General features: G+C 72.0%; 56 protein-coding genes (2 of these 56 cut by a window edge). 32 read left to right on the top strand and 24 right to left on the bottom strand.

Going from position 1 to position 55,434, the window contains the following annotated elements; genetic code table 11:
* From ACFY7H_RS07165 to ACFY7H_RS07100, 14 genes are all read left to right on the top strand, one after another.
* Positions 1–731: the 3' portion of a hypothetical protein gene (locus tag ACFY7H_RS07165; RefSeq protein WP_388934317.1), read on the top strand. The gene continues 139 nt to the left of window position 1, outside the view; 731 of the gene's 870 nt are visible here — the last part of the coding sequence; its start codon lies off the left edge, out of view; its stop codon occupies positions 729–731.
* A 39-nt stretch (positions 732–770) separates the two neighbouring features.
* Entirely contained in the window at positions 771–1,472 is a 702-nt protein-coding gene (gene cpaB / locus ACFY7H_RS07160; RefSeq protein WP_388934314.1) for a Flp pilus assembly protein CpaB, read from the top strand.
* A 7-nt stretch (positions 1,473–1,479) separates the two neighbouring features.
* Positions 1,480–2,751, top strand: a complete 1,272-nt coding sequence (locus ACFY7H_RS07155; RefSeq protein WP_388934312.1) for a CpaE family protein — start codon at positions 1,480–1,482, stop codon at positions 2,749–2,751.
* Between the two features lie 3 nt (positions 2,752–2,754).
* A complete protein-coding gene (locus ACFY7H_RS07150) occupies positions 2,755–3,123 on the top strand; it encodes a TadE/TadG family type IV pilus assembly protein (RefSeq protein WP_388934309.1) in 369 nt (122 codons plus the stop codon).
* Between the two features lies 1 nt (position 3,124).
* Complete coding sequence (locus ACFY7H_RS07145; protein ID WP_388934308.1) at positions 3,125–3,490, top strand: TadE/TadG family type IV pilus assembly protein; 366 nt, start codon at positions 3,125–3,127, stop codon at positions 3,488–3,490.
* A 2-nt stretch (positions 3,491–3,492) separates the two neighbouring features.
* Positions 3,493–4,836 carry a CpaF family protein gene (locus tag ACFY7H_RS07140; RefSeq protein ID WP_388934305.1) on the top strand — a complete coding sequence of 448 codons (1,344 nt, stop codon included), beginning with the start codon at positions 3,493–3,495 and terminating at the stop codon, positions 4,834–4,836.
* Positions 4,833–5,771 carry a type II secretion system F family protein gene (locus ACFY7H_RS07135; RefSeq protein WP_388934303.1) on the top strand — a complete coding sequence of 313 codons (939 nt, stop codon included), beginning with the start codon at positions 4,833–4,835 and terminating at the stop codon, positions 5,769–5,771. The genes ACFY7H_RS07140 and ACFY7H_RS07135 overlap by 4 nt, the downstream gene beginning before the upstream one ends.
* Positions 5,772–5,787: 16 nt before the next feature.
* Positions 5,788–6,690 carry a DUF5936 domain-containing protein gene (locus tag ACFY7H_RS07130; protein ID WP_388934301.1) on the top strand — a complete coding sequence of 301 codons (903 nt, stop codon included), beginning with the start codon at positions 5,788–5,790 and terminating at the stop codon, positions 6,688–6,690.
* Between the two features lie 3 nt (positions 6,691–6,693).
* Positions 6,694–7,776: a sensor histidine kinase gene (locus ACFY7H_RS07125; RefSeq protein WP_388934297.1), complete on the top strand. Its 1,083-nt coding sequence runs from the start codon at positions 6,694–6,696 to the stop codon at positions 7,774–7,776.
* Positions 7,773–8,477, top strand: coding sequence for a response regulator (locus ACFY7H_RS07120; RefSeq protein WP_388934294.1), 705 nt, complete (start codon positions 7,773–7,775; stop codon positions 8,475–8,477). Before ACFY7H_RS07125 ends, ACFY7H_RS07120 begins: the two co-directional genes overlap by 4 nt.
* A gap of 110 nt (positions 8,478–8,587) precedes the next feature.
* Positions 8,588–8,833, top strand: coding sequence for a hypothetical protein (locus tag ACFY7H_RS07115; protein ID WP_388934291.1), 246 nt, complete (start codon positions 8,588–8,590; stop codon positions 8,831–8,833).
* A 5-nt stretch (positions 8,834–8,838) separates the two neighbouring features.
* Positions 8,839–9,486 (top strand): pilus assembly protein TadG-related protein, encoded by a 648-nt coding sequence (locus tag ACFY7H_RS07110; RefSeq protein ID WP_388934289.1) that lies wholly within the window; start codon positions 8,839–8,841, stop codon positions 9,484–9,486.
* Between the two features lie 29 nt (positions 9,487–9,515).
* Positions 9,516–10,094: a hypothetical protein gene (locus tag ACFY7H_RS07105; RefSeq protein ID WP_388934286.1), complete on the top strand. Its 579-nt coding sequence runs from the start codon at positions 9,516–9,518 to the stop codon at positions 10,092–10,094.
* A 4-nt stretch (positions 10,095–10,098) separates the two neighbouring features.
* On the top strand, positions 10,099–10,737 hold the full coding sequence (locus ACFY7H_RS07100; protein ID WP_388934283.1) for an OmpA family protein: 639 nt from the start codon (positions 10,099–10,101) through the stop codon (positions 10,735–10,737).
* A 38-nt stretch (positions 10,738–10,775) separates the two neighbouring features.
* Here the strand turns inward: ACFY7H_RS07100 and ACFY7H_RS07095 are convergent, their stop codons facing one another.
* The gene (locus ACFY7H_RS07095; protein ID WP_388934280.1) at positions 10,776–12,455 is read right to left on the bottom strand and encodes a peroxidase family protein; all 1,680 of its coding nucleotides are present in this window, start codon (positions 12,453–12,455) and stop codon (positions 10,776–10,778) included.
* Between the two features lie 451 nt (positions 12,456–12,906).
* On the opposite strand from ACFY7H_RS07095, the gene ACFY7H_RS07090 reads away from it, so the two are divergent.
* Positions 12,907–13,476 (top strand): hypothetical protein, encoded by a 570-nt coding sequence (locus ACFY7H_RS07090; RefSeq protein ID WP_388934277.1) that lies wholly within the window; start codon positions 12,907–12,909, stop codon positions 13,474–13,476.
* Positions 13,477–13,897: 421 nt separating this feature from the next.
* Positions 13,898–14,371: a ricin-type beta-trefoil lectin domain protein gene (locus ACFY7H_RS07085; protein ID WP_388934274.1), complete on the top strand. Its 474-nt coding sequence runs from the start codon at positions 13,898–13,900 to the stop codon at positions 14,369–14,371.
* 62 nt (positions 14,372–14,433) lie between these two features.
* Here ACFY7H_RS07085 and ACFY7H_RS07080 read toward each other — a convergent pair whose 3' ends face one another.
* Both ACFY7H_RS07080 and ACFY7H_RS07075 read right to left on the bottom strand, forming a co-directional pair.
* A complete protein-coding gene (locus ACFY7H_RS07080) occupies positions 14,434–15,585 on the bottom strand; it encodes a MerR family transcriptional regulator (protein WP_388934272.1) in 1,152 nt (383 codons plus the stop codon).
* Positions 15,586–15,833: 248 nt separating this feature from the next.
* On the bottom strand, positions 15,834–16,397 hold the full coding sequence (locus ACFY7H_RS07075; RefSeq protein WP_388934270.1) for a TetR/AcrR family transcriptional regulator: 564 nt from the start codon (positions 16,395–16,397) through the stop codon (positions 15,834–15,836).
* Positions 16,398–16,541: 144 nt separating this feature from the next.
* Between ACFY7H_RS07075 and ACFY7H_RS07070 the strand changes: the two genes are divergently transcribed.
* The gene (locus ACFY7H_RS07070) at positions 16,542–16,946 is read left to right on the top strand and encodes a nuclear transport factor 2 family protein (RefSeq protein WP_388934267.1); all 405 of its coding nucleotides are present in this window, start codon (positions 16,542–16,544) and stop codon (positions 16,944–16,946) included.
* A gap of 34 nt (positions 16,947–16,980) precedes the next feature.
* On the opposite strand, the gene ACFY7H_RS07065 is transcribed toward ACFY7H_RS07070, so the two are convergent.
* Complete coding sequence (locus ACFY7H_RS07065; protein ID WP_388934264.1) at positions 16,981–17,565, bottom strand: TetR/AcrR family transcriptional regulator; 585 nt, start codon at positions 17,563–17,565, stop codon at positions 16,981–16,983.
* 119 nt (positions 17,566–17,684) lie between these two features.
* Between ACFY7H_RS07065 and ACFY7H_RS07060 the strand changes: the two genes are divergently transcribed.
* Together ACFY7H_RS07060 and ACFY7H_RS07055 are read left to right on the top strand one after the other, a co-directional pair.
* Positions 17,685–19,265 (top strand): MDR family MFS transporter, encoded by a 1,581-nt coding sequence (locus ACFY7H_RS07060; RefSeq protein WP_388934261.1) that lies wholly within the window; start codon positions 17,685–17,687, stop codon positions 19,263–19,265.
* A gap of 289 nt (positions 19,266–19,554) precedes the next feature.
* A complete protein-coding gene (locus ACFY7H_RS07055; protein ID WP_388934259.1) occupies positions 19,555–19,857 on the top strand; it encodes a polysaccharide deacetylase family protein in 303 nt (100 codons plus the stop codon).
* Positions 19,858–19,932: 75 nt separating this feature from the next.
* Here ACFY7H_RS07055 and ACFY7H_RS07050 read toward each other — a convergent pair whose 3' ends face one another.
* Positions 19,933–21,057 (bottom strand): serine hydrolase domain-containing protein, encoded by a 1,125-nt coding sequence (locus ACFY7H_RS07050; RefSeq protein ID WP_388934995.1) that lies wholly within the window; start codon positions 21,055–21,057, stop codon positions 19,933–19,935.
* 186 nt (positions 21,058–21,243) lie between these two features.
* On the opposite strand from ACFY7H_RS07050, the gene ACFY7H_RS07045 reads away from it, so the two are divergent.
* Positions 21,244–21,867, top strand: a complete 624-nt coding sequence (locus tag ACFY7H_RS07045) for a hypothetical protein (protein WP_388934257.1) — start codon at positions 21,244–21,246, stop codon at positions 21,865–21,867.
* A 156-nt stretch (positions 21,868–22,023) separates the two neighbouring features.
* On the opposite strand, the gene ACFY7H_RS07040 is transcribed toward ACFY7H_RS07045, so the two are convergent.
* The 3 genes from ACFY7H_RS07040 to ACFY7H_RS07030 all read right to left on the bottom strand — a co-directional run bounded on the left by ACFY7H_RS07040 (position 22,024) and on the right by ACFY7H_RS07030 (position 24,647).
* On the bottom strand, positions 22,024–23,322 hold the full coding sequence (locus ACFY7H_RS07040; RefSeq protein ID WP_388934992.1) for an extracellular solute-binding protein: 1,299 nt from the start codon (positions 23,320–23,322) through the stop codon (positions 22,024–22,026).
* Positions 23,323–23,617: 295 nt separating this feature from the next.
* Entirely contained in the window at positions 23,618–24,235 is a 618-nt protein-coding gene (locus ACFY7H_RS07035; RefSeq protein ID WP_388934254.1) for an SMI1/KNR4 family protein, read from the bottom strand.
* A 55-nt stretch (positions 24,236–24,290) separates the two neighbouring features.
* Entirely contained in the window at positions 24,291–24,647 is a 357-nt protein-coding gene (locus ACFY7H_RS07030; protein WP_388934251.1) for a DUF192 domain-containing protein, read from the bottom strand.
* A gap of 80 nt (positions 24,648–24,727) precedes the next feature.
* Between ACFY7H_RS07030 and ACFY7H_RS07025 the strand changes: the two genes are divergently transcribed.
* On the top strand, positions 24,728–25,432 hold the full coding sequence (locus ACFY7H_RS07025) for a prepilin peptidase (RefSeq protein ID WP_388934248.1): 705 nt from the start codon (positions 24,728–24,730) through the stop codon (positions 25,430–25,432).
* Positions 25,433–25,563: 131 nt separating this feature from the next.
* Here the strand turns inward: ACFY7H_RS07025 and mgrA are convergent, their stop codons facing one another.
* Positions 25,564–26,601, bottom strand: a complete 1,038-nt coding sequence (gene mgrA / locus ACFY7H_RS07020; RefSeq protein WP_388934246.1) for an L-glyceraldehyde 3-phosphate reductase — start codon at positions 26,599–26,601, stop codon at positions 25,564–25,566.
* A 127-nt stretch (positions 26,602–26,728) separates the two neighbouring features.
* Here mgrA and ACFY7H_RS07015 point away from each other — a divergent pair, with 127 nt between their 5' ends.
* From ACFY7H_RS07015 to ACFY7H_RS06995, 5 genes are all read left to right on the top strand, one after another.
* A complete protein-coding gene (locus ACFY7H_RS07015; RefSeq protein WP_388934243.1) occupies positions 26,729–27,490 on the top strand; it encodes an isoprenyl transferase in 762 nt (253 codons plus the stop codon).
* A 317-nt stretch (positions 27,491–27,807) separates the two neighbouring features.
* Positions 27,808–29,124: a PhoH family protein gene (locus ACFY7H_RS07010; protein ID WP_388934241.1), complete on the top strand. Its 1,317-nt coding sequence runs from the start codon at positions 27,808–27,810 to the stop codon at positions 29,122–29,124.
* A gap of 407 nt (positions 29,125–29,531) precedes the next feature.
* On the top strand, positions 29,532–30,251 hold the full coding sequence (locus tag ACFY7H_RS07005; protein ID WP_388934239.1) for a transglycosylase SLT domain-containing protein: 720 nt from the start codon (positions 29,532–29,534) through the stop codon (positions 30,249–30,251).
* A 128-nt stretch (positions 30,252–30,379) separates the two neighbouring features.
* Positions 30,380–31,720: an AI-2E family transporter gene (locus ACFY7H_RS07000; protein ID WP_388934237.1), complete on the top strand. Its 1,341-nt coding sequence runs from the start codon at positions 30,380–30,382 to the stop codon at positions 31,718–31,720.
* A complete protein-coding gene (locus tag ACFY7H_RS06995; protein WP_388934235.1) occupies positions 31,704–32,378 on the top strand; it encodes a hypothetical protein in 675 nt (224 codons plus the stop codon). The genes ACFY7H_RS07000 and ACFY7H_RS06995 overlap by 17 nt, the downstream gene beginning before the upstream one ends.
* Before the next feature lie 80 nt (positions 32,379–32,458).
* Here ACFY7H_RS06995 and ACFY7H_RS06990 read toward each other — a convergent pair whose 3' ends face one another.
* Positions 32,459–32,998 (bottom strand): alkyl hydroperoxide reductase, encoded by a 540-nt coding sequence (locus ACFY7H_RS06990; RefSeq protein WP_388934233.1) that lies wholly within the window; start codon positions 32,996–32,998, stop codon positions 32,459–32,461.
* Between the two features lie 3 nt (positions 32,999–33,001).
* Complete coding sequence (locus tag ACFY7H_RS06985) at positions 33,002–33,556, bottom strand: peroxiredoxin (protein WP_388934231.1); 555 nt, start codon at positions 33,554–33,556, stop codon at positions 33,002–33,004.
* Between the two features lie 135 nt (positions 33,557–33,691).
* Between ACFY7H_RS06985 and ACFY7H_RS06980 the strand changes: the two genes are divergently transcribed.
* Positions 33,692–34,639: a hydrogen peroxide-inducible genes activator gene (locus ACFY7H_RS06980; RefSeq protein ID WP_388934229.1), complete on the top strand. Its 948-nt coding sequence runs from the start codon at positions 33,692–33,694 to the stop codon at positions 34,637–34,639.
* Between the two features lie 63 nt (positions 34,640–34,702).
* Here ACFY7H_RS06980 and ACFY7H_RS06975 read toward each other — a convergent pair whose 3' ends face one another.
* The 5 genes from ACFY7H_RS06975 to ACFY7H_RS06955 form a co-directional block, all read right to left on the bottom strand.
* Positions 34,703–37,057, bottom strand: a complete 2,355-nt coding sequence (locus ACFY7H_RS06975; RefSeq protein ID WP_388934226.1) for an FtsX-like permease family protein — start codon at positions 37,055–37,057, stop codon at positions 34,703–34,705.
* Positions 37,054–37,740 (bottom strand): ABC transporter ATP-binding protein, encoded by a 687-nt coding sequence (locus tag ACFY7H_RS06970; protein WP_388934224.1) that lies wholly within the window; start codon positions 37,738–37,740, stop codon positions 37,054–37,056. The genes ACFY7H_RS06975 and ACFY7H_RS06970 overlap by 4 nt, the downstream gene beginning before the upstream one ends.
* Positions 37,737–38,261, bottom strand: coding sequence for a PadR family transcriptional regulator (locus ACFY7H_RS06965; protein WP_388934221.1), 525 nt, complete (start codon positions 38,259–38,261; stop codon positions 37,737–37,739). The genes ACFY7H_RS06970 and ACFY7H_RS06965 overlap by 4 nt, the downstream gene beginning before the upstream one ends.
* A 175-nt stretch (positions 38,262–38,436) precedes the next feature.
* Positions 38,437–38,757, bottom strand: a complete 321-nt coding sequence (locus tag ACFY7H_RS06960; protein ID WP_388934219.1) for an AT hook motif protein — start codon at positions 38,755–38,757, stop codon at positions 38,437–38,439.
* Positions 38,754–39,665, bottom strand: a complete 912-nt coding sequence (locus ACFY7H_RS06955) for an SPFH domain-containing protein (RefSeq protein WP_388934215.1) — start codon at positions 39,663–39,665, stop codon at positions 38,754–38,756. Before ACFY7H_RS06955 ends, ACFY7H_RS06960 begins: the two co-directional genes overlap by 4 nt.
* Positions 39,666–39,909: 244 nt before the next feature.
* Here ACFY7H_RS06955 and ACFY7H_RS06950 point away from each other — a divergent pair, with 244 nt between their 5' ends.
* Positions 39,910–42,183, top strand: a complete 2,274-nt coding sequence (locus ACFY7H_RS06950) for a transglycosylase domain-containing protein (protein WP_388934213.1) — start codon at positions 39,910–39,912, stop codon at positions 42,181–42,183.
* A gap of 96 nt (positions 42,184–42,279) precedes the next feature.
* On the opposite strand, the gene ACFY7H_RS06945 is transcribed toward ACFY7H_RS06950, so the two are convergent.
* The 3 genes from ACFY7H_RS06945 to ACFY7H_RS06935 all read right to left on the bottom strand — a co-directional run bounded on the left by ACFY7H_RS06945 (position 42,280) and on the right by ACFY7H_RS06935 (position 46,863).
* Entirely contained in the window at positions 42,280–44,385 is a 2,106-nt protein-coding gene (locus ACFY7H_RS06945) for a SpoIIE family protein phosphatase (protein ID WP_388934210.1), read from the bottom strand.
* A 251-nt stretch (positions 44,386–44,636) separates the two neighbouring features.
* Complete coding sequence (locus ACFY7H_RS06940; RefSeq protein WP_388934207.1) at positions 44,637–45,356, bottom strand: DUF402 domain-containing protein; 720 nt, start codon at positions 45,354–45,356, stop codon at positions 44,637–44,639.
* Positions 45,357–45,459: 103 nt separating this feature from the next.
* On the bottom strand, positions 45,460–46,863 hold the full coding sequence (locus tag ACFY7H_RS06935) for a class II fumarate hydratase (protein ID WP_388934204.1): 1,404 nt from the start codon (positions 46,861–46,863) through the stop codon (positions 45,460–45,462).
* A 107-nt stretch (positions 46,864–46,970) separates the two neighbouring features.
* Here ACFY7H_RS06935 and ACFY7H_RS06930 point away from each other — a divergent pair, with 107 nt between their 5' ends.
* The gene (locus ACFY7H_RS06930; protein WP_388934201.1) at positions 46,971–48,500 is read left to right on the top strand and encodes a ricin-type beta-trefoil lectin domain protein; all 1,530 of its coding nucleotides are present in this window, start codon (positions 46,971–46,973) and stop codon (positions 48,498–48,500) included.
* A 91-nt stretch (positions 48,501–48,591) separates the two neighbouring features.
* Here the strand turns inward: ACFY7H_RS06930 and ACFY7H_RS06925 are convergent, their stop codons facing one another.
* From ACFY7H_RS06925 to ACFY7H_RS06915, 3 genes are all read right to left on the bottom strand, one after another.
* On the bottom strand, positions 48,592–49,365 hold the full coding sequence (locus tag ACFY7H_RS06925) for a glycerophosphodiester phosphodiesterase (RefSeq protein ID WP_388934199.1): 774 nt from the start codon (positions 49,363–49,365) through the stop codon (positions 48,592–48,594).
* A gap of 56 nt (positions 49,366–49,421) precedes the next feature.
* Complete coding sequence (locus tag ACFY7H_RS06920; RefSeq protein WP_388934196.1) at positions 49,422–50,042, bottom strand: hypothetical protein; 621 nt, start codon at positions 50,040–50,042, stop codon at positions 49,422–49,424.
* 162 nt (positions 50,043–50,204) lie between these two features.
* Complete coding sequence (locus ACFY7H_RS06915) at positions 50,205–51,875, bottom strand: fumarate hydratase (protein ID WP_388934194.1); 1,671 nt, start codon at positions 51,873–51,875, stop codon at positions 50,205–50,207.
* A gap of 149 nt (positions 51,876–52,024) precedes the next feature.
* Between ACFY7H_RS06915 and ACFY7H_RS06910 the strand changes: the two genes are divergently transcribed.
* The gene (locus ACFY7H_RS06910) at positions 52,025–52,693 is read left to right on the top strand and encodes a DUF1707 domain-containing protein (RefSeq protein WP_388934191.1); all 669 of its coding nucleotides are present in this window, start codon (positions 52,025–52,027) and stop codon (positions 52,691–52,693) included.
* Positions 52,694–52,824: 131 nt separating this feature from the next.
* On the top strand, positions 52,825–53,226 hold the full coding sequence (locus ACFY7H_RS06905) for a WhiB family transcriptional regulator (RefSeq protein ID WP_388934188.1): 402 nt from the start codon (positions 52,825–52,827) through the stop codon (positions 53,224–53,226).
* A gap of 149 nt (positions 53,227–53,375) precedes the next feature.
* On the opposite strand, the gene glpX is transcribed toward ACFY7H_RS06905, so the two are convergent.
* Positions 53,376–54,407, bottom strand: coding sequence for a class II fructose-bisphosphatase (gene glpX / locus ACFY7H_RS06900; protein ID WP_388934184.1), 1,032 nt, complete (start codon positions 54,405–54,407; stop codon positions 53,376–53,378).
* A 225-nt stretch (positions 54,408–54,632) separates the two neighbouring features.
* Here glpX and ACFY7H_RS06895 point away from each other — a divergent pair, with 225 nt between their 5' ends.
* Positions 54,633–55,160, top strand: coding sequence for a DUF4245 domain-containing protein (locus ACFY7H_RS06895; protein WP_388934990.1), 528 nt, complete (start codon positions 54,633–54,635; stop codon positions 55,158–55,160).
* Between the two features lie 128 nt (positions 55,161–55,288).
* On the opposite strand, the gene ACFY7H_RS06890 is transcribed toward ACFY7H_RS06895, so the two are convergent.
* Positions 55,289–55,434, bottom strand: partial view of a malonic semialdehyde reductase gene (locus tag ACFY7H_RS06890; RefSeq protein WP_388934181.1) — the end only. 445 nt of this gene lie beyond the right edge of the window; the window shows 146 of its 591 coding nt (coding positions 446–591); its start codon lies beyond the right edge, outside the window — the gene reads right to left on this strand; the stop codon is at positions 55,289–55,291.

The following is a 55,434-nucleotide window of genomic DNA, read 5'->3' as shown; positions in this document are numbered from 1 at the left end:
AGCGGCACGGCCATCTCGTCGCCGTCGTACCGTCCTGGCTGCCGCCGGCCACCGCGCGTCGGCTGCGCACCGTGCGGGCCGTCCTGGAGACCGACCGGATCGCGCTCCTCGAGGTCGATCTGCCGCCGCTGGCCACCGCCGTGCTGGTGCGTCAGCTGCGCCAGCTCACCGTCTGCGACTTCAGCCCCGGAGTGATCGCCTCGGCCGCCCGGCTGCTGTCCCACTACATCCACGCGGGCGCCCTGCTGGGCTCCGTCGCCAAGCTCGACCGGATCCCGGTCGGCCTCAAGGCGCACGCCCGATCCTGGTCGCCCGGCGCCCAGTTCGCCGTACTCGCCCACCCGGCACCGCACCTGGCCCGGCTCGGCACCGCCGCGGCGGGCGCGCTGCCGCCCGGGCCCGCCTTCGCCACCCACCTCACCTTCGCGCGCGGCCAGCTGTCCTCCGACTGGGTGGCGGCCGAACTGGCCCCCGCCTGGCAGGTGCGGGGACTCATGGAGAACCCGCTGCCCGCCGACTCCGCCCGCTGGTGGGCCACCCCGAAACTCGTCGAGTTCGCCGCCGCCATCCCGGACGTGTCCGTGCTCCACCAGCTGGTCGCCTCGGTCCGGCGCGAGGAGTGCGGCTGGTGCGGCTTCGAACTGATCGGCGACCGCTGCGGCTTCTGCGCCGCCCCCCTGGCCGCACCCCCGCCCGAGGCGGCCGCCGCCCGCTCCGGATCCGGATCCTGACCGCCCGAACGAACGAAGAACGGCGAGGTAGTACGGCCCATGAACTCACGCCAGCGCCGCGGCGTCATCCTGCTCCTGCTGTCGGTCCTGTGCGCCCTCGCCGCCTTCGCCGGGGTCCTCGTCGTCATCGGCGACGTCAACTCCAAGGTCGGTTCCGAGGCCGTCGCGTACCGCGTCAAGGGCGACATCGCACCGTACAGCGCCCTCTCGGCCGGCCAGTTCGAAGAGGTGAAGGTCCCCAAGCGGTGGCTGTCCGACACCGCCGTCGGCGACCTCGGCGCGCTCCAGGGCAAGATCGCGCTCACCACCCTGAAGAAGGGCTCCCTGCTCCAGAGCGACATGTTCGTCGACAAGCCGCAGCTCCAGGCCGGGGAGCAGGAGATCGCCATCATGATCGACGCCGCCACCGGCGTGGCCGGCAAGATCACCTCGGGCGCCAAGGTCAACATCATCGCCACCTTCAAGGGCGCCAAGGAGACCGACCCCTCCCGCTCGGTGATCATCGTCGCGAACGCCCGCGTCCTGGGCGTCGGCAAACTCACCGCCCTCGACAAGGACAGCGACCGCAAGGGCCCCGCCGAGGCGGTCCCGATCACCTTCGCCCTGAACACGAAGGACACCCAGCGCGTCGCCTACGCCGAGTCCTTCGCGGAGCACGTCCGGCTGGCCCTGGTGGCACCCGGCACCGACTCGGCACCCGGCCCGGCCGACCGCACGTACACCCTCGACGGGGACAAGTGAGGCGCGGATGACCACTCGAATCCTCCCCGCGGCCGGCGACCCGGACGCCGCCCGCTCCCTCGCGGCCCTGCTCGGCCAGCTGCCGGACGCCGAGCCCGCCCCGCCCGTGCCCGACTCCACCTCCCTCCTCGACATGCTGGGCCGCCTGGCCGCCGAGTCCGTCGACGAACTCCCCGAGGTCGTCCTCGTCCACGAGCGGATCGGCCCCGTCCCCGCCCTGGAGCTCGTCCGCGAAGTCGCCCTGCGCTTCCCGGCCGTGGGCGTCGTCCTGCTCTCCTCCGACACCGGACCAGGCCTCTTCTCCGCCGCCATGGACTCCGGGGCGCGCGGCCTGATCGCCCTGCCCCTCTCGTACGAGGAACTCACCGCCCGCGTCCAGGCCGCCGCCCTGTGGGCCGTCGGCGTACGCCGCCACCTGGGCGGGGGCGCGGACGCGTTCACCGGTCCGGGCGGCCGGGTCGTCACCGTCACCGGGGCCAAGGGCGGCGTCGGCACCACCTTCACAGCCGTCCAGTTCGCGCTGGCGGCCGCCGCCTCGGGGCGGCGCACCGCCCTGGTCGACCTCGACCTCCAGTCCGGGGACGTCGGCTCCTACCTCGACGTGCAGTTCCGCCGCTCCATCGCCGACCTGGCCGGCATCCAGGACATCTCCCCCCGGGTCCTCCAGGACGCCGTGTACGAGGACCGCACCGGCCTCGCGCTGCTGCTGGCCCCGGCGGAGGGGGAGCGGGGCGAGGAGGTCGACGAACGGGCCGCCCGCCAGGTGATCAGCGCCCTGCGCGCCCGCTACGAGCTGGTCGTCATCGACTGCGGCACCCAGGTCACCGGAGCCAACGCGGCCGCCGTGGAACAGGCGGACGTGGCCGTGCTCGTCACCACCCCCGACGTGGTCTCCGTACGGGCGGTCAAGCGGATGGTCCGGATGTGGGAGCGGCTCCAGGTGCGCAAGGCGGAGGACACCGCCGTGGTGGTCAACCGCTGGAGCAAGCACACCGAGATCCAGCCCTCGCTGATCGAGAAGATCACCAAGACCCGGCCGGTGCGTACGCCGGTCCCCGCCGCCTTCAAGGAACTCCAGGCCGTGGTGGACGCCGGCCGGGTGCAGGACCTCGACAACCGCTCGACGGTCAAGCAGGCGCTGTGGGCGGTGGCGGGGGAACTGGGGCTGCTGTCCGTGCCGGAACGGGCCGCCGCCCCGGCCCGGACGGGCACCGGATCCGTCCTGGCGGTCCGCGCGGCCGGACCGGTGGCCCGGCTGCGGCGCGGGCGGGGGGACTGACCGGTGCGGGGCCGGCGGGGCGAGCGGGGCCGGGACCGGGGCCAGGTGGCCGTGGAGTTCGTGGGCGTGGTGCCGCTGATCCTGCTGCTCGTGGCGGCCGTGTGGGAGTGCGTACTGATCGGCTACGCGTTCTCCCTGGCCGGGAACGCGGCCGACGAGGCGGCGCGGGCGGGGGCGGTCACGGGCGACGCGGCGTGCGAGGCGGCCGCCGTCGAGCACATCGGGGGCGCGTGGGGACCGGTGGTCGAGTGCGACCGTGCCGGGGACGTCTACACCGCGAGGGTCAGCCTCGGCATCCCCGTGCTCTTCCCCGGCCTCGACTTCGGCCGGATCGACGGCAAGGGCGGCGCGGCGATGGAGCGGGAGGAGTGACATGAGACGACGGAACATCCGCTCCGACCGGGGGCAGGTGGCCCTGGAGTACATCGGCTTCGTGCCGATCCTGCTGTTCGTCGCGCTGTGCGGCATCCAGCTGGGCTGGATCGCGTACGTCCACGAACAGGCGGACACCGCCGCCCGGACGGCGGCCCGCGTGGAGGCCCAGCACCGGGGCCGGGGCGAGGCGGCCGGGCGCGCCGCGATCCGCGAAGGGCTCCCGGCGACCATCACCGTGGCCGCGGGCGCCGACGCGGTCACCGCCACCGTGACGATCGAGGTCAACACCATCGTGCCCGGACTGGACGTCCCGGACGCCACCGCCACCGCCGTCATGCCCAACGACGACCCGAAGGGACCGTGACCATGAGCCTGCGTTCCCGGGTCAGCACCCCCGACGACCGCCACGGCCCCCGCGAGGACGGCCGGCTCGTCTCCTCCTACCGCGCCAAGCTGCTGGAGGAGATCGACCTCGCCGAGATGTCCGCGCTCGCGCCCGCAGAGCGCCGGGCGCGCCTGGAGCGCGTCCTCGGACACATCATCAGCCGCGAGGGGCCCGTCCTCTCCACCGCCGAGCGCGCCCAGCTGATCCGCCGCGTCGTCGACGAGGCACTCGGTCTCGGCGTGCTCGAACCGCTCCTCGAAGACGCCTCCATCTCCGAGATCATGGTCAACGGCCCCGACCAGATCTTCGTCGAGCGGTCCGGCCGGGTCGAGCAGCTCCCGATCCGCTTCGCCTCGCACGAGCAGCTGATGCAGACCATCGAGCGCATCGTCTCCACCGTCAACCGCCGCGTGGACGAGGCCAATCCGATGGTCGACGCGCGGCTGCCCAGCGGCGAGCGCGTCAACGTCATCATCCCGCCGCTCTCCCTCACCGGCGCGACCCTCACCATCCGCCGCTTCCCGCGCGCCTTCACCCTGCACGAGATGATCGCCCTCGGCTCCCTCGACGAACAGATGCTGCTCCTGCTCTCCGGGCTGGTCCAGGCGAAGATGAACCTGATCGTCTCCGGGGCCACCGGCACCGGCAAGACCACCCTCCTCAACGCCCTCTCCGGCCTGATCCCGGAGGGCGAGCGCGTCATCACCATCGAGGATTCCGCCGAACTCCAGCTCCAGCAGGCCCACGTCATCCGCCTCGAATCCCGCCCGGCGAACGTCGAGGGCAAGGGGCAGATCACCATCCGCGACCTCGTACGCAACTCCCTGCGCATGCGCCCCGACCGCATCATCGTCGGCGAGGTTCGCGGCGGCGAGACCCTCGACATGCTCCAGGCGATGTCCACCGGCCACGACGGCTCCCTCGCCACCGTCCACGCCAACAGCTCGCAGGACGCCCTGATGCGCCTCCAGACCCTCGCCTCCATGTCCGAGGTCGAGATCCCCTTCGAGGCCCTCCAGGACCAGATCAACAGCGCCGTCAACGTCATCGTCCAGCTCACCCGCTTCGGCGACGGCTCGCGCCGCATCACGGAGATCTCCATCCTCGAGTCCCACGGCCGCGAGCCGTTCCGGATCACCACCGTGTGCCGCTACATCGCCCAGCCCATGGGGGCCGACGGGCGCGTGCACGGCTACTTCGCCTACGCCCCGCTGCCCCGCCGGATCGCGGAGCGCCTCTACATGAGCAACCAGCCCATCCCCCAGGCCTTCGGGGTAGCACCGGAGGACTACCTCGACCCGCTGACCTCCCGGACCGTGCTGTGACCCACCTCGTCCTCCTCACCCTCGGGGCCACCCTGCTGGCGGGACTCCTCGTCTCCCTCGGGGTGCACGCGTACGCGGCCGGCCTCGCCCAGCGCGCCGCCCTCGTCGACCGGCTCTCCGCGGAGGGCACCCCCGAGGCCACCGGCCGCAGACGCCGCTTCCAGGGCGTCGACCGGCGCCTGCGCAGGACGAAGCTGGGCCGGCGCATCGAGCTGAAGCTCGCGACCACCGGCCTGGACGTCACCCCGGGCGAGTTCTTCGTCTACATGCTGACGGCGGTCGCCGGAACCTGGCTGATCTCCGCCTCCCTCCTCGCGCCCTTCTTCGGCCCCGTGGCCGGCCTGATCGGGCTCTGGGCCGCCAACGCCTTCCTCAACTGGCAGCGCGCCCGGCGCACGGAGCGGTTCATCAACCAGCTGCCCGAGCTGGCCCGCATCCTCGCCAACGCCACCCAGGCCGGGCTCGCCCTGCGCACCGCCATCGGGATCGCCGCGGAGGAACTGGAGGCGCCGGCCGGGGAGGAGCTGTCCCGGGTCACGGACCGGCTCGCGGTCGGCCACTCCATCGAGGAGGCGCTCGGGGAGATCGTCGAGCGGCTGCCGTCACGGGAGCTGGTCGTCCTCGTCTCCACCCTCGTCCTGTCGGCGCGGGCGGGCGGCGCCATCGTCGGCAGCCTGCGGAACCTGACCGTGACCCTGGAGCAGCGCAAGGAGACGCGCAGGGAGATCCGTACGCAGCTCTCGCAGGTCACGGTGACCGCATACCTGGTCCCCGCCATCGGCCTCGGCTCGCTGCTCCTCGTCGACCTGATGATGCCGGGCGCGCTGGACCGGATGACGGGCGCCCTCATCGGACAGACGGCGGTGCTGGTGGCGCTCGGCCTCTTCACGCTCGGCTTCGTCCTCATCCGCCGCCTGTCGAAGATCGACGTCTGAGGGGCCGGCCACCGCGATGAACACCTACCTCCCCTTCCTCCTGGCCCTGGCCGCCGCCCTCTCCGTCTTCGGGATCCTCCACGGCGTCCGGCTCTACCGCGCCGACGTCGAACTCCCGACCGACCTCGCCCTCGCCCTGGAGGTCGGCGCCACCCGTACGACCGCCGTCGGCTCGGCCGTCGACCGGCTCGGCATCCGCTGGGCACCGCTGGTGCTGCGGCTGATGGGGCCCAAGCAGGTGGCCCGCAAGCGCCGCCAGATCGACATGGCCGGCAACCCGGCCGGCCTCACCATCGACCGGTACGCCGCCCGGCGCGCGGTCTACGGCTTCCTGGGCGGACTCGGCGCCTTCGCGATGCTGCTCAACGGCAAGCTGGTCCCGGCGCTGCTCATGGTGGCCTTCGGACTGTTCTGGATCGAGGCCGGGCTGTGGTCGGCGATCCGGATCCGGCGCGACAACATCGAGCGCACCCTGCCGGACTTCCTCGACGTCCTCGCGGTCGTCGTCAGCGCGGGCCTCGGCTTCCGCCAGGCCCTCGAACGCGTCGCGGGCAAGTACGAGGGCCCCTGGGCGGACGAGGTCCGCATCACCCTCCAGCAGCTGGACATGGGCGTCAGCCGCCGCCAGGCCTTCGACGAACTGCGCCGCCGCAACGACAGCGAACAGGTCGCCCAGTTCGTCACGGCGTTGCAGCAGGGCGAGGAGCTCGGCTCCCCGATCGTGGACACCCTGATCGCCATCGCCGAGGACATGCGGCGCACCGACGCCCAGAACGCCCGCAGGCGTGCCGCCCGGGCCGTCCCCAAGGCCACCTTCGCGGTGACGATGTTCATGCTGCCCGGCACCCTGATCCTGCTGGTCTGCGGCTTCGTCTATGGCGCGAACGTCGACTTCGGCGCCCTGCTGGGAGGCGGCTGAGCCATGCGCCTGGAAGCCAACGCCCTCCAGGCCCTGTGCCGCCAGGTGTTCGCGGTACGGCTGGTCATGATCCCCCTCGGCGCCCCCCTGGCCCTGGGCCGTACGGCGCCGGGCGTCCCGGTGTACCTGGTCGCGGGCGCGGTGGTGGGCACATTCACCCTCTCCTACGCCCTCTACCGCGACTGGAAGCGCTTCGGGCCGCTGCTGCTGCGCCACCGCTGGCTGCTGGCGGCGGACATGGCGGTGGGCGCCCTGCTGCTGATCACCGCCACCCCCTCCTCCCCGCTGGGGCTCGTCGCCCTCGGCACACCGCTGCTGGCCGGGCTGGTCTACGGCTGGCGGGGATCCGCGGTGTTCGCGGCGGCGCAGACGGTGGTGGTGGCGGCCCTCGGCGGCGGCCTGGCCCTCTCCCTGCTCTGCGTCCTGTCGGGCGCGGCCGGCTCCTCCGTACGCGACTTCCTCTTCCGCCTGTCGCAGACGCGGGCGCGGCTGGCGGCGGCCGAGGCGGTCCGGGAGGAGCGGGAACGGCTGGCGCGGGAGATGCACGACTCGGTGTCCAAGACCCTGCACGGCCTCGCGCTCAGCGCCGACGCCCTGTCCCGCACGACGGACCCCGCCGCCCTGCGCCACCAGGCGGAACAGGTGGCCGCTGCCGCCCGCCGCGCGGCCTTGGAGTCCCGTGCCCTGCTCACGGACCTGCGGCGCGCCGAGGAGATCCCCCTCCTGCCGGCGCTGCGCGCACTGGACGCGGAGGTCCGGGTGTCGGGGGAGCTGCCCGCCCTGCCCCCGGCGGTGGCGGGGCACATCCTGTCGGTGGCCGCGGAGGCGGTGGAGAACGCACGCCGCCACGCGGAGGCCACCGAAACCCTGCTGACGGTGTCGGTGACCGGCACGCACCTCACCGTCTCGGTGGAGGACGACGGCCGCGGCCTGCCGGCGCGGCTGCCCTCCGGGGGCCACTTCGGCGTGCTCGGCATGCGGGAACGCGCGGCGGCGATCGGAGCCGCCCTCTCCCTCGGCCCCCGCCCGGCGGGCCGCCCCGGCACCCGCGTCCGTCTCTCGCTCCCGCTGGAGGGGATCCGATGACCCCGAGGACCCCGACGACCTCGATCGACGTCCTGATCGCCGACGACAACCCGGTGGTACGGGCGGGCCTGAGCGCGCTGCTGGCCACGGCGGGGGACCTCCGCGTGGTGGCCCAGGCCCGCGACGGCCGCGAGGCCCTGCACCTGACCCGGATCCACGCCCCGGACGTGATCCTGCTGGACGTCCGGATGCCGGGGGTGGACGGCATCTCGGCACTGCCGCACCTGGTGTGCCTGGCGCCGGTCCTGATGCTGACGTACAGCCAGGAGGCGGAGGTCGTCCGCGAAGCCCTCCTCCTGGGCGCGGGCGGCTACCTGATCCACGGCGAGTTCACCGCCGACGACCTGGTACGCGCGGTCCGCGACATCCACGCCGGCCGCGCCCACTTCACCCCGACGGCCGCCACCGCCGTCCTCGCGGAACTCCGGTCCTCTTCGCAAACGCAACCTTCTGTGGCACAGTCGACGGAGCGCATGCACAACTCCGTTGTGTTCGGCCTGAGTTCGCGTGAGGTGGAGATCATGGACCTGATCGCGTCCGGCATGAACAACCAGCAGATCGCCGGCGCCTGCTTCATCAGCGAGAAGACGGTCAAGAACCACATCAACCGCATCTTCGCGAAGCTCCAGAGCACCAGCCGCAGCGAAGCGATAGCCCGCTGGCTGGGAACCGCCCGTCCGGGAGTGACTGGTCATGGGTAGACACCGTGCGCAATGGGACCGTATTTGGGCCCCGGGACCCTTGGTTATCACCCGTCACTCCCCGTACCGTCCGCGAATCGACTGCGGAACCGGACCGGGAGGGATCCCCCATGTCGAACAACACGCTGCTGAAGGTCTCCGTCGAGGCGAAGGTACGGGTCAACGGCTGGACGGACACGACGGTGACCCGGATCCGCAAGCGCTACGCGAACCTCGACCGGGGGCAGACCGCGTTCGAGTACCTGGGCATCATCCTGGTGGTCGTGGTGATCATCGGAGCCATTGTCGGATCAGGCATTGGCTCGGAGATCACCACGAGGATCAAGGACGCAGTAAAGAACATCAAGGCCGGATAGCGTCGTTGTTCGCCAGGTGCGGTGGTGATCGAGGGCAAGCTGCCCCTGTCTACGTGGTGATGATCGTTGGCCTTCTCTTTTCCGCGCTCGCCCTTTTCGTCATCGGGCAGGCCTCGGTCACGCGCAGTGATGCGCAGGGTGCTGCGGATGCGGCGGTGCTGGCTGCGGCCCAAGAGGCCAGGGACCACTTGCTGCCGGGGCTGATCCTTGCTGAGCTGCAGCCGGAGGAGTGGGAAGCGATCCTCAAGGGGCGCCGGTTCGACTACACAGGAGCCTGTGGGCTGGCTGCCAAATTTGCTGCGAGCAATGACGCCACGGCGACATGCGTTCCCAATGGTCTCAGCTTTAAGGTCACCGTCGAGACGAACGGAACCGTTGGTAGTTCGGTCATTCCGGGAACCGAAGCCATGCGTGGAACCGCTGATGCCATCGCGGTGATCGAACCCCGCTGCCGCCTGGGGGCTCTCCCGGAACCTACTCCAGCGCCTTCGCCGACTTCTACGGTGAGTCCCCCGCTGCCTGAAGGTAAGCCTAAGCCCGCGTCCGTGAAATTTCAGTGTAAGGGGGGGGAAGAAATCGTCTTCGACCCCTCGAAACCCGATCCTTGGCGCGCGTTGGGGAGAAGCCTCTTCGATGTGCGACTGACCGATTAACAGCGAGCGACTGACAAGGAAGCAGCCACATGAGCATGCGGCAAACGTTGAAGGCGCGCGGGGGAGCGACCGCCGCGGTTGCAGCGGTCTTGGCCCTCACGTTGGCCGGGTGTGGTGGAGGTGGCGACGACAAACCGAAGTCTCCTGAGAAGCCTGCTTCACCGCCGGCTCAGGGAGCGGCGGCGTCGAATAAGGGGCCGAGCCCGGAGCCTACCGAAGTGATTGCAACCCTCAGCGGAGAGGCCGGAATGTCTCTGGTGATCAACTCGGTGCGACGAGATTCCGGTGGCTTCGTCACGGTCAATGGACAGATCAAGAACGCTGGTAGCCAGTCATTCACTCGGACTTCAGATTGGCGTGGGATCGAATTGAAGGGCAGTGGAGAGTCCGTGGCGGGGGCAACCCTCGTCGACAAGGTGGGAAAGAAGCGCTACTACGTCCTTCGGGACACCGAGTCCAGGTGCCTGTGTACGACTGGTATTTCCAGCGTTGATGCCGGCAAGGTCGTTCCCTTCTTCGCTCAGTTCCCAGCGCCTCCAGCCTCCACCAGCGAAGTAGAATTTAGCCTCCCCACCTTCACCTCGGCCACCGTCAAAATCTCCGGGTGACCCCATGACCAAACGCCACCGCGTAGCCGCCGCCACAGCCGTCGCCGCCCTCGTCATCGCCGGGACCCACCTCATCGGCGCGACAAGCGCCCACGCCGACGACCCGAAGCCTTCCGTACCCCCCGGCACGGAGCCGTCGGCCGCCGCGCCCGTGCAGGTCGACCCGAACGCCCCGGGCCTCAAGATCCCCCAGGGCGGCACCCTCGCGCCGATCAAGGTGCTCGACATCGCCGAAGTCGTCGAAGACCTCGGCGGTGAGCAGCGCCGCCAGGAGACCAACCAGAACGTGATGATGGCCCTGCAGTCCGAGGTCCTCTTCCCGGAGAACAGCGCCGTCTTCAACGCCCAGGCCGCCTCCCGCATCCAGGCCATCGCGCAGGAGATCAACACCCAGAAGGCCACCCGCATCCGCGTCTTCGGCTTCACCGACGACCAGGGCAGCTACGAGCACGGCAAGGAGCTCTCCAAGCAGCGCGCCGACGCCGTCCAGGCCGAGCTGGCCAAGACCGTCACCAGCCCCGGCGTCACCTACGACGTCCGCGGCTACAGCGAGGACTACCCGATCGCCGACAACAGCACCGAAGAGGGCCGCAAGAAGAACCGCCGCGTCGAGATCACCTTCCCCCGCGGCGCCGCCGGCTAGGTATAAAACTGCCGGACGCCCGACGCGCGGGGAGCCCGTCACACCGGCAAGTGGAAGACGTCGTCCTGGATGTTCGAGATCTGCGTGTTCCGCTTGATCACGTCCGACATCCTCGTGCTCTTGACCGCGGCCACCTCGGCCGGCGTGAGGGCCGGGTCGTTCTCGAACCAGAGCCGGTCGCCGGCCCGGGTGCGGGTGAGCTGGTCGGTGATGACCGCAGTGAACAGCGGACCGAACGCCGTGCCGGGCACGTGCGGCTCCGCCAGCCCGCCGATCAGCGGGTCGACCAGGCAGACGTCGCCGTACGCGGCGCTCAGCTTCGCCTGTACCGCCGGGTCCGGCGTCAGCTCGGCGAACGTGCGGCGCGGGGGCAGCCCGTACGCCTCGCGGCACCGGTTGTAGTCCGGGATCCCGTGGTCGCGGGCGCGCTGGATGTCCACGGCCACCAGGTCCAGCGGCGGTGCGCCGGTCAGCTGGATGCTGCGCATCGCCTCGATCACCGAGACGTCGACCTCCTGCATGATCTGCGACGCGAAGCCCTTGAACACCGGCCCGATGCCGTACTCGTTGACGATGCCGATGTTGAGCAGCGCCTTGGCATGCGGCACGGTCCGCAGGACTTTGCCGTAGTCGTCCACGATCAGCAGGTCGGGGGAGAGCATCGAGTGGCCGAACCGGAAGCCGAACGTGGCGAACTCGGCGCTCATGGTGGGGTCCACGCGCGGGTCGTAGCCGGCGTACGGGGCGATCGCGTTCGGGCCCAGGATCGCCGGGACGAACTCCTGGAAGGTGATCGCCCCGATCAGCGCGCCGACCCACTTGCGGGCGTGCTGGTAGACCTGCTCGGCCGTGGCCGTGGGGCGCTCGGCGGCGATCCGCGCGGCCAGCCGGTTGTGCTCCCGGACGAACAGCGTGTGGATGCTCATCAGGCCGTACCCGGTGTTGGCCCGCTCGTCGCCGGCCAGGAAGAATCCGGCCGCCGGCCCGACCGTCTGGTTGAACAGTCCGGCCGTGTTCAGCGGCAGGGCCGGACCGTCAACGCCGGTGCTGGTCTTCAGGGCGCTGGTGTAGACCGCTATCGGCCCGAGGTTCTGGACGGCTCGCAGAGCCGCGGCGCGGCCCTCGTCCGGGCCGTACACCTGGCTGGCGTCGAAGTACGAGTTGGAGCCGTCGAGCTGCTGCCGCGGGTTGCGCCGTCCGGTACCGGTGGACGGGTCGTACGCCGAGCGCGTGAGGGGGATCTGGCTGCCCGGCGGGAACGCGGTGTCGCCGGCGGGCACGGGGATGCCGATCCTCTCCAGTGGATCCGCGGCCCCGATGAGGTTGACGTCGTGGTTGAGGAACTGCCCCCACATCCAGGTCAGGTCCGTCAGGCGCTGGGCGTTGAGGGTGTCGGCCTCCTGCCGGCAGACGATGTTGCTGACGGCCCGGGCGCTCGGCCGCCCGGCGCCGGCCGGGGCGCTCACGCCGTCGTCGTACCCGACGGGGGCGCGTCGCAGGAAGGCCGCGCCGGCGGCCCCGCGCGCGGGGTGTTCGAGGTTGTTGCCGTAGCCGCTCACGGACCGGTTCACCGGCGGGGCGGGCGCTGCCGCCGTGCCGCCGCCGGCCCGGACCGAACCGCCTTCGTCCTCGACGGCGGCGCTCGCGGTGCTGTCCGGCGCGGCCGCGCCGGACAGCGGCACGGCGCGACGACCGTCCTTGGCGTTGAATCCTTCCATCGGGGATCCTCCGGAGGGTGCTGAAGGGCGTGAGCCTGATCGGCCGGACGGCTCCTGGCGGCCCGGCCGGGCGATTCCCACCGCGGCGCTCCTGGATCCCGTGCGGCCGGGATGACGGCCCTGCGACTCCCGGATGGCGACGACCTCAGGGGAACGGCAGCTACTACGACGCTACGTCCACCCGCGCCGGGCGGCGAACGGTGGGCATACGGGGATACCGGGCGAGGGCGCGGGCGCGGGGCGCCGCCGGAGCCGGCCGAGCAGGTGATCGGCCTTGCCGGACTGATGTCCCTCCCGGGAACCCGGTGGCGCGACGCGGACCTGGGCCGTGCTGCCGCAGCGCTGACGTTTGTCACTTTCGTCCCGCGCGAATTCCCCTGACGCTGGAGGGAGATGACCGAGGGGAAGGGGTGGGTGCCGCGTGACCGCGACGGGCCGGGGGACAGGGACGGTGACGGCCAGGCCGAGCTGGGGCGGGATCGTGCGGGTGTGGGTCCGGTCGCTGGGGGACGTACTGCTGCGGCGCCCGGCCGCGCAGGGGGTGAGGCATTCGTCCGGGGTGCGGCAACTGCTGCTGACCCTGGCCGTGATGGAGGCCGTGACCGGGTTCCTGCTGTCCTCGATGCTGCCGCCCCCGGTCCGGCCCGTGCACGCGGCGGTGGAGGTGCTGCTGGTGCTGGCCGGGTTCGCCCTGGTGGCCACGCTGCTCCGGCACCCGCACGAGGTGGACGCGGAGCGGCTGGTCCTGCGGACCGGGTTCCTCGGGGACGTGACACTGCCGCGCTCGGCGGTCCGGTCCGTGTCGCCGGTGGTGCGTACCGTGGACGGCCGGGGGCCGCGTCCCGTTCCGGGCGAGCCGGAGGCGGTGGCCTGCTCGGTGAGCGATTCCCTGGAGGTCGCCGTGCACCTGGATCCGCCCGTACGCCTCGACCTCGGTGCCGCCGGGGTGGTCGACGCCAGGACCGTGTACGCCTCGGCCGACTCCCTCCCCGCCCTTTCCGCGGCCCTCCGGGCGGCGTAGGAATGCCCTCCCGATTTAACCGATATGTGTTCGGCTCGATATCGCGCCCGCCGTCGAGACGCGGTGTAGCGGGAATTCCGGGTGAGGAACGTTTCGGCATATCGGCGGCGCGACTGGAAATCGGGTCCGCCCTGCGCAGGGGTGTGGCGCAGGGCGGACCCGGCGTGTCGACCATGGATTTTCGGCCATTATGGCAGGTGGGCGGGGCGGCTGTTGTGTGCCCGTAAGGGAGTCGATTCGCCAGTCGAGGGTCATCGGATGATCTGCCGACTGCTCGTTGCGGGTGGAGTGGTCGTCCCATCCAATTGACCGGCCGGTGATCGCTGATATCAATTCGGTGTGCTCGTAATCGAGCCGGATGACTCCCTCTTTTTGGCTTGAGTGAACCACTCCTGCCTGCGTCGAGAAGGGAATCCGCATCATGGCAACCGCCCTCCGCAAGACGCTCGCCCTCACCGCGCTCGCCCTGACCGCCTGCCTCCTGCCGGCCGGCGGGGCGGCGGCGGGAACCGTCCAGCAGGCCGCGGTCCCCGGCCGGTACTGCCTCGCCAACACCTGGGGGACCGCCGACATCTCCTCGAAGCCGTGTGATGCCGCCGACCGGGGCCAGCAATGGACCCTCTCGGGCCATCAGATCTCCCTCACCGACGCGCGCGGCTACTGTCTGGCCAACAACTGGGGCACCCCGGACGTCTCGACGAAGCCGTGCAACCCCAACGACCAGGGGCAGTACTGGAACGTCTCGGGTCAGAAGATCTCCCTCGCTTTCGCCCCGGGGTACTGCCTCGCCAACGCCTGGGGAACCCCGAAGATCACCACGAAGCCCTGTGACGCCGCCGACCGAGGGCAGAACTGGGTGGTCTTCAACAACCTGATCAGCCTGGCCCTCGGCTGATCCCCGCTCCCGCTCCCGCGCCCGGGACTGCCGGAGCAGCCCCGGGAGCGGGACGGCCTGGTTCAGTCCTCCACGCGCACCGGCATGAGCAGCGAGTACGTCTCCTCGTCGTCGCTCCGGCGGACCGTCAGGGGCGTGGTGCCCGTGCCGGCCTCCAGGACCAGGCGGTCCCGGTCCCCGGCGGCCAGGGCGTCCAGCAGGAAGGCGCGGTTCACCCCGATGCGGTCCCCGGCCCGGTCCCCCGTCCCGTCCACGATCCGGTCCCCGGTCCCGTTCCCCGCCGAGAGCTGGGCGCAGACCGTCGCCGTGCCCCCGTCCGTCACCTCCAGCACGCTCACGTCGTACGCCGCACCGTCCTGCTCCCGCACCTGGCTCCGCACCGTCCCGCCACGCAGGGCCTCCCGGAACGCGGCGACGTCCACCACGGCCCGGCGCCCGGCGGGCAGCCGTACGAGCCGCCGGTAGTCGGGGAAGCCGTCCCCGGCGCACCGCCCGCCCGCCTGCCGCTCCCCGGCCTCCAGGACCACCCTGTCCCCCTCGATCGCCAGTTCCACGGGCCCGCCGTCACCGAGCAGCGCCCGCATCGCGTCGACCAGCGGGGACGGGACGACGGCCTGGACGCGCGAGCCGTCGTACTCCGCGGAGCCGGTGATCCCGGTCCCCGAGACGGCCAGCCGGTAGCGGTCGGTGGCCACCACCCGCAGCGTTCGGCCCTCGATGTCGAAGAGGACCCCGCCGAGCATCGGCAGTTCCGGATCGGTACTCGCCGCGAACCGGACCGCGTCCAGCGCGGCGGCCAGTGCGGGTCCGGACAGGGTCAGGCGGACGGTGCGGGTGTCGGCGGAGGCCGGAATCATGGTGATCTCCCTGGAATCGAGAAGGGCACGGACCATGGAGAACTCGCTGCGCGCATCGGAAAGCCCCCGCTCCAGCCGGAGCAGGTGCTCCCGGAGCAGCTTCAGCACCAGCGCGGTGTCGCCCCCGGCCCAGCCGGCGGTCACCAGCCGGATGTCGGCCAGCGGCATCCCGGCCCGGCGCAGACGGGCCAGCAGGCGCGCCTCCTCCAGTTGGCCGGGCCCGTACCAGCGGTACCCGCTCACCGGATCCACCCGGTCCGGGACCAGCACCCCGGCGCCGTCGTAGAACCGCAGCGCGCTCACGCCCAGTCCGCTGTCCCGGGCCATCTCGCCGATACTGCGCATCTCGTTCCCCACGCCCAGCACTCTGATCCCTCCACCAGGTCGAGGGTCAAGCCTCTCCGGAGCGGCGGGTCAGCGGCCGGGGTCCTCCGGTCCGAGGACCCGCATGGTGCCGGCCCCCTGGTGCCACGACCAGCAGAACGCTCCCGGCTTCCGGACGCGCATCCTCGTCGTGGATTCCGCTCCCCGGACGTTCAGGTGATGGCCCGTGCTGAACACCACCCGCAGGGCGTGCACGGCAACTTCCGCCCGGCCGGGGGCCGTTACCGGCTCAGGGCACTACGTCCGCCCCGGTCCCGCGACGCCTCCAGCAGCCCAAGGGCCGCCTCGCGCGCCCGCAGGGCCGGTTCCGGGCCCGGGTTCAGGGCGGCCACCACCGTGGCGCCCTCGGCCAGGATCAGGAGCTGGTCCGCGAGGGCGGGGGAGTCGGTGAGGGTGCCCAGCAGGGAGCGCAGCTCCGCCTTGTGGCGGCGTACGACGTCCAGCACGGCGGCGGGGCCCGTGCCCAGTTCCCCGTACGCGTTGAGGAAGGCGCAGCCCCGGAAGTCCGGCTCCGAGAACCACCGCGCCAGCCAGTCGAAGACGGCCGGCACCGGCTCGGCGGCCGCCGTCACCGCCTCCCGCAGGCTGGCGGTCCAGCGGGCGTCGCGCCGCTCCAGGTAGGCCGCGACCAGGGCCTCCTTCGCGGGGAAGACCCGGTAGAGCCGCTTCAGCGGTACGCCCGACTCCGCGCGGATGCGGTCCATGCCGACGGCCTGGATGCCCTCGGCGTAGAACAGCGCCTCCGCGGCGTCGAGCAGCCGGGTGCGGGCCTCTTCATCGTCCATGGGGTGAAGGGTAGTTGAGGACCGCTTGCGGCGAGAACGCTCGTTCTCTACTTTGAGAACAAGCGTTCTCCGAGCTGTCGTACGAGCTGTCGTGCGAGCCGTCGTCCGCGCCGCTTCCGCGCTGCCTTCCGAGAGGAACCGCCCATGCTCACGCCCCCGTTCACCGAGGAGACCGCCCGCGCCAAGGTGCGGGCCGCCGAGGACGCCTGGAACACCCGCGACCCCGACCGGGTCGCGCTCGCCTACTCCGAGGACTCCGTCTGGCGCAACCGCGACCGCTTCCTCACCGGCCGCGCCGAGATCCGCGCCTTCCTCGCCGAGAAGTGGCGGCGCGAGCTCGACTACCGCCTGCGCAAGGAGCTCTGGGCGTACACCGGCAACCGGATCTCCGTCCGCTTCGAGTACGAGTGGCACGACGCGGACGGCCGGTGGTGGCGCAGCCACGGCAACGAGCAGTGGGAGTTCGACGACGACGGCCTGATGCGCCGCCGCGAGGCCAGCGTCAACGACATCCCCATCGAGGAGTCCGAACGGCGGCTCCGCCCCTGAGGTCCCCTGAGGCCCGCGGGCCCGCCGCCCGCGGCTACGGCTCGCCGTGGTGGGCCCGGGTGATCAGGTCCGTCGCGACCTCCAGGGCCGCCAGCCGGGTCTCCTCCGGGTCCCCTTCCACGTGCTGGAGGAACATCATCCCCGCGTGCAGGGTGAACAGGGCGCTCACGCACCGCACCTGGTCCGTGAGCGGGCCCTCCTCGTTGCGCAGGAGTTCCACCAGGGTGAACAGCCGGCGCTTGACCGTCTCCCCGATGCTCAGCTCGCGCATGGTGGCCTGGTTCTCCTGCATGAAGCGGTACAGCTGCGCGCCCGCCGCCATGGCCTCGCTGTAGCGGCGCAGGACTTCCCGCTTGGTCTCCAGCGTCGGCGGCTGCCCCTGCGCCCACTCGATCAGCTCGTCGATCGGACGCGTCAGGTCCTCGAAGACGCTGATGATGATGTCTTCCTTGGTCTTGAAGTGGTAGTAGAGCGCCGCCTTGGTGACGTCCAGCCGCTCGGCGATCTCCCGCAGCGAGGTCTTCTCGTACCCCTGCTCGGCGAAGAGCTCCAGTGCGACGTCCTGGATGCGCTGGCGCGTGTTGGCACGGCGCGGCTGCTGCGGACCGGTGCTGGACATGGCTCTCCCGAGTACTTACTTGACGCCCGGCTAGTGACGGGTCTACCTTCCCCATTGTAGTGAACTAGCCGGGCGGCAAGTAAGTGCCCGGTGCGGTTGCGTGTGAGCGGGGAGTGGACATGGCGGAGAACATCGCAGGGGCAGCCGGCGCCGGGGAGGTGAAGCCGCGCAGCGTACGCGTCGTCCTGATGGCCCTCATGATCGCGATGCTGCTCGCCATGCTCGACAACATGATCATCGGTACCGCGATGCCGACCATCGTGGGAGAGCTCGGCGGCCTCGAACACCTCTCCTGGGTGGTCACGGCCTACACCCTGGCCACGGCCGCCTCCACGCCGATCTGGGGCAAGCTCGGCGACATGTACGGGCGGAAGGGCTCCTTCCTCACCTCGATCGTCATCTTCCTCGTCGGCTCGGTGCTCAGCGGCATGGCCCAGGACATGGGCCAGCTGATCGGCTTCCGCGCCGTCCAGGGCCTGGGCGCCGGCGGCCTGATGGTCGGCGTCATGGCGATCATCGGCGACCTGATCCCGCCCCGTGAGCGCGGCAAGTACCAGGGGATGATGGCCGGCGTGATGGCCCTCGCCATGATCGGCGGCCCGCTGGTCGGCGGCACCATCACCGACCACATGGGCTGGCGCTGGTCCTTCTACATCAACCTCCCGCTCGGCGCCGTCGCCCTCGTGATGGTGAGCGCGGTGCTGCACCTGCCCAAGAAGAAGGCCCAGGGCAAGATCGACTACCTCGGCGCGGCCCTGCTGACCGTCGCCATCACCTCGGCCGTCCTCGTGACGACCTGGGGCGGCACCGAGTACGCCTGGGGCTCCGCCGAGATCATCGGCCTGAGTGCGGTCGGTGTGCTGTCGACCGCCGCGTTCCTCTACGCCGAGACCAAGGCCGCCGAGCCGGTCATGCCGCTGCACATCTTCCGCAGCCGCAACTTCACGTTGATGTCGGTGATCGGCTTCCTCGTCGGCTTCGCCATGTTCGGCGCCGTGCTCTACCTCCCGCTCTTCCAGCAGTCCGTCCAGGGCGCCTCCGCCACCAACTCCGGCCTGCTGCTCCTGCCCCTGCTGCTCTCGATGATGGCCGTCTCGCTCGTCGCGGGCCGCGTCACGACCAGCAGCGGCAGGTACAAGGTCTTCCCGATCGCCGGCGGCGCCCTCATGGTCGTCGGCCTGTTCCTCCTCGCCACCATGGACACGGGTACCTCCCGCCTGGTCTCCGGCCTCTACATGGCCGTCCTCGGCGCCGGTCTCGGCTTCCTGATGCAGATCACCATGCTGGTGGCGCAGAACAGCGTCGACATGAAGGACATGGGCGTGGCCTCCTCCTCGGCCACCCTCTTCCGCACCCTCGGAGGCTCCTTCGGTGTGGCGCTGATGGGCTCCCTGTTCACCTCGCGGGTCACGGACACCATGTCCGAGCGGCTCGGCCCGCAGGCAGCCGAGGCCGCGGGCTCCGCCCAGCTGGACGCGGCCGGCCTGGCCAAGCTCCCCGAGGCCGTGCGCGACGCCTACCAGCACGCGGTCGCCGCCGGTACGCACTCGGCGTTCCTGCTGGGCGCGGCGATCGCCGTACTGGGCTTCGCGCTCGCCTGGTTCGTCAAGGAGGTCCCGCTGCGGGGCGCCGGCCCGGCCCCGGCCGACGGCGGGTCCGCCAAGGCCGCGCAGGCCCCGCAGGACTCCCTCGCGCACTGAGCCCCCTGCCTGCCGGTGAGGCGGGTGCGGTCCGGGAACTCCCGGACCGCACCCGCCTCTTCCGTGCCCGCCGGAGGCCCGTCCGGGGCCCCAACCGCCGGGAGGCCCCCCGGCCCGGGAAGACCGCGGGCCGGACCGGTACCGGCGGCCCCGAGGGCGCCGGCGGGCCCGGGGCCGCACCGGCAGGGCTGCCCGACGGCATCGCCCGTGCCTCCGAGGCCGGCGGCCACGCCGTCGACATCACCATCGACGACGGCCCCCACCCCCGCTGGACCCCCGGATCCTGGACGTGCCGGCCCGGTACGGCGCGAAGGCCGTCTTCCGCGTGATCGGCCCACAGGCCAAGGCCCACCCCGACCCGGTCAAGAAGGTGGCCGCGGCCGGCCACCGGCTCTGCGACCACTCCACGGACCACGACACGTCCATGGACAAGAAGCCCGTCGCCTCCAGCAGGCGCAGACCCTCGACGCGAAGAAGCCGATCGGGGAAGCCGCCGGCGGCGCCGAGGTCCAGTACTACCGGGCGCCGGGCGGCGCCTTCACCCCCGACCGCCGGCGGATCGCCGCCCTCGACCAGGTCCTGGCCTGGCTGAACGAGCAGGGCCGGCCCACCTGTCTCCCGGTACGCACCGCCCCCCGACCCCTCCTGACGTGCCGCCCGCCCGGCCCTACAGCGCCCCCGCCACCTTCAGCACCGCCGCCGCCAGCGGGCCGTTCTCCGGGGCCGTGCCGCCCGGGAAGCCGAAGCGGCGGCGCGTGTACCCGTACGCGATCCCCGTGACCGGATCGGCGAAGCCCAGCCCGCCCGCGGCGCCGCAGTGCCCGAAGGCCTCCGGGCCCACGGCGTGCTGCCGCTCGAAGCCCAGCCCGAAGTGGTCGGTCTCCGAGGTGACCGCGTCCGTGCCCGGGGTGTGCGGCCGGGCCACGTCGGCCACGGTCTCCGGGGTCAGCAGCGCCGGAAGGCCGTTGAGCCCGCCGATCGCCGCGGCGTACAGGGCCGCCACGCCGCGCGCCGTGCCGATGCCGCCGGCCGAGGCGGGGCCGAGGGCCTTCACCTTCGGGTGGTTGGCGTACGCGACCACGTCCATCGGCGGTTCGTGGTGCTGGTTGAAGGCGATCCGCATCATCTCGGGCATCGCGCCGGCCGCGAGCACCTCCGCCTGCGCGGGCGTCGGCAGCATTTCCAGGACCGGCTTCCAGCGGCCCGCGAGCCCCTCCGGCAGCCCCATGTACAGGTCCAGCCCGTACGGCGCCCGCACCCGCTCCTCGTAGACCTCCTGGAGGGAGCGGCCCGTGGCCCGCCGCACCACCTCGCCCGTCAGCGCGCCGATCACGAAGGCGTGGTAGCCGTACGCCGTGCCGGGCTCCCAGAACGGCTCCTGCCCGGCCAGCCGGGCCGCGACGAACGCGTCGTCCGCGACCTCCTCGTACGAGAAGCCCTCGTCGGTTCCGATCAGCCCGGAGCCGTGCGCGACCAGCTGCCGCACCGTCAGCCGCTCCTTGCCGTGCCCGGTGAACTCCGGCCAGTACGCCGACACCGGGCGCTCCAGGTCCAGTACGCCCTCCTGCGCCAGCAGCGCCACGACCAGGTGCGCGGCGCCCTTGGTGATGGAGAAGACCCCGCTGAGGGTGTCGCCGTCGGTGTCCTCGCCGCCCCACAGGTCCACCACGGTCCGCCCGTGGTGGCGGACCGCCAGCTGGGCCTCCGGCGGGTTGGGCTCCAGCGCCACGAAGGTCTCGAACGCCTCCCGGACCGTCTCCCAGCCCGCCGCGGTCGTCCCGTTCACCGTCACACCCATGCCGTCCCCCGTACCGTTCGCGGACCGTCCGTCCGTCGGGCACAGACAACCAGAGTCGCGCGGAGGGCATTCCGGCCCGGCAGCGGAGTTCGTCACCTGCGCGTCCGCCGGCCGTTCCCGTACGGGTGAACGCGCGCGCGGCATCGTTCCGGCCCGACGCGGGGGCCCGTTGGTCCGGGCATGAAGCGCACTCGCACCGCCGCCCTCACCCTCGCCGCGGCCGCCGCGGCCGTCGCCCCCGCCCTCGGCCAGGCGTCCGCCACCGCCGCACCGGGCACCGGGTACCTCCAGGACCCGGCCGGGGGCGAGCACGAGATGAAGTCCCTGTGGACCAAGGACCAGAAGCACAAGCTGGAGGGCCAGGTCCGCTTCCACCCCGGGATCCAGTACGAGACGGTCTCCCGTCCCGCGCTCCCCGGCGACCCGAGGGACGAGCGCCGGGTCGCCGACCCGGACACGCTGTCCTGGATGCCCTCGTACGAGTTCGCCTGGGCCGTGTCCGACGTCCTGGTGAACAAGGGCCTGACCACGAAGAACGGCAAGCACCCGATCGTCGTGCGCGCCGTACTGCGCGACGCGCGCGGGACCGCGCGGGCTGAGGTGGAGCAGGAGCTGACGGGGCAGCCGGCGACGGGGCGTCAGAAGGTCGCGGGCGGCAAGCGCATCCCGTGCGACACCGGTCGGTACACGGTGGAGTGGTCGGTCACGCGCACCCACTACGGGACGCTGACGGGCACGCTGCGCTGGGACTCCGGCTGCGAGCGCTACCGCACGGCGTTCTCCGGGAAGAACGGCCCGGCGTAGCACGGCGGGAGAAAGCGGAGGAGGCCTGTCGCCCCGCGCACCTTGTGGGTGCTCGGCGGGCGACGGGGCCACGGCCTTGGATCAAGCGCCGTGAGCCATTCTGCCGTACGGGATGGGGCGCGGCAGGGAGGCGGAGGTCCCTGGTGCGGGGGACCTTCAGCGCTTCTTCTTAGAGGCGGCGCCCGCCCGGGCGGCGATGTCCTCCAGGACCGCCTTCGGGTCGCCGCCCGGCTCCACGGCCCGCCCGATGCTGCGCTTGATGGTGTCGCTGACCGTCACCCAGGCCGGGTCGTTGACCGGGTAGAGCTGCGCGCCGCGCAGGGCGGTCAGGAACTGCTCGTCGTTCTTGTCGAGGCCGCCGCCTGCGGGGGTGCGGGAAGCGGTGACCGTCGAGGGCAGCAGGTGGTAGCGGCCCGCGAAGTCCGCCAGGTTCTTGTCCTGGTAGACGAAGTCGAGGAACCTGCCGATCTCCTCGCGCTTGCCGTTCTGCTTGAACGCCATCATCCAGTCGGCCACGCCCACGGCCGGCGGGGTCTCGCCGGTGCCGAGGTACTCCGAGACCGGCATGGCCACGGTGCCGACGGTGATGCCCTTGGCACGCGCCTCGTGGGAGAGCGACGGGTAGCCGTTGAGCATGCCGACCTCCCCGCGGAGGAACGCCGCGAAGGCGTCGGCGCGGTTCAGCTGCGAGGGCGGGACCGGACCGGTCAGCCCGGGGCCCACCAGCTGCTCCTTCAGCCACTTGAAGGTCTGGATGTTCTGGTCCGAGGCGAGGCTGTAGTTGCCGCTGCTGTCGGCGTAGCCGCCGCCGTTGCCCAGCTCCCAGATCATCGCCTCCGCGTGTGCCTCCTCGGGGCCCAGCGGCAGGGCGTACGGGTACCGCACGCCCTTGGCCTTGAGCGCCGTCGCGGCCGCCTTCAGGTCGGTCCAGGTCTTGGGCTGCCAGGACGTCGAGCCGTCCCTGGGGATGATGCCCGCGTCGGCGAACAGCTTGGTGTTGTAGAAGAGCAGCCGGCTGCTCGCCACGAAGGGCAGGCCGTAGAGGGTGTTGCCGACGGACCCGGCCTCGGCGAGGGGCTGGAGGAAGTTCGCCTCGGCGGTGACCGAGAGCAGTTCCTCGGCGGAATACAGCTTGCCCTGGGCGGCGAAGTCCGAGTAGGAGCCCATGAGGGCCATGTCGGGCGCCTTGCCGGCGTCGACCATACGGGAGACCTCGCGGTCGATGTCGGCCCACGGCATGAGCTTCACCTCGACCTTGATGTCGGGGTTGGCCTTGGTGAAATCGGCCGTCACCTTGTCCCAGAAAGCCTTGGAGCTGTTGGCGGAGTTGTTGCCGTATTCGGCGGCGACCAGGCGCAGCGCATCGCCGTCTTCGCCGTCGCCGGAGGAACTTCCGCAGCCGGACAGCGGTATCAGCAGGCCGAACACGGCTGCTGACGCGGCCGCGCCGAACATTCTTCTTCGCACGGGTGGATACCCCTGATTTTCTTTTGAGTCCCGTTGTTACTTATAAGTTGCTCCGGGCTGGGGTGTCCCGCCGTGGCCCGTCTGGCCGGAATTCTCTCCTGAAGGCGGTGGGTTCGATTCCATCGGGTAGGCAGTTGTGTCGGTTGCTCCAACCATTGCTTTTCCCATTTGTGTTTTCCGATATGGGGCTCCCCGGCGGACGCGCGTAGACATACGGAAAAGCCCGTTTCCGGCAGGGAAACGGGCTGGGGTGCTTTTCCGGCGGCGCGTGCCGGCCGGGGGCCTAGTCGGCGAAGTCGCCGGCGTAGGGATCGGGCTCGCCCGTCTCCGGGTTGCGGCCCTCCTGCCAGCGGCGCTGGGCCTTGCGCCAGTGCACGAAGCTGAGGTGGCCGCCGTCCCAGAAGGTGATGCCGACGGGGCTCACGTCGAACTCGTCCGAGCACAGCCGCAGCAGGAATTCGGCCATGCCGTACGGGTAGACGGCGAAGGCGTCGGCGGTGTGCCGGCCCGCGACCAGCACCGGCCACCGGTCGGGGTCGGGGTCGGTGGTGAGCCAGCACAGGATGTCGGCGCCCGCGGTGACCCCCCAGGCGATGATCGACTCCGGGTCCACGTCGAAGGCGGCCCGGCCGCCCCCCGCCTCCCACGCCTGCCGGGCGTTGGCGGTCTCCTCGGCCATCTCCGCCGGGTCCCACTGGAGTCCGGGCTTGGGCAGCGGCAGCAGGATGCCGGCCTCGCCGTTGATGGAGCCGGCGCCGAAGCGCCCCATGAAGGCCACGTAGTCCGCCGGGAACCGGGTCCCCCAAACCGCCTCGGCCGTCTGCCAGTCGATGTCCTCGTCGGCGCCGTGCGTCGCCGGCATGATCTGCTCAAGCGCCTTGATCCGCGCGTTCTCCGTCATGCCGCTCCCCTGAGACCCCAGCTCAACCGCCCCAACCTACCGCCCGCGCGGCGCCTCACCCAGTCCGAGTCGAGACGGCCACCACGCTCCCCACGGCCAGGCCCCAGCCCGACATGGCCCCCGCCCCGGCCTCCAGCACGTGCCGCGAGCGCAGCCGCGGCAGGCCCAGGCGGCCCGGGGGCATGGTGGTCAGCGCGATCACGCGCATCCGGCGGTCGAGGTACGCCACGTCGATCGCGAACCGCATCCCGAAGGTGTGCACGCTCCCCGCCGGGGTCAGCAGCAGCGCCCCGTCGACGCCGTCGCGGCCGAGCAGCCCGCGGGTGCGGGCCCGGTAGGAGGCGGCGACCTCCAGGGGGATCGCCGCCGTGCCGATGCGGAGGGTGCCGGGACCGTCCTGCCAGTGCGCCATGCGGGTCACCCTAAGGGCCGTCCCCCGATGGGGTCCTGGGGCCCATCCGCGTCGCCGCGCGGCGGCCTACCGTCGGCTGGATGGGCGCACTCGTGATCATCCCCGCCGCGGCGTACGGCGCGGCCGCCGGCCTGGCTCTGCCCCGCGCCGCGTACCGGCTGTCGGTGGAGCCGGGGGAGCCCTGGCGGGGCCACTGCCCGCGGGGGCGGCCGCTGGCCGGCTGGCTGGGGCCCGCGCCCGGCTACGGGCCCCGCGCGGGCCGCCTCGCCGTCCTCACCGGCGGGGTGTGCGCCGCGCTCGGGGCGGCCGTGGGGGCCCGGCCCGAGGCGGCGGTGTTCGTCGCGCTGGCACCGGTGCTGGTGCTGCTGGCCCTGGTCGACCTCGCGGTGCACCGGCTGCCCGACGTGCTGACCCTGCCCCTGGCCGCGGTCTGCGCCGCACTGCTCGGGGCGGCCGCGCTGCTGCCGGGCGCCGCCGGGTCGTGGCGGCTCGCGCTGCTGGGCGGGCTCGCGCTCGGGGCCTCGTACCTCGTGCTCTTCCTGATCAACCCGGCGGGCATGGGCCTCGGCGACGTCAAGCTGGCGCTCGCCCTGGGGGTCCCTCTTGGGTGGTACGGGTGGGGGGTATGGGCGGCGGGGGCCTTCCTGGGGCTGCTCTATGGCGCCCTGTACGGCCTCGGCCTGGTGCTGAGCGGCCGGGCGGGCCGTGACCAGGGCTTCGCCTTCGGCCCCTTCATGGCCGCCGGAGCCCTCACTGGAGTGTTGCTGGGCGGATTCGGAGCGTAATCATCTTGCGCCGATGCACGCAGGACGCTTTACGAAGGGTTATGGTGGAACCCCCCCCTCGGGCCGGTCCGTATCCCCCCCACGGACCGGCCCGTTTTCCGTTCTCCGCACCCTCGGGCCAAAAGCGCAGGTCAGCCGCGCTGGGCCCAGATGTTGGTGCCGGGGGTGGAAACCGCGAAGGAGTCGATCTCCTTCAGTTCCTGCTCCGTGAGCGGTGCTCCGGCCAGCGCGGCGACGTTCTCCTCCAGCTGCCGGACGCTCGACGCGCCGATCAGCGCGGAGGTCATCCGGTCGTCGCGCAGCACCCACGTCAGCGCGAGCTGGGCCAGCGACTGGCCGCGCCGGGCCGCGATCTCGTTCAGCCCCGTGAGCCGGCGGACCACGTCCTGCGAGAGCAGCGACGGGTTCAGCGACTTGCCCTGGCTGGCGCGCGAGCCCTCCGGGATGCCCTGGAGGTACTTGCCGGTCAGCAGGCCCTGCGCGAGCGGCGCGAAGGAGATGCAGCCCATGCCGGCCTCCTCCAGGGTGTCCAGCAGCCCGTCCTCCTCCGTCCAGCGGTTGATCATGGAGTACGAGGGCTGGTGGATCAGAGGGCGCACGCCCATGTCCGTCAGGATCCGCGCGGCCCGCGCCGTCTGCTCCGCCGTGTACGAGGACACGCCCACGTACAGCGCCTTCCCCTGCTGGACCGCGGACGCGAGCGCGCCCATGGTCTCCTCCAGCGGGGTGTGCGGGTCGAAGCGGTGCGAGTAGAAGACGTCGACGTAGTCCACGCCCATCCGCTTCAGCGAGGCGTCCAGCGAGCCCAGCAGGTACTTGCGGCTGCCCCATTCGCCGTACGGGCCGGGGTGCATGAGGTAGCCGGCCTTCGTGGAGAGCACCAGCTCCTCGCGGTACCGCGCGAAGTCCGCGGCGAAGACCTTCCCGAAGTTCAGCTCGGCCGAACCGGGCGGCGGGCCGTAGTTGTTGGCCAGGTCGAAGTGGGTCACGCCGAGGTCGAAGGCGCGGCGCAGGATGGCTCGCTGGGACTCCAGGGACCGGTCGTCCCCGAAGTTGTGCCAGAGGCCGAGGGAGATCGCGGGGAGCTTGAGGCCACTGCGGCCCGTGCGGCGGTAGGGCATGGAGTCATAGCGCGAAGGCTCTGCCCGATAGGGATTGTTATCAGTCACGATGTCCTTGCTATCACGTAGGTCTGACCGACCGAGTTGGGTACCCGATCCCGCCGCGCAGTAATGTGGCGGACTCGGGGGAGACCGCAATTGGCACGGGGGCATTGCACGGAGGGGCTCGAAGATCGTGAAGCTGCGCGACCTGGTGTACAGGCTCTATGCACGCCGGGTGGAAGGCCGCCTCGACCATGACGCGTCGCCCAAGCACATCGGCGTCATCCTGGACGGGAACAGGCGCTGGGCCAAGGCGTCCGGAGGCACGACGGTGCAGGGCCACCAGGCCGGCGCCGACAAGATCTCCGAGATGCTCGGGTGGTGCACCGAGACGGACGTCGAGGTCGTCACGCTGTGGATGCTCTCCACGGACAACCTGGACCGGCCGGAGGTCGAGCTCCGGCCCCTGCTCAACATCATCGAGAACACGGTCCGGGGCCTCGCCGAGGACGGCCGCTGGCGCGTCCACCACGTGGGCAACCTGGACATCCTGCCCGCGCGGACCCAGACGGTGCTGAAGGAGGCCGAGCAGGCCACCCACGACGTCGACGGGATACTGGTCAACGTCGCGGTGGGCTACGGCGGCCGCCAGGAGATCGCCGACGCGGTCCGTTCGCTCCTCCTGGAGCACGCCGAGAAGGGCACCTCCTTCGAGGAACTCGCCGAGGTCCTGGACATCGACCACATCGCGGAGCACCTCTACACCCGCGGCCAGCCCGACCCCGACCTGGTGATCCGCACCAGCGGCGAGCAGCGGCTGTCCGGATTCATGCTGTGGCAGAGCGCGCACTCCGAGTACTACTTCTGCGAGGTCTTCTGGCCGGCCTTCCGCAAGGTCGACTTCCTGCGCGCCCTGCGCGACTACGCCGCCCGCCACCGGCGGTACGGCACCTGACGGGAAGCGGCTGACGCCCCCTCGGCCCCGTCCGTCCCGCGCGCGAACCCTTCACCTGGGATTCACCGAGCGTCCGTCATATGCCATGGCATGGCGGCGCTCGTTCGAGGGCATAACCCAGGCAGGTCGACGCCCGATCCACGGGTGTCGAGTCTCAGCGGACGGCACAGGGCCGTCCGCCCGGGAGGCCCTTTGCACCAGGACGCGCGTGCGGTTCGCACGGACGGATTGGAGGGCCGGAATTCGGCCCTGGCACTGGCGCCGATGACCGGTCCGGTCTTCATGGCCCGACCTCTTCCGAGGGGGTACGTCCTTCCGTGGTGACCAGCACAAAGCGCCGCCTGCCCGACAGGCGGACCTACGTCCTCGACACCAGCGTCCTGCTGGCAGACCCCAACGCGTTCTCCCGGTTCGACGAGCACGAGGTCGTGCTCCCGATCGTGGTGATCACCGAGTTGGAGGCCAAGAGGCACCATCCCGAACTCGGCTACTTCGCCCGTCAGGCCCTGCGCCTGCTCGACGATTTCCGGGTCCGCTACGGTCGCCTCGACGCCCCCATCCCGCTGGGCGATCTGGGCGGCAGCCTGCGCGTCGAGCTCAACCACTCCGACCCCGGTGTCCTGCCGGCGGGCTTCCGGCTCGGGGACAACGACTCGCGGATCCTCGCGGTCGCCCGCAACCTCCAGGCCGAGGGCTACGACGTCACGGTCGTCTCGAAGGACCTCCCGCTGCGCATCAAGGCCTCCTCCGTGGGCCTGCTCGCCGAGGAGTACCGCGCGGAACTCGCGATCACCGACGCCGGGTGGACCGGCATGAGCGAGCTCGCCCTCTCGGGGGAGCAGGTGGACCTCCTCTACTCCGAGGAACGGCTCCACGTACCGGAGGCCACGGACCTGCCCGTGCACACCGGGCTGATCCTCCAGTCCGAGCGCGGCAAGGCCCTGGGCCGGGTCACGGCCGACGGCAACGTGAAGCTCGTACGCGGCGACCGCGAGGCCTTCGGGCTGCACGGCCGCAGCGCCGAGCAGCGCATCGCCCTGGACCTGCTGCTCGACCCGGAGATCGGGATCATCTCGATGGGCGGCCGGGCCGGTACCGGGAAGTCGGCGCTGGCGCTGTGCGCGGGCCTGGAGGCCGTGCTGGAGCGGAGGCAGCATCAGAAGGTCATGGTCTTCCGCCCGCTGTACGCGGTGGGCGGGCAGGAGCTCGGCTACCTGCCGGGCGACCAGACCGAGAAGATGAGCCCCTGGGCCCAGGCGGTCTTCGACACCCTCTCGGCGGTCGCCGGGCGCGAGGTCATCGAAGAAGTGCTGGGGCGGGGGATGCTGGAGGTCCTGCCGCTCACGCACATCCGGGGCCGCTCGCTGCACGACGCGTTCGTCATCGTGGACGAGGCCCAGTCCCTGGAGCGCAACGTCCTGTTGACCGTCCTGTCCCGCATCGGGGCCAATTCGAGGGTCGTCCTGACCCATGACGTGGCCCAGCGCGACAATCTGCGGGTCGGCCGGTACGACGGAGTGGTCGCCGTCGTTGAGAAGCTGAAGGGGCATCCGCTCTTCGCCCACGTGACGCTGACCCGCTCCGAGCGCTCCCCGATCGCCGCACTGGTGACGGAGATGCTGGAGAACCTCTAAGGAGGGAAGGGGCCAAAACCCCCATACCGGGACGGTCGGTTGGCGCCGTCCGGCAAGGCGGAGGAGCCTAGCCGGGCGGCGTCCTGCTGCACAGGTGTTTTCCGAAAACAACGGGGACATCACAGGTGTGACCTTTCCCACGCAACGCGGAATTGCCCTGCGGCGTCGAGGTCCGGCAGAGTCTGTTTTCCGTCAGGCCCCGCATACGGCACACCTGTATCCCTCGTGGGATGCGCACCACAACTCCACAGCCGATGTCCGTATGCCGCCCGGTACAGCCGGCAGCCCCCGCAAGGGAGTTGCCCACGGGCCCGTGTCTCCAGTGACCTCATCACCCCGGAGACCAGTGTCGAGGGGGCACTCTTGCGACCGCGCGGTCACTGCGGACGCTGCTGGAAGGACACCGTGTGAGCCGGATCTCGGTCCGGGGGTTCGCAGTGGCTTCGGCCACCGCGGTCACCACCGTCGGCGCAGTCGTGGGCGTCGCCACTGGCGACGCCTCCTCGAACGACCTCGAGACGACCGCTTCCGGCGCGACTCTCCTCACCGACATCCCCGTCGGCGAGCAGGCCCAGGTCCAGAGCGGCACCCTGGCGCAGCAGGCCGACAGCATCGCCCACGCCGCCGACACCGACGCCAAGCGCTCGGCGGAGGAAGCCGCCCGCATCCAGGCCGCCGAGGACGCCAAGTCCAAGAAGGCGGAAGCCGAGAAGGCGGAGCAGGCGAAGAAGGCGGAGGCCGACGCCAAGCTCAAGGAGCAGCGCGAGGAGCAGGGCGAGATCGCCAGCCGCTCCGCCGCCCGCGACGCCGGTGACTTCCCGGTCCAGGGCTCCTACACGGTCGCCCAGGTCAAGGAGATCGCCCGGCAGCTGGTCCCCGCGGGCCAGTTCCAGTGCTTCTCCAACATCATCAACCAGGAATCCACCTGGAACTACAAGGCCGTCAACTCCTCCTCGGGGGCCTACGGTCTGGTCCAGGCGCTCCCCGGTTCGAAGATGGCCTCGGCCGGCTCCGACTGGCGCACCAACCCGGCCACCCAGATCAAGTGGGGCCTCGGCTACATGAACGAGCGCTACGGCAGCCCGTGCAGCGCCTGGAGCTTCCACCAGGCCAACGGCTGGTACTAGGCCCGTCCAAAGCTTCGGCACAGGGCCCGCGCACAACCTCGGGGAACCCCGCACCGTCCGACGGTGCGGGGTTCCGCGCGTGTACGGTCGTGCGAGGTGTCACCGCTGGGCGGGGGGAAAGGAACGACATGGCGAAGAGGGCAGGCTGGCTCGGCCAGCTCGGCAGCAGACTGAGCCGGATGGAAGCGGCCCTGCACGAACGGCGGGCCGAGGTCGAGGCCGAGGTCGCCGGCGAAGCGCCGCTGCCCGCCTCCCCCGTGGCCGCGCCGGTGCCGGGCGGCGCGGCACCCGGCGCGGCCGGGGCGGTGCCGCCGCCCCAGCGGCCCGAGCCGGTGACCGTCATCCCGTGGGGCGTGCGGGTCGCCGCCGAGGCGAGCTGGCGGCTGCTGCTGCTCGCGGGCATGGTCTGGGTGCTGATGAGGGTGATCAGCGAAGTCCGCCTGGTCGTGCTCGCCTTCGCGGCCGCCCTGCTGGTGACCGCGCTGCTCCAGCCGTTCGTGGTGCGGCTGCGCCGGCTCGGCCTGCCGCGCGGGCTGGCCACGGCCGTCACCGCGATCCTCGGCTTCGTCGTCATCGGGCTGGTCGGCTGGTTCGTGGTCTGGCAGGTCATGGAGAACCTCGACGACCTCTCCAACCGCCTCCGCGAGGGCATCAACGAGCTCAAGACGTGGGCACTGGACAGCCCGTTCCACGTGACCGAGAAGCAGATCAACGACATCGCGAAGAACCTCAGCGAGACCATCGGCACCAACACCGAGGAGATCACCTCCGCCGGCCTCCAAGGCGTGACGGTCCTCGTCGAGGTGATGACGGGCATGCTGCTCGCGATGTTCTCGACGCTCTTCCTGCTCTACGACGGCAAGAACATCTGGACTTGGGTGCTGGGCCTCGTCCCGGCCGCCGCCCGTCCCGGGGTCGCGGGCGCGGGTCCGCGCGCCTGGCGCACGCTGACCGCGTACGTGCGCGGCACGGTGCTCGTCGCGCTGATCGACGCCGTGTTCATCGGCCTCGGCCTGTACTTCCTCGACGTCACGATGGCCGTGCCGCTGGCCGTGTTCATCTTCCTGTTCGCCTTCATCCCGCTCGTCGGCGCCGTGATCTCCGGCGCCCTAGCGGTGGTCGTGGCGCTGGTGACCCAGGGGCCGGTGATCGCCCTGGCGGTGCTGGGCGTGGTGCTGGCGGTCCAGCAGATCGAGGGGCACGTCCTCCAGCCCTTCATCCTCGGCCGGGCCGTACGGGTCCACCCGCTCGCGGTGGTGCTCGCGGTGGCGGCCGGCGGGATGATCGCGGGCATCGGCGGGGCGGTCGTCGCGGTGCCGCTGGTGGCCGTCACCAACACGGTGGTGGTCTACCTGAGGGCCTATTCGCGCGAACGGCAACTCGGGGCCGTCTCCACCGGTCCCGGCCCGCACGGGGCCACGGCGGTGGATGCCGCCGGCGTGGAGGCCGGCGATGATCAGCGAGCCTGAGCTCGGAGGGGAGTGGGCCGACCGCCCGCCCGCGGAGTTCGCGGAGCCGCCGGAGCGCCGGGAGAGCCGCCCGCGCGCCCGCTGGCCGTGGGCGCTGGGCGGGGCCGCGCTGGCCTCCGCCGCGTGGGCGGGGACGCTGGCGGTACAGGAACGTCACTCCGCCGCCGGGCCGCCCGTCCGGTACCGGCACAGCGAACAGCTGTGCGCGGAGACACCGCTGAAGGCGGTCGGCGCGGTCGCCGGGGACCTGGGCGTGGGCATGCCGAGCCATGGCGAGAGCGCCGCGCTGGACTGGTCGCACTGCTTCTCCGTCGGGGGGCGGGGGGACGAACCCTTCACCCACGACGCGCGGGTCCTGGTCGAGCTGCACCGCGTGACGGATCCCGAGGCGGAGTTCGGCTGGGGGCCCAGCCTCAACGAGGACCTGCGCTCCCCGTCCGTGGAGCGGGAGGAGGTCCCCGGCCTGGGGGAGCGGGCGGTGTTCTCCGGGGAGGAGTCCGGGCCCCGGCTCCAGGTCCTCGACGGCGGGGCGGTCCTCACGATCCGGATCCGGTGGTGGCGGACGGGCGAGGAGGGCACCGGGCTCGACGTGGACGCGGTCAAGGCGGCGATGGCCGAGGACATGCGGGCCCTGATGGCCCGGCTGCGCGTGAGGTGACCCGCCGGGAAGCGCCGTGCCCCCGCCGCCCTTCGGGGCGGCGGGGGCACGGTGACGCACAGGAATACCCGTACGGGTGACTACTCGGCGGCGAGGGCCGCTTCGGCGTCGAGGGTGACGGCGACGGCCTGGATCACCGAGGCGATCTTGAAGGCCTCCTGGACCGTCTCACGGCCGACGCCCGCCTTGCGCAGGACCTGCTCGTGCGAGTCCAGGCACTGGCCGCAGCCGTTGATCGCGGAGACCGCGAGCGACCACAGCTCGAAGTCGACCTTCTCCACGCCCGGGTTGCCGATGACGTTCATCCGCAGGCCCGCGCGCAGCGTGCCGTACTCCGGGTCGGAGAGCAGGTGGCGCGTCCGGTAGAAGACGTTGTTCATCGCCATGACCGCCGCGGCGGACTTGGCGGCGGTGTACGCCTCCGGGGACAGCGCGGCCTTGGCCTCCGGCTCCAGCTCACGCAGGACCCGCGGGGAGCGGGCGGCGATCGCGCAGGACAGGACGGTGCCCCACAGCTGCTGCTGGGTGAGGGTGTCCTGGTTCCCGATGACCGAACCCAGGTTCAGCTTCAGGTCCTTCGCGAAGTCCGGTATGGCCGACTTCAGGGTGTCGAGGGACATCCGTCACTCACCGGCCAGCAGGGCGCCGGCGTCCAGGGTGCTGTCGCCCTTGTTCCAGTTGCAGGGGCACAGCTCGTCGGTCTGCAGGGCGTCGAGGACCCGCAGGACCTCCTTGGGGTTACGGCCCACGGAGCCGGCGGTCACCATGGCGAACTGGATCTCGTTGTTCGGGTCCACGATGAAGACGGCGCGCTTGGCGAAGCCGTCCTCGCCCTCGACGCCGCAGGCCTGCATCAGCTCGTGCTTGACGTCGGCCAGCATCGGGAAGGGCAGGTCACGCAGGTCGGCGTGGTCCTTGCGCCAGGCGTGGTGGACGTACTCGGAGTCGCCGGAGACGCCGAGGACCTGCGCGTCGCGGTCGGCGAACTCGTCGTTCAGCTTGCCGAACGCGGCGATCTCGGTCGGGCAGACGAAGGTGAAGTCGGCAGGCCAGAAAAACACCACGCGCCACTTGCCCTCGTAGGACTTGTGGTCGATCTGCGCGAACTGCTTGTCGGCCTCGAGGGAGACGCAGGCGGTCAGATCGTAGGCGGGGAACTTGTCACCGACAGTGAGCACACTCACTCCTTGCGGAATGGAAAGTGACCCTTTTGGGGGCTTTCCGAAGGGGTTGGACGGATCTCACATGCTGGCACAGCAGCATTGATTACGGAAATAGCTACTCTTGTGGTGGGTGATCGGAGGTACCTATCAGTGGCTGTCAGTAGTAGAGGACCGAAGCAGCCGACGCTGGCGCAGCTGCGCGCCTTCGCGGCGGTCGCCGAGCACCTGCACTTCCGCGACGCCGCCGCGGCCATCGGAATGAGCCAGCCCGCGCTCTCCGGTGCCGTGTCCGCGCTGGAGGAGGCCCTCGGGGTGCGGCTGCTGGAACGCACCACCCGCAAGGTGCTGCTCTCCCCGGCGGGGGAGCGGATCGCGGTGCGGGCCCGCGGCGTGCTCGACGCGCTCGGCGGGCTGCTGGAGGAGGCCGACGCGGTACGGGCCCCCTTCACCGGGGTGCTGCGGCTCGGGGTGATCCCGACGGTGGCCCCCTACCTGCTGCCGACCGTGCTCGGGCTCTTCCATCGCAGCTACCCCGGGATGGACCTCCAGGTGCACGAGGAGCAGACGGCCTCGCTGCTGGAGGGGCTGGCCGGCGGGCGGCTGGACCTGCTGCTGCTCGCCGTGCCCCTGGGCATGCCCGGGGTCACCGAACTGCCGGTCTTCGACGAGGACTTCGTCCTGCTGGCGCCCCGCGCGCACCCGCTGGCCGGGCGGCGCGACATCCCGCGCGAGGAACTGCGCGGCCTCCAGCTGCTGTTGCTCGACGAGGGGCACTGCCTGCGCGACCAGGCCCTGGACATCTGCCGCGAGGCGGGACGCGGGGCCGGAGCGGACGTCACCACCACCGCGGCGGGCCTGTCCACGCTCGTCCAGCTCGTCGCGGGCGGACTCGGGGTGACCCTGCTGCCGCGCACCGCGCTGCGGCTGGAGACGGCCCGCAACGAGCACCTGGCGACGGGCTACTTCGCCGAGCCGGCCCCCTCGCGCCGGATCGCGCTGGCCATGCGGAGCGGGACGGCCCGGCAGGAGGAGTTCCGGGCCATCGCGGCGGCGCTGCGCGAGGCGGTCCGCCCGCTGCCGGTGTGGCCCACCGACTGAGGCGGGCCGCACCGGTGGCGGGGCGCGCCTGAAGCGTGCCGCACCGGTAGCGGGGCGCGCCGGTTACTCCGTACGCAGCCCGTCCGGGCGCATCATGCGCAGCAGCGGCGGCAGCGACAGGAGGGTGACCGCGGCGACCACCCCGGCCCCGGCGCCGGTGAGGGCGAGCACCGAGGTCCAGTCGACGCGGACCGGGACGGCGGCCATCCGGCTCAGGACCGCGCCCAGCCCGACTCCGACGGCCGCCGCCAGGGCCAGCCCGAGGGCGACCGGCAGGGCCGACTGCCACAGCACCGACAGGGTCAGCGTGGAACGCCTGGTCCCGAAGGCGACCAGCGCGGAGAGGAGCCTGCGGCGCTCGCGCAGCTGCTCCAGCTGGGAGACCAGCAGGCTGGTTCCGATCAGGACCAGCACCCCCGTCGCGCCGAAGAACAGCCCGACGCGGATGCGGGCGTAGCCGGCGTCCTCCTGCGTGGACCGCAGCGTCATCGCCGTGGCGAACGGGTCCGCCTTGAACGCGGCCGTCCGCACCCGCTCCAGGGCGTCCGGATCGGAGTCGTCCAGCTGGACGTAGACCTCCGCGGACCGGGCGCGCCCCAGGTCCTCCGGGGCGGCGGCGTGGGTGACCAGCAGGCCGTGGCGGAGCACGCCGACGGGGTCCTCTCGGGCCGGGACGGTTCGCGCACCGGCCGGGAAGGTCCACTCGGCGGTCTTCCCGCCCACCGCGGCCGACTCCTCGGCGGAGAGCGTGACGTCGCCGGCGAGGACCCGGTCACCGGGACGGACGGGAGCTTCGAGGGGGCCGCCCGCCAGGACGAAGGCGTCGCCGTCCTGGCAGGAACCGAGCTCCGCGACTTCGGCGAGCGCCTCGCAGCTGCCGACGGTCACCGGGACCGCCGGGCCGCCGGGGACGGACCCCTTGGGCGCCGCGTTGACCCGGCCCAGCGGTACGGCCCGGGTGACGCCCGGGGTCGCGGAGATCCGCCGGCCGAGGGCCTCCAGACCGGACTCGGTGCCGCTGTGCAGCAGGACCGCCACCGACGCCCGGGACGGGTCGTGCCCGGTCTCCTCGGTGAACTCGCCCTCGGTGCCCGTGAAGAGCATCTGGAGGGCGATGGCCCCGGCGACCGCCACCGCGATGCCGTTGACCAGACGGACGGACGGGCCGCTGGAGACCTGGAGGCGGCGCACGGCCAGCTGCCAGGAGACGGGACCGCCGCGCAGCCGGCCGAGGAGCCGTTCCAGCAGCCACGGCAGCAGGGCGGTGACCCCCACCAGCAGCAGTGCCACGCCACCGGTGACCTGCCACTCGTTGAACCGACCGTGGTCGTCACCCCGGCCCGCCAGCGGCGCGAGCAGGCCGAGCCCGCCCAGCGGCAGCAGCAGCCGCCACCAGACGCGGCGCCGGGCCGGCGCGGCGGTGCGCAGGACGCCCAGCGGCTCGATGACGACCCCGCGCAGCGTGAACAGGGTGACGGCCACCGCCGCGAGGGGTACGGCGAGCACGACCAGGGCCACCAGCTGCGGCGAGGGGTCGAGGTCGGCCGGGAAGACGCTGCGGTCGCCGATCGAGAGGGAGCCGGCCAGCCGGCGGCCGGTCAGGAAGAAGGCGGAGCCCAGCACCAGCCCGGCCGCGGCCCCAACCAGCGCCTCGCCGGCCGCGATCCGGCGGACCGTCCGGCCGTCGGCGCCGACCAGCCGCAGCGCGGCGAGCCGCAGGTCGCGCCGCTCGCCGCCGGAGCGGACGGCGGCCGCGATGAACACGGCGACCGGCGTCAGCAGGGCCACGATGGTCAGCACGACGATGAGCATCAGCACCGGGCTGAGCGGCTGGGTCCCCCGGAGGTCGGCGAAGCCGGTGACGCGCTGGACGCGGAACTCGCCCGGCTCGGGTGCCGGGAGCCGGTCGGCGCCCTGGTAGAAGGCGAGTTCGGCCGGGCCGGTCAGCCCGGCGTCGCCGATGACTTCACTGATTTTCCCGTTGAGGCGTTCGCGCAGCAGCGCGCCGCCGGGGGAGCGCAGCAGCTCGCCCAGGGCGGGCGAGACGGCCAGCTCGCCGGGGGCCGGGAAGGCCTTCAAGCCGGGTGGCAGCGGGGCGTCGGGGCCCTCCGGCCGGAGCAGCCGGCCCTCGATGTCCCGGCCCCGGTAGCTCATGTCGGCGCTGCCGATCAGCAGGGTGTCCCTGCCCGGCGCCGCGGCCTCGGGGGCCGACCGGGTGGACCGGGCGTCGCCGCGCTCGTCGCGGGCGGTGAGCGCGCCGGGGACCGCCGTACTGATGAGCAGCAGCGCCACGCCGAGGCCGACGCCCACGCCGGTGAACAGCGTGCGCAGCCACCCCTCGCGGCCGCCGCCGAGGGCGAAGCGGGCGCCCATGGCGAGGTCCCGGGACCAGGCCCGGGCCGTGCCGGGAGCGCTCATACGATCCGCTCCATGTCGCGGGAGCGGCCGTCGCGCATGACGATCTCGCGGTCGGAGTACGCGGCGACGCGGGTCTCGTGCGTGACGAGGACGACGGCGGCGTTCGCGGACCGGGCGGCCTCGGTGAGCAGCTGCATCACCAGTTCGCCGTTGAGGGAGTCCAGGGCGCCCGTGGGCTCGTCCGCGAAGATCACCCGGGGTCCGCCGACCAGGGCCCGCGCCACGGCCACCCGCTGGCCCTGCCCGCCGCTTATCTCGCCGGGGCGCTTGGCCCCGAGGTCCTCGACCTGGAGCCGCTCCATCCAGCGCAGCGCGGTCCGCTCCGCCTCCTTGCGCCTGGTCCCGGCCAGGCGCAGCGGCAGCGCCACGTTCTCGACGCAGGTCAGTTCGGGGACCAGCTGGCCGAACTGGAAGACGAAGCCGAACTCGCCGCGGCGCAGGGCGCTGCGTTCGGCGTCGTCCATCGAGGACAGCTCGCGGCCGGCGTAGGTGACGCTGCCGGAGTCGGGGGTGACGATCCCGGCGAGGCAGTGCAGCAGCGTCGACTTGCCGGAGCCGGAGGGCCCCATGACGGCGACGACCTCGCCGGGGTGGATGGAGAACTCCGCGCCGTCGAGGGCCTTGGTGGACCCGTACGCCTTGTGCAGGCCGGCGGCGGAGAGCAGGGTGCCGGCGGGGGTCATCGGCGTACCTCACGGGCGAGCTGGTCGAGGCGGGCGGCGGTGAGCTCCAGCCAGCGCAGGTCGGCCTCCAGGTGGAACAGGGCGTGGTCGCAGACCAGCTGGTCGGCGATGTCCCCCTTGCGCTTGCGCTGGGTCAGGATGCGCATGAGCCGCAGGTGCTCGGCGCGCTGGGTGTCCAGGAGCCCGTCGGCGCTGCGGTGGGTGAGCAGGGCCAGGACCACCTTGGTGTACAGGGTCGACTGGAGGTACGGCTCGGGCTTCTCGGGCTGGGAGAGCCAGTGCTCGACGTCGGTGATGCCGGCGTCGGTGATGGCGTACCGCTTGCGGTCGGGGCCGCCGCCGCTCTCGATCCCCTCGACCTCGACGAGGCCGTTCTTCAGGAGCCGGGACATGGTCGAGTAGACCTGCCCGTAGGCGAGGGGGCGGTCGTGGCCGAAGGTCTCGTCGAAGGCGCGCTTGAGGTCGTAGCCGTGGCGCGGGCCGGCCTCCAGGAGGCCGAGCAGGGTGTGGCCGATGGACATGGCGCGACTATACACGGGGTGTATACGCGCGGTGTATAGATCGGCGGCCGGGGTCTCCGGGCTGCTGTGGTCGGCGGCGCCGGGCGCGCCGGAAGGCCCGTCGGCGGGGCCGACGGGCCTTCTCGGGCGTGCGGGTGCGGGGCCTCCCGCGCGCACGGCCCCGCAGGGGGGACGGTCAGGAATCCGGTGCGTTGCGGGGGCGGCCGCGCGGGGGGATCGGGGCGGCGCCGCCCGGGAGGCGGCCCGACTCGGACAGGGCCCGCCGCAGCAGGAACTCGATCTGCGCGTTGGCGCTCCGCAGCTCCTCCCCGGCCCAGCGCGCGAGGGCGTCGTAGACCTGCGGGTCGAGCCGCAGGAGCACCTGCTTGCGCGCCTGCCGTGCCGCCCTTCCCGCCCTGGCGTCGCCCGCGGCCGGGCCGGGGTCCCCGCCCGGGGCGGGACCGGAGCCGGCCCCCTGGCCCTGGGGGCCGCCGGGGCGGGACGCGGCGGGGCTCACTGGTAGAGGGTGCCCGCGTTGATGACCGGCGTGGCCGCGCGGTCGCCGCAGAGCACCACCATCAGGTTCGAGACCATGGAGGCCTTGCGCTCCGGGTCCAGGTCCACGATCTCCTCCTCGGCCAGCCGGGTCAGGGCGAGCTCCACCATGCCCACCGCGCCCTCGACGATCTGCTTGCGGGCCGCCACGACCGCGCCGGCCTGCTGGCGCTGGAGCATCGCGGAGGCGATCTCCGGAGCGTACGCGAGATGCGTGAAGCGGGACTCGATGATCTGCACGCCCGCCGCCTCGACCCGGGTCGCCAGCTCGACCGCGAGCTTCTCGGTGATCTCCTCGGCGTTGCCGCGCAGCGACAGGCCGCCCTCGTCGTGGGAGTCGTAGGGGTACTCGATGGCGATGTGCCGGACCGCCGCCTCGGTCTGCGTCTCGACGAACTCGGTGAAGTCCTCGACCTCGAAGACGGCCCGCGCGGTGTCGGCGACCTTCCACACCACGACCGAGGCCAGCTCGATCGGGTTGCCGTAGGCGTCGTTGACCTTCAGGACGGCCGTCTCGTGGTTGCGTACACGGGTGGAGATCTTCTGACGCGAGGTCAGCGGGTTGACCCAGCGCAGCCCGTCGGCGCGGATCGTGCCCCGGTAGCGGCCGAACAACTGGACCACCCGGGCCTCTCCCGGGGCCACGGTGTTCAGCCCGGTCATCGCGAAGAGGGAGCCGAGGACGAGCAGGAAGCCCAGCGGGATCAGGGTCGCCTTGACGGCCGTCGCCTCCGACACCGCGGCGAGGGTGATCAGGACCGCTCCGCCGGCCACCCCCGCCAGCCCGGCCAGCAGGGCCGGTCCACCGCCGACGCTGCGCGCCGTGAACTCCCGTACGTCAGCCGGTCGCGTGTCTGCTGCGATCGTCATGGAATGCCCCCGTTTGTTCTGTTAGGTCCGGTCGTCGTCGACCGTGATGCCCTATCAAAGTGATATCACTTTTTGCGGACACCGCAACCCTTCCGGCATCGTGGGCGTCGGTTCCATCGGAGTGGGTGCTGATTCTCACGTCCGAATTGACCGGTATTGATCTGAATTGATCAAACTTTGTCACAGCCTGCGGTGTTAGTTTTCTGAGCTGACGTCGGGGGGGTAATCGAGCGGAGCGGGAGCGATGGGCCGAGCAGATGCGCGACGGGCGCAGCAGCAACGCGGTGCGCGGAAAGCGCCGAGCGGGCGCGCCGGCGGGCGCACGGACAAGGCGACCGGGAAGCGCAGCGGCATACGCCGCTTCCTCAACTGGAAGACGCTCCTCGGGACTTTCCTCGGCGGCATACTCCTGCTGGTGATCGCGGCGATCGTCCTCTACTTCTTGGTGGACGAGCCGACCGACCCGAACAAGACCGCGACGCTCCAGAGCAACACGTACAAGTACGCCGACGGCTCGCTCATGGCCCGCACCGGCGACATGAACCGCGAGATCGTCCCGCTCGACAAGGTCCCGGAGGACGTCCGGACGGCGTTCATCGCCATCGAGAACAAGACCTTCTACCAGGACCGCGGCATCGACGTGATGGGCGTGGGCCGGGGCCTCGTCAACACGGTCCGGGGCAAGGGCACGGCCGGTGGTTCGACGATCACCCAGCAGTACGTCAAGAACTACTACCTGACCCAGGACCAGTCGCCGACCCGCAAGCTGCGGGAGCTGATCATCTCCCTCAAGGTCGACCAGCGCATGGAGAAGGACGACATCCTCGCCGGTTACCTGAACACCAACTTCTACGGCCGCAACGCCTACGGCATCCAGGCCGCCGCCCAGGCCTACTACGGGGTCGACTCCGACAAGCTGACCCTGGAGCAGGGCGCCTACCTCGCCGCCGTCATCCAGGCCCCCAGCCAGTACGACTGGGCCACCGCGGGCCCCAACGGCAAGCGGCTGGTCATGATCCGCTTCAACGCCGTCCTCGACAACATGGTCGAGATGGGCAAGCTGGACAAGGCCAAGCGCGAGACCCTGAAGTTCCAGGAGCCGGTCAAGCCCAAGCCGCGTCCGGGCATGGACGGGCAGAAGGGCTACCTCATCCAGGCCGCCGAGGTCGAGATGAACCGGCAGGGCATCAAGGACTCCGAGATAGCCGCCGGCGGCTGGACGATCACCCTCGCCATCGACAAGAAGAAGCAGGCCGCCCTGGAGAAGGCCGTCCAGGACGAGCTGGAGTCCAAGCTGGAGCGCAAGAACACCAAGGACCGGCCCCAGGACCAGTCCGTCCAGGCGGGCGCCACCTCCGTGGACGCCAAGACCGGCCACATCGTCGCGATGTACGGCGGCGTGGGACTGACCGAGAAGTCCGCGAGCAACGCCCTGCGCACCGACTACCAGCCGGGCTCCACCTTCAAGCCGATCGTGCTGGCCTCCGCCCTGGAGAACGGGGCGAAGACCCAGGACGGGCGGCCGATCACCCCGAACGCCCTGTACGACGGCACCAGCAAGCGTCCCGTGGTCGGCAGCGACACCCCGTTCGCCCCGGAGAACCAGGACGACATCAACTACGGCGACCCGATGATCACCCTCCAGGAGGCCACCAACTCCTCGGTGAACTCCGTCTACGCCCAGCTGATCGTCGACGCCAAGCCGGCGAACGTGAAGAAGACGGCCCTCTCCCTCGGCATGGTCGACCGCGAGGGCTGGCTCGCGGACAAGCCCGCCATGTCGCTCGGCACCATGAGTGCCAACACCGTGGAGATGGCCGCCGTCTACGCCACGCTCAACAGCCACGGCAAGAAGGTCACCCCGACCATCATCAAGAAGGCCGAGCACAAGGACGGCGAGTTCAAGCCCGTCAGCCCCATCGGCTCCCAGGTCCTCACCAGCACCACCGCCGACACGGTCACCAAGGTCCTCACCGGCGTCGTCGAGGAGGGCTCCGGCAAGGCCGTGCGCAGCTCCGCCTACGAGGCCGCGGGCAAGACCGGCACCACCGAGAAGAACGTGGCCGCCTGGTTCACGGGCTACACCCCGGAACTGGTCACCGTCGTCGCCATGTTCGGCGAGGACCCCACCACCCACAACCAGGTCACCCTGACCGGTACCGCCGGCAAGGGCCGCGCGGGCGGCTCCAGCTTCCCCGCGCAGATCTGGCAGGCGTACACCACGGCCGCGCTCAAGGGCCAGACCACCGGCCAGTTCGACCTGTCGGACGCCAAGATGGGCACCCCGCCGCCCGCCCGCACCGCCAGCCCGACGGCCAGCCCCACCGGCTCCGTCTCCCCGTCGCCGACCAGCTCCGGCGTCCGCCCGTCCGGCACCCCGGACCCGTCGGCCAGCTCCGGCAAGCCGACCCCGCCGACGCAGAACCCGACGCCGCCGACGCAGAAGCCGACGCCGCCGACGCAGAAGCCGACGCCGCCGACGAAGGACCCGACGCCGCCGATCCTGCTGGACCGCTAGGCCGTCTGGGCACGGCTCAAGGTCCCGGGCACGTACGGCCGCGGCCCCGCAGCGATCACGCTGCGGGGCCGCGCCGTTTCCGCGTACTCCTGCCCGTCAGGCCCGTTCGTGCGTCCCCGGCAGCGGGAGCTCGAACCAGACCACCTTCCCGCTGCTCAGGCGGGTCGCGCCCCACCGCCGGGCGAGGCGGTTGACCAGGAACAGGCCGCGCCCGCCCTCGTCGGTCTCCCGGGCCCGCCGCTGGCGCGGCAGCTGCGGGGAGTCGTCGCCGACCTCGCAGCGCAGCACGTCCGTACGCAGCAGGCGCAGCGTCACCGGCCGCTCGGCGTACCGGACGGCATTGGTGACCACCTCGCTGACCAGCAGCTCCAGCGAATCGCTCAGCTCCTCCAGGTCCCAGCGGGCCAGCGCCCGCCGGGCGAACCGGCGCGCCCGGCCCGGAGCGGTCTCCTCCGGGTCGAGGAACCAGTACGCCACGTCGCTGGGCGCGATCCCCTCGAAGCGGGCCGCCAGCAGCGCGATGTCGTCGTCCCGGTCGCCCGGGCCCAGCATGTCCAGCACGTCGTCGCAGAGGGCCTCCAGCGGAGGCGAGTGGTCCAGCCCGGTCAGCTGGGCGGTGGCGGCCAGGCGCTCGCGCAGCTGCTCGATGCCCGTCCACACGTCCCGCAGCCGGGACTCCACCAGCCCGTCCGTGTACAGCAGCAGGGTGGCCCCGGCCGGGGCGTCCAGCTCCACGGCCTCGAAGTCCACGCCGCCGACGCCGATGGGGGCACCCGGCGGGACGCGGAGCACCTCGGCGCGGCCGCCCAGGTGCAGCAGCACCGGCGGCGGATGGCCGGCGTTGGCGATGGTGATGCGGTGCGAGACGGGGTCGTAGACCGCGTACAGGCAGGTGGCCATGCGGTCGGAGCCCAGCCGCTGGGCCTGCTCGTCCAGATGGTGCAGCACCTCGGCCGGGGGCAGGTCCAGCTGGGCCAGCGTCTGCGCGGTGGTGCGCAGCTGGCCCATGATCGCCGCCGAGGTCATGGAGTGGCCCATGACGTCCCCGACGACCAGCGCGACCCGGCTGCCCGGCAGCGGTATGGCGTCGTACCAGTCACCGCCCACCCGGGCCGTCTCGGCGGCGGGCAGGTAGCGGGAGGCGAGGCGCACCCCGGTGGGCTGGGGGAGGCCGTCGGGCAGCATGGTGCGCTGGAGCTCGTCGGCGATGTACGCCTCGCGCCCGTAGAGCACGGCCTTGTCGATGCCGAGCGCGGTGTGCGTGGCCAGCTGGGCGGCGACGAGCAGGTCGTTCTGCTCGAAGGCGTCCCGATCCGGGGTGCGCAGGAAGACCGCCGCGCCGATCACGCGCCGGCGGCCCCGCAGCGGGGCCAGGATGGCCCGCTGGCCGCGCGGCACGGGATGGTCGCCACCCAGCAGCTCCGGGAGCGCGTCCTTGGCCCCGGCGGCCGACCCGAAGACGGGCCGTACGCCGCGCAGGACCTCGGCGAGGGCACCGCCGGGGCGGATCTCGCACAGCTCGGCCGCGGGCAGGTCGCCCTGCGGGCCGACCAACGGCAGCTGGCTGAAGTCGAGTTCGCCGCCGGCCCCGGCGCCGCCCGCGCCCTCGGCGGCGTCGGTCAGGTCGTCGATCGGCCGGAGCCGGTCGGTGCGGCGCAGCCTTAAGACGACCGGGCCGGAGGGCCGTTCGTCGCCGACGGGCAGCGGGTCGCGCAGGTAGACGAGGATGGCGTCGGAGAAGGTCGGCACGGTCGCCCGGCACAGGCCGAGGACGATCTCGTCGAGGTCGATGCCGCGCGCGATCCGGCGCGTGGCGGCGCCGACGAAGCGCAGCCGGTCGCCCTCGCGCCGCGCCACGCCGACCTCGCCCGGGGCGGATCCGGTGCCCGTGATCGCCCGTACCGCCGCCGCGGCGGCGGCCGGGTCGCCCGGGGTCGCGTCGGCCTGCCCGCCGCCCGGGACGCGCCGGCCCGCGTTGCGCGCGGCCCGGCCGTCGCGGTCGCGTGCGGCGGCCGGGGCGGTGTCCGCCGGGGCGTGCCCGGCGCCCTCGCCGGTGGTGCCGCGCGGGCGCGGGAAGTCGGCATGCGTGCGTACGGCCTCGGCGGCCGCGATGGGGGCCTTGCCGTGGCCGAGCTCATCCGTACCTCCGCCGGAGGCGACGGTGGGCTGCGGGCCCTCCTGGGAGGTGGGGTACTCCGTCACGCGTGGAATTCCGTCCGTTCGCGCTCGATGTGCGCTGCACTCAACTCGGTCAGTCGCGGTATACCCGCTCAGCGGCGGGGGCACCACCACCCCCGGGTACCGCGTCCCGCTCGTTACCTTTCGCTCGCGTCGACCTCCGGTCAAGTCCCGGTCGCCGCAGGTCATTTACGGGCGCGGGACCGGTCGGGCCCCCCGCGTGCGACCGGCGGAGGACGATCCTACGTTTGAACCCCGGGGGCGCATCAAGGGTCTCATGAGGTCATATGCGCGGGGGTGCGGTCCCAGTCCTCGGGCAGAACCGGAACTCCCCAGGCCGGATCGGGCCTCCAGTCCTGCCATCCGTCGCAGAACGGAGCCCCCCAGGCCTTGACGACCTCCACCGCCGCGCGCCCCGCGTCCACCACGCGGCGCGCCTGCCGCCGGTCCATCAGGCCGATCCGCTGCGCCTGTGCGAACTCGTCCTCGTCCAGCCACTTCCAGCTGCGGTCCGGGTAGACCGCGATGTCGAGGAAGTGGTCCACGGAGTCGACCCCGCCGGACCACCGGGTGCGCGGCTCCTCCAGGTTCACGTACCAGTTCTTCAGGTGCCAGTCGCCGTCCCAGAACAGCCAGACCGACCACGGCTCCCCGGGCCGGGCCAGCTTGAGCACGCCCCCGCCGAACCAGCGCGAGCGCGCGGTGGTGCGCGGCGCGGTGTACCGGGTGGCTAGCGGCTCCCGGTGCACCGGAGTGCCGTCGGCCAGTACCGGCCGGACGCATTCGGTGCCGGGCGCCATCCATACGGCGAGCAGGTCGTCGGTGTCCCGCACCACCGTCACCGGGCGGGCGATGTGGAACCCGCCGTCCGGCCCCGGGGCGTGGTCGCGGTAGCGCCAGAGGATCTGCTCCCCGGGCGCCCAGTGCTTCTCCCGCGTCCCGCCACGCGCGGCGGGACGCGCCGCGTCGCCCCCGGGGCCGTAGGTACCTGTCATGCGCAGATCTTAGGTCGGCGGTCCCGCGAGATGCTGCGGTGCAGGTCACGGAGGGGGCCGGGGACGGTGAACGACCGGATTCGGCCCCTGTCCGGAACCGGCCTCAAGGGCGCGTCATCCGCAGGACGTCGAGCGCCTCGTCCAGCTGAGCGAGGGTGAGCGCCCCCCGGTCGACGTAGCCGGACTCCAGGACGACCTCCCTGATCGTCTTCCGCTCGGCGAGCGCCCGCTTGGCCACCTTGGCGGCCTCCTCGTACCCGATGTACCGGTTGAGCGGGGTCACCACCGAGGGCGAGGACTCGGCGTACTCCCTGGCCCGCTCGGCGTTGGCGGTGATCCCGTCCACGGTTCGGTCGGCCAGCAGCCGGCTCCCGTTGCCGAGCAGCCGGACCGATTCCAGCAGGTTCCGGGCCATGACCGGGAGCATCACGTTGAGTTCGAAGTTGCCGGCGGCGCCCGCCACGGCGACCGTCGCGTCGTTCCCCATCACCTGCGCGGCGATCATCAGTACGGCCTCGGGGACGACCGGATTGACCTTCCCGGGCATGATCGAGGACCCCGGCTGGAGATCCGGCAGATTGATTTCGGCCAATCCGGTGCGCGGACCGGAGGCCATCCAGCGCAGGTCGTTGCAGATCTTGGTGAGCGAGACGGCGATCGTACGGAGCACCCCCGAGGTCTCCACCAGCGCGTCCCGCGCACCCTGGGCCTCGAAGTGGTTGCGGGCCTCGGCCAGCGGCAGCCCCGTGGCCCGGGCCACCTCGGCGATCACGGCGGCCGAGAACCCGGGCGGGGTGTTGATGCCGGTGCCCACCGCCGTGCCGCCCAGCGGGAGTTCGGCCAGCCTCGGCAGGGAGGCCCGCAGCCGTTCGACGCCGTAGCGGACCTGGGCGGCGTACCCACCGAACTCCTGGCCCAGGGTCACCGGGGTGGCGTCCATCAGGTGGGTGCGCCCGGCCTTGACCACCCCGGCGAACTCCTCGGCCTTGCGCTCCAGGGCCTCCGCGAGGTGCTCCAGGGCCGGGACCAGCTCGCGGGAGACGGCGGCGGTGGCGGCGATGTGGATCGACGAGGGGAAGACGTCGTTGGAGCTCTGCGAGGCGTTCACGTGGTCGTTGGGGTGGACCTCGCGCCCGAGCCGCTCGGTGGCCAGGGTGGCGATCACCTCGTTGGTGTTCATGTTGGACGAGGTCCCCGACCCGGTCTGGAACACGTCGACCGGGAAGTGCTCGTCCCAGCGCCCCTCGGCCACCTCGGCGGCGGCGGAGCCGATCGCCCGCGCCACGTCCTCGTCCACCACCCCGAGCCTGGCGTTGACGAGGGCCGCGGCGGCCTTGATCCGGGCGAGCGCCTCGATGTGGGCGCGCTCCAGGCGCTGTCCGGAGAGCGGGAAGTTCTCCACCGCGCGCTGGGTCTGCGCGCGCCACTTGGCGTGCGCGGGGACCCGTACCTCGCCCATGGAGTCGTGCTCGGTCCTGAAGTCCTGCGGCTGCTGATCGTCAGTCATCTTCGTAGCCTCCTCAAAAACTTGAGCAATTGTCTTGTTCGAACTGTTCCCATCTCCCCTACCGGCCAGTAAATACCGGTGGTAACACCGATATCGGGGAGGCGTTCATGGCACGTGCCCGTACGAAACCCAGGCTCAGATCTACCTTCGCCGCCGTCGCGGCGTTCGCGGCCGCCCTCGGGGGCGTCACCGCCATCACCCCCATGGCCCAGGCGGCCCCCGCCGCATCCGGCTCGATCACCCCCCTGCCGCCGGAACTGGAGGCCGTCCGCGCCGCCGAGGCCACCAGGATCTACGGGGACCCGGCCATCCGGCCGCCCGCCGAGCGCAAGACCGGCCTGATCTCCCTCGGCGACAGCGAGATCTCCGGCGAGGGCGTCGGCACCTACGACCCCGCCACCAACACCTCGTCCAACCAGTGCCACCGCTCACCCGACGCGGCCATCCACCGCACCGGCATCCCCGCCGACCTCACCTTCAACGTCGCCTGCTCCGGCGGTTACACGGGCAACATCCGCATCGGCGGCAGCAAGCAGTACGCCGACGAGCTGGTGCAGAGCGACAGCCTCGCCATCAAGGCCCGCAACACCAGGATCAAGATGGTGGTGCTGGTCGCCGGCGCCAACGACGACCTCCAGTTCGGCCCGGTCATGACCGACTGCGTCACCCGCTGGGTGCTCAGCCAGGGCACCTGCGAGCCCAAGTACGCCCCCGGCTGGCAGGCGCGCGTCGACGGGCTCAGGCCCAAGGTCGAGGCGACCGTCGCCGACCTCAAGACGGTCATGCGCGGCGCGGGCTACGCCGACTCCGACTACAAGCTGGTCCTGATGGGCTACCCCAGCCCCATCGGCCCCGACTTCAACGACAACCCCGGCTTCCCCGGCAAGCTCCCCGGCGGCTGCGCGGGCTACGACTCCGACGCCACCTGGGGCCGCAACCACGCCGTCCCCGCCTTCGAGAAGGGCATGCGCGCCGCCGCCCGGGCCTCCGGCGCCCTCTACCTGGACAACTCCCGGCTCTTCCACGGCCACGAGGTCTGCATGGAGGACGCCTGGGCCCGCGGGCTCTACCTGGACCTCGGGGACCACTTCCCGTGGGACGAGAACACCGCCCGCCAGTCCTTCCACCCCAACTACCGCGGCCACGGCGCCTTCGCGTCCTGCCTGACCCAGCTCTACTCCTCCGGCCTGCGCGAGGCCTCCTGCGCCGACCCGGCGAGCACCGGCACGCCCGTCCTCCAGCCCGGAGCCTGGGACGACCTCTACCGGCCCCTCAAGAACGAGGCCACCGGCAACTGCCTCGACTCCTCCGGCGGCTCCAGCGCCAACGACACCAAGGTGGTGGGCTGGGACTGCCACGGCGGCCGCAACCAGGGCTGGTGGTACGACTCCTCGAAGAAGTCCCTGCACATCGAGCTCACCCACGACCGCTGCCTGGACGCCCCGGGAGCCAACTACGGCGCCGGCACCGGCCTGATCCTCTACAACTGCCACGGCGGCGCCAACCAGCAGTTCGTCCGCGACGGCGCCACCCTGCGCCCCGCCGCCGCCCCCGGCATGTGCCTGACGGTCCCCGCCGCCCACGAGCAACTGCGCCTCCAGCCCTGCAACGGCTCGGCGAACCAGCGCTTCGTGTAACCCCCCGTCCCCCTCACCGCCACCGGACCCCCCACCCGGCCGGACCGAACCCGGCCGGGTGTTCCCACGTCAGGGGAGGGACGCGACGGCGTCACAGCGCTTCCAGCTGCTCCCGGACCAGACGGGGCCGGTTGGTGATGATCGTCTCCACCCCGAGCCGTACGCACAGCTCCACGTCCTCGGGCTCGTCCACGGTCCACACCCGCACCCGCAGCCCCTTCGCCCTCAGCCGCCCCACCAGCCCCGGGTCCCCGCGCACCAGGTCGATACCGGGACCGGCGTGCCCCGCGAACGGCGGGCGCGGGGGCCGCAGGCTCCGCTCGATCAGGTACACGGCGGGCAGACCCGGCGCCAGCCGGTGCATCCGCATCAGCGCGCCGCGGGAGAAGCTCATCACCTCGACGCGGCCGTCGGAGCCGTCGGCCAGCCCGTGCTCCTTCAGGACCCGCACCAGCTCGGCCTCCAGACGGCCGCCCGCCCGGGTCGGGTGCTTGGTCTCCACCGCCAGCCCCACGGGCCGGTCCGCCGCCAGGGCCTCCCTGAGCAGGTCCTCGAAGAGCAGCACCCGCGCACCCCGGTGCGCCTCGCCCTTCCAGCCGCCGAAGTCGAACGCCGACAGCTCCTCGTACGTCATCGCGGAGACCACGCCCCGCCCGTCGGAGGTCCGCTCCACCGTCCGGTCATGCACGCACACCAGCCGCCCGTCACCGCTGAGGCGCACATCGCACTCCAGGGCGTCGGCCCCGTCGGCGATGGCCTTCCGGTAGGCCTCGATGGTGTGCTCGGGGTGCTCGTGCGAGGCCCCGCGGTGCGCGACCACCCGGACGGCGCGGGCGGTGCGGGGGGACGAGAGCGTCGGTGCCATGCGGGGATCCTTGCGAACCGGGGTGAACGGCCCGGTGCGGGCCTGTGACCCCGACGTTAACCGGAGACCCCGGCACGCGCCGGTCGCGGGGCCAGCGGGGCGGGGGTCACCTTGAAACCGCCCTTGACCACCTCCGTGAAGGGGGCCGGGGCCATGCAGGTGCCCACGGGGGCCGCGGAGGCGGATCCGTCGGCCTTCACGTCGACGTTGGCGATGCCCCGCGAGAAGCCGACCCGGTCGGGGGCCCCGCGCTCGCCGTCCTGGACGCTGATCCCGATCCGCTTGCCCTCCCAGCCGACGTTCGAGGAGGTGACCACCGCGGTCACCGTGGCGGTCCTGCCACCGGTGACCATGCAGTCCACCTCCGCCTCGGCGACGCCGGTGAAGTCCTGGTCGGGCATGGCGTGGAAGACGGTCACCCTGCCGCGCGCGTCGACCGGCATCCCCTGCTCCCCGCCCGGAGCCGGGAAGGGCCTGCTCCAGGGGGCGGCCTCCGCGTCGACGGTGAAGCGGATGTCGTGGTCCGCGGGCACGTACGGGTACGAGACCGTCCCGCCGCCGTGCACCGAGGCGGGCTTGTGCGCGGTGGGCGTGGCGGGGGCCGGAGCGGCGGCGACCAGCGTCGCGACCAGGGCGGCGGAGCCGGCCAGGGCAAGGGTCCGCGTACGGTTCCTCATGGTGAACTCCCGGTGAGAGAAGGCTGTTTCGCTGACGGGAACAGCCTCGCCGGGTCCCGCCGGCACGGCATCTGCCCCTCGGCCGACATGCGCGAGGGCCCCTCCCCCGGGCGGGGGAGGGGCCCTCGGTCCCGCGGGCCACGGACGGCCCGGGCGGAGGCACTACGACAGCTGGGACCCCTGGCGCACCGGGATGTGGGTGAACGTCGGCTCCGGGGCCGGGTTCTGGAAGAAGTCGTTGCCCTTGTCGTCGACGACGATGAAGGCCGGGAAGTCCTCGACCTCGATCTTCCAGACGGCCTCCATGCCGAGCTCCTCGTACTCCAGGACCTCGACCTTCTTGATGCAGTCCTGCGCCAGGCGCGCCGCCGGACCGCCGATCGAGCCCAGGTAGAAGCCGCCGTGCGCGCCGCACGCGTCCGTCACCTGCTGCGAGCGGTTGCCCTTGGCCAGCATGACCTTCGAGCCGCCCGCCGCCTGGAACTGCTCGACGTAGCTGTCCATGCGGCCGGCCGTCGTCGGGCCGAAGGAGCCGGACGCGTAGCCCTCGGGGGTCTTCGCGGGGCCGGCGTAGTACACCGGGTGGTCCTTGAGGTACTGCGGCATGCCCTCGCCCGCGTCCAGCCGCTCCTTGATCTTGGCGTGCGCGATGTCGCGGGCCACGACCAGCGGTCCGGTCAGGGACAGCCGGGTCTTGACCGGGTGCTTGGTGAGGGTCGCCAGGATCTCGTCCATCGGCTGGTTCAGGTCGATCCGCACCACGTCCGCGGACTCGTCGAGGTGCGAGTCCTCGGTCTCCGGAAGGAACCGCGCCGGGTCCGTCTCCAGCTGCTCCAGGAAGACGCCCTCGGCGGTGATCTTCGCGACCGCCTGGCGGTCCGCCGAGCAGGAGACGGCGATCGCGACGGGCAGGGAGGCGCCGTGGCGGGGGAGGCGCACGACGCGGACGTCGTGGCAGAAGTACTTGCCGCCGAACTGCGCGCCGATGCCGATCTTCTGGGTCAGTTCGAAGACCTGCTGCTCCAGGTCCAGGTCGCGGAAGCCGTGGCCGTGGGGCGAGCCCTCGGTCGGGAGCTCGTCCAGGTAGTGCGCGGAGGCGTACTTGGCGGTCTTCAGGGCGTGCTCGGCCGAGGTGCCGCCGACCACGATCGCCAGGTGGTACGGCGGGCAGGCCGCCGTGCCGAGGGAGCGGATCTTCTCCTCCAGGAACTTCATCATGGAGGCCTCGTTGAGGACCGCCTTCGTCTCCTGGTAGAGGAAGGACTTGTTGGCGGAGCCGCCGCCCTTGGCCATGAAGAGGAACTTGTACGCGCCGCCGTCGGTCGCGTACAGCTCGATCTGCGCGGGCAGGTTCGAGCCGGTGTTCTTCTCCTCCCACATGGTCAGCGGGGCCATCTGCGAGTAGCGCAGGTTCAGCTTCGTGTACGCGTCGTAGATGCCGCGCGAGAGCGCCGCCTCGTCGCCGCCCTCGGTCAGCACGTTCTGGCCGCGCTTGCCCATCACGATGGCCGTGCCCGTGTCCTGGCACATCGGCAGGACCCCGGCGGCCGCGATGTTCGCGTTCTTCAGGAGGTCGAGCGCGACGAACTTGTCGTTCGAGCTCGCCTCCGGGTCGTCGATGATCCGGCGGAGCTGCGCCAGGTGCGCGGGGCGCAGGAAGTGCTGGATGTCGTGGATGGCCTCCGCGGCGAGCGTGCGCAGCGCCTCGGGCTCGACCTTGAGGAACGTACGGCCGTCGGCCTCGAAGGTCGAGACGCCCTCCGAGGTCACCAGCCGGTAGGGGGTGGTGTCCTCGCCCAGGGGCAGCAGGTCGGTGTACGCGAACTCCGGCATTTGGGTAGCCATTCCTCACTCGGCGGGCAGCGCTGGCGACCAATTGGCAGCGCGACTGTCAAGCGTAGGACCTCTCGCGCCGACTGTGTCTGTGAGGTAAGGCTCACCCCGCGCTATCGCGATCTATCGTGTTTCGCTATGCTGACGGCGTGGACCTGGAAAAGCACTCCGCCGCCCCTGCCCCCGCGCCCGCCGCCGGGCCCTCCGGCCTGCGCGCCTCCGACGCCGACCGGGACCGGATCGCGCAGACCCTCTCGGACGCCCTCGCGGAGGGCCGGCTGAGCCCCGAGGAACACGCCGAGCGCCTGGACACCCTGTACGCCGTCAAGACGGTCGGGGAGCTGGACGTCCTCGTACGCGATCTCCCGGCGGCCGGGGCCGCCCACCGGACGGCCGCCGCGCCCGCCGTCGCGCCCCCGCCGGCCGCCGGACCCGTCGAGACGGTGGTCGCGGTGTGCAGCAGCTCGGCCCGCAAGGGCCGCTGGCGCCCCGGGACCCGCACCCGTGCGGTTTCCGTCATGGGCGACATCACGATCGACCTCACCGAGGCCGTCTTCGAACAGCAGGTCACCGAGATCACCGTCGCCAGCGTCCTGGGCAACGTCGAGGTCCTCGTCCCGGAGAACGTCACCCTGCGCGGCTACGGCAGCGGCGTCCTCGGCAACTTCGAGGTGCGCGGCGAGGGCCTCGCCGCCGACCCTCAGGCCCCCGTGGTGATCGTCCGCGGCTTCGCCCTGCTCGGCAACATCGAGGCCAGCCCCCGGCGCGGCTCCCGCCTGGTCGACCTGGCCGCGAAGCGCCGCGAACGCCGGGACTGAATCCGACCGGATGGCGTCCGGTTTCGGACGAACCGGTCCGCCCCGGCGGCGCACGGCGCTTAGCGGCACGCGCAGCGGGTAGGGACTGGTGCATCGTCTCTCGCTCGCGTATACGTCGTCAGGAGTAGACCGTGCCGCATCCGCCGCATCAGTCCCTGCAGGCCGCCGCCGTCCAGAGTCTTCAGACGCGTCCGGCCGCCGTGCCGAAGCCGCGGGTTCCGGCCAGGGAAGAGGACGGCCCATGGCACGCCGAGGCCGTCTGCCGCAGGGATGAGGCGGGGCTCTTCTTCGCGCCGTCCAAAGAGCCGACCGCGGCCCGGCTCGCCCGCGAGGAGGCCGCCAAAAGGGTCTGCGCGCGCTGCCCCGTGATGGTCGCCTGCCGGGAGCACGCCCTGCTCCAGCCCGAGCCGTACGGCGTCTGGGGCGGGCTCACCGCCGCCGAGCGCCGCGTGGTGCTGGGGCGCAGGCGGCGCCGGGCCGCCGAGCTGCTCCCCGGCGCGGGTGCGCCCGGCCAGGTCGCCGCGGCCGGCTGACCGGCGCGCCGCCGCGGCGCTCGGCGCCCGCGCCCCCGGCACCGCCACCCCGGCCCCTCGACCACCGCACCCCGCCGCGGACACGCCGAAGGGGCGGTCCCCCGCACAGGGACCGCCCCTTCGCCGTGCCGTCGACGGCCGGACCGCTCCTACTGGGCGCGGTCGAAGTCGATGTCGCTGTAGGCGCGCAGCTTCGACAGGCGGTGCGTGGAGTCGATCTGCCGGATCGTGCCCGACTTCGACCGCATGACCAGCGAGGACGTGGTCGCGGTCTCCGAGCGGTAGTGGACGCCGCGCAGCAGCTCGCCGTCCGTGATGCCGGTGGCGACGAAGAAGACGTTCTCGCCGGACACCAGGTCGTTCGTGGTCAGGACGCGGTCCAGGTCGTGGCCCGCGTCGATCGCCTTCTGGCGCTCCGCCTCGTCCTTGGGCCACAGCTTGCCCTGGATGACGCCGCCGAGGCACTTTATGGCGCAGGCCGAGATGATGCCCTCGGGGGTGCCGCCGATGCCCATGAGCAGGTCGACGCCGGTGCCCTCGCGGACCGCCATGACCGAGCCGGCGACGTCGCCGTCGGAGATGAACTTGATCCGGGCGCCGGTCTCGCGGATCTCCCTGACGATGCCCTCGTGACGGGGGCGGTCCAGGATGACGACCGTGACGTCCTCGGGGGCGATGCTCTTGGCCTTGGCGACGCGGCGGATGTTCACCGAGACGGGGGCGTTGATGTCGACGAAGTCAGCGGCCTCCGGGCCGGTGACCAGCTTGTCCATGTAGAAGACCGCGGACGGGTCGAACATGGTGCCGCGGTCGGCGGCGGCCAGGACGGCGATGGCGTTGGGCATGCCCTTGGCGTTGAGCGTGGTGCCGTCGATCGGGTCCACGGCGATGTCGACCTCGGCGCCGGTGCCGTCGCCGACGTGCTCGCCGTTGAAGAGCATCGGCGCTTCGTCCTTCTCGCCCTCGCCGATGACGACGACGCCGTTCATCGAGACGGTGGAGATCAGGGTGCGCATCGCGTTGACCGCGGCACCGTCGGCGCCGATCTTGTCGCCGCGGCCGACCCACCGGCCCGCGGCGAGGGCCGCGGCCTCGGTGACCCGTACGAGTTCCAGGGCGAGGTTGCGGTCAGGCGAATCGGGAGCGACTTCGAGCTGGGGCGGCAGGTTGTGCTCGGTCATCGGAGCGCACCTTTCTGTACGACGACGGCCGGGATGTGAGGGTGCTGGAACTCTATCGGTTCATCGACATATTGAGCAGACCGGGTCACGTATGAGCGGAATATCGGTGCGCCCGTACGGCTGAGCGGACATCGCGGTGCCCCGCCGCGGGGGCCGTCCCCGCCGCCACGCCCACCCCGGCGGTGATCGCCCAGGACGATGCGGGACGATGGTGCCGTGGCAGGTATGAAAGGCAAGCAGACGGTCTGGGACATGGTCCGGTCGCTGGCGGTGATCGGCGTGGTCGTGGCGGGCATCTACATATTCGTCCCCCACGACGAGGACGCCGACCCGACGCGCACGGTGGACTACCGGGTGGAGACCATCACGGCCCGGCGCGCGGCGCCGTACCCGGTGGCGGCCCCGGTGGGCCTTCCGGAGCGGTGGCGGGCCACCTCGGTGACCTTCGAGCGCAAGAACGCGCACGCCTGGCACCTGGGCTTCCAGGATCCGGACAGGCAGTACGTCGCCGTGGAGCAGTCCACCGACGCCTCCGCCAAGAACGTGGCCAAGCTCACCCAGCAGGCGAAGGCCACCGGGCAGACCCAGCAGGTCGGCGACCGGGCGTGGGAGCGCTGGGACGGCGAGAAGTACGACGCGCTGGTCCGGCAGGAGCAGGGCTACGTCACCGTGGTGACGGGCACGGCCTCCTTCGAGGGGCTGGGCGCGATGGCGGCGGCGCTGGAGTTCAAGCAGGGGCCGCAGACCCCGTAGCGGCCGAGGCGGGACCCGTACCCCGTACGCACGACCAACGCGAGAGGCCGCCCGCCCCGGAATCCGGGGCGGGCGGCCTCTCGCCGTACGCGGTGCCCGCGGCTGCCCCTCGCGGGCGGCCCGGCGGCTCAGACGGTGGTGACGACCTGGTCGAACTCCAGGCGCGGGGAGCGCGGGAACCAGGCGTCCTCGCCCGGCTTGCCGATGTTGACGACCATCAGCGGGGTGTGGTCGGCGTCCAGGAATTCCTTCTGCACGCCGGCGAAGTCCAGGC

Origin of the sequence: Streptomyces sp. NPDC012794 (assembly GCF_042901085.1) — a bacterium.
Lineage (GTDB): Bacteria > Actinomycetota > Actinomycetes > Streptomycetales > Streptomycetaceae > Streptomyces.
Note: the sequence above shows the minus strand (reverse complement) of the source record. Positions and strands in the feature narration are given on the sequence as shown.

Excerpts from the sequence above, each read along its gene's own strand:
- cpaB (WP_388934314.1), top strand. The coding sequence starts at position 771 with ATGAACTCACGCCAGCGCCGCGGCGTCATCCTGCTCCTGCTGTCGGTC.
- ACFY7H_RS07155 (WP_388934312.1), top strand. The coding sequence starts at position 1,480 with ATGACCACTCGAATCCTCCCCGCGGCCGGCGACCCGGACGCCGCCCGC.
- ACFY7H_RS07145 (WP_388934308.1), top strand. The coding sequence starts at position 3,125 with ATGAGACGACGGAACATCCGCTCCGACCGGGGGCAGGTGGCCCTGGAG.
- ACFY7H_RS07140 (WP_388934305.1), top strand. The coding sequence starts at position 3,493 with ATGAGCCTGCGTTCCCGGGTCAGCACCCCCGACGACCGCCACGGCCCC.
- ACFY7H_RS07130 (WP_388934301.1), top strand. The coding sequence starts at position 5,788 with ATGAACACCTACCTCCCCTTCCTCCTGGCCCTGGCCGCCGCCCTCTCC.
- ACFY7H_RS07125 (WP_388934297.1), top strand. The coding sequence starts at position 6,694 with ATGCGCCTGGAAGCCAACGCCCTCCAGGCCCTGTGCCGCCAGGTGTTC.
- ACFY7H_RS07120 (WP_388934294.1), top strand. The coding sequence starts at position 7,773 with ATGACCCCGAGGACCCCGACGACCTCGATCGACGTCCTGATCGCCGAC.
- ACFY7H_RS07115 (WP_388934291.1), top strand. The coding sequence starts at position 8,588 with ATGTCGAACAACACGCTGCTGAAGGTCTCCGTCGAGGCGAAGGTACGG.
- ACFY7H_RS07105 (WP_388934286.1), top strand. The coding sequence starts at position 9,516 with ATGAGCATGCGGCAAACGTTGAAGGCGCGCGGGGGAGCGACCGCCGCG.
- ACFY7H_RS07100 (WP_388934283.1), top strand. The coding sequence starts at position 10,099 with ATGACCAAACGCCACCGCGTAGCCGCCGCCACAGCCGTCGCCGCCCTC.
- ACFY7H_RS07095 (WP_388934280.1), bottom strand. The coding sequence starts at position 12,455 with ATGGAAGGATTCAACGCCAAGGACGGTCGTCGCGCCGTGCCGCTGTCC.
- ACFY7H_RS07085 (WP_388934274.1), top strand. The coding sequence starts at position 13,898 with ATGGCAACCGCCCTCCGCAAGACGCTCGCCCTCACCGCGCTCGCCCTG.
- ACFY7H_RS07075 (WP_388934270.1), bottom strand. The coding sequence starts at position 16,397 with ATGGACGATGAAGAGGCCCGCACCCGGCTGCTCGACGCCGCGGAGGCG.
- ACFY7H_RS07070 (WP_388934267.1), top strand. The coding sequence starts at position 16,542 with ATGCTCACGCCCCCGTTCACCGAGGAGACCGCCCGCGCCAAGGTGCGG.
- ACFY7H_RS07065 (WP_388934264.1), bottom strand. The coding sequence starts at position 17,565 with ATGTCCAGCACCGGTCCGCAGCAGCCGCGCCGTGCCAACACGCGCCAG.
- ACFY7H_RS07060 (WP_388934261.1), top strand. The coding sequence starts at position 17,685 with ATGGCGGAGAACATCGCAGGGGCAGCCGGCGCCGGGGAGGTGAAGCCG.
- ACFY7H_RS07045 (WP_388934257.1), top strand. The coding sequence starts at position 21,244 with ATGAAGCGCACTCGCACCGCCGCCCTCACCCTCGCCGCGGCCGCCGCG.
- ACFY7H_RS07040 (WP_388934992.1), bottom strand. The coding sequence starts at position 23,322 with ATGTTCGGCGCGGCCGCGTCAGCAGCCGTGTTCGGCCTGCTGATACCG.
- ACFY7H_RS07035 (WP_388934254.1), bottom strand. The coding sequence starts at position 24,235 with ATGACGGAGAACGCGCGGATCAAGGCGCTTGAGCAGATCATGCCGGCG.
- ACFY7H_RS07030 (WP_388934251.1), bottom strand. The coding sequence starts at position 24,647 with ATGGCGCACTGGCAGGACGGTCCCGGCACCCTCCGCATCGGCACGGCG.
- ACFY7H_RS07025 (WP_388934248.1), top strand. The coding sequence starts at position 24,728 with ATGGGCGCACTCGTGATCATCCCCGCCGCGGCGTACGGCGCGGCCGCC.
- ACFY7H_RS07000 (WP_388934237.1), top strand. The coding sequence starts at position 30,380 with ATGGCGAAGAGGGCAGGCTGGCTCGGCCAGCTCGGCAGCAGACTGAGC.
- ACFY7H_RS06995 (WP_388934235.1), top strand. The coding sequence starts at position 31,704 with ATGATCAGCGAGCCTGAGCTCGGAGGGGAGTGGGCCGACCGCCCGCCC.
- ACFY7H_RS06990 (WP_388934233.1), bottom strand. The coding sequence starts at position 32,998 with ATGTCCCTCGACACCCTGAAGTCGGCCATACCGGACTTCGCGAAGGAC.
- ACFY7H_RS06975 (WP_388934226.1), bottom strand. The coding sequence starts at position 37,057 with ATGAGCGCTCCCGGCACGGCCCGGGCCTGGTCCCGGGACCTCGCCATG.
- ACFY7H_RS06970 (WP_388934224.1), bottom strand. The coding sequence starts at position 37,740 with ATGACCCCCGCCGGCACCCTGCTCTCCGCCGCCGGCCTGCACAAGGCG.
- ACFY7H_RS06965 (WP_388934221.1), bottom strand. The coding sequence starts at position 38,261 with ATGTCCATCGGCCACACCCTGCTCGGCCTCCTGGAGGCCGGCCCGCGC.
- ACFY7H_RS06955 (WP_388934215.1), bottom strand. The coding sequence starts at position 39,665 with ATGACGATCGCAGCAGACACGCGACCGGCTGACGTACGGGAGTTCACG.
- ACFY7H_RS06950 (WP_388934213.1), top strand. The coding sequence starts at position 39,910 with ATGGGCCGAGCAGATGCGCGACGGGCGCAGCAGCAACGCGGTGCGCGG.
- ACFY7H_RS06940 (WP_388934207.1), bottom strand. The coding sequence starts at position 45,356 with ATGACAGGTACCTACGGCCCCGGGGGCGACGCGGCGCGTCCCGCCGCG.
- ACFY7H_RS06935 (WP_388934204.1), bottom strand. The coding sequence starts at position 46,863 with ATGACTGACGATCAGCAGCCGCAGGACTTCAGGACCGAGCACGACTCC.
- ACFY7H_RS06930 (WP_388934201.1), top strand. The coding sequence starts at position 46,971 with ATGGCACGTGCCCGTACGAAACCCAGGCTCAGATCTACCTTCGCCGCC.
- ACFY7H_RS06925 (WP_388934199.1), bottom strand. The coding sequence starts at position 49,365 with ATGGCACCGACGCTCTCGTCCCCCCGCACCGCCCGCGCCGTCCGGGTG.
- ACFY7H_RS06920 (WP_388934196.1), bottom strand. The coding sequence starts at position 50,042 with ATGAGGAACCGTACGCGGACCCTTGCCCTGGCCGGCTCCGCCGCCCTG.
- ACFY7H_RS06915 (WP_388934194.1), bottom strand. The coding sequence starts at position 51,875 with ATGCCGGAGTTCGCGTACACCGACCTGCTGCCCCTGGGCGAGGACACC.
- glpX (WP_388934184.1), bottom strand. The coding sequence starts at position 54,407 with ATGACCGAGCACAACCTGCCGCCCCAGCTCGAAGTCGCTCCCGATTCG.
- ACFY7H_RS06895 (WP_388934990.1), top strand. The coding sequence starts at position 54,633 with ATGAAAGGCAAGCAGACGGTCTGGGACATGGTCCGGTCGCTGGCGGTG.